Source organism: Curvibacter cyanobacteriorum (genome assembly GCF_028649475.1).
Lineage (GTDB): Bacteria > Pseudomonadota > Gammaproteobacteria > Burkholderiales > Burkholderiaceae_C > Curvibacter > Curvibacter cyanobacteriorum.
This window is the reverse complement of sequence record NZ_JAQSIP010000009.1, coordinates 1-56,681: the sequence shown is the minus strand read 5'-3', so window position 1 is coordinate 56,681 and position 56,681 is coordinate 1. Positions and strand designations below refer to the sequence as shown.

Below are 56,681 nucleotides of genomic sequence, written 5' to 3'. Positions count from 1 at the left end.
CCCACCACCAACGGGTGGCAGGGATGGGGAATGAACAGAGACAGCCATGGCAAACCCTCCTTCAAGGCGCCCCGAGGACGGGCGCGCTCAGCGTCAGGCGGCAATTTAAGACGTCTGGGTCACAGCTTGCTGACAAACCATGAAGCGCGCGTCAAAACCAGTCAAAAACCCTGAAGCCAGCGGGGCTGGCACCTGACACGACCCGCCCACCCCGCCCCTGCCGGGCCACCCACCACGGCGCCAGGGCACACCGCCGTGGCCCCCCAGGGGCCCGGCAGGCGGCGCCAGGGCCAAGCCACAGGCTCAGAGCTGCGGTGCCAGCAGGCGGCGCAGTTCGTCCTCGGGCAGGCCACGGCGCTGGGCCATGTCCTGCAACTGGTCTTCGGCGATCTTGCCGACGTTGAAATAGGTGCTGTCGGGGTGGCTCAGGTAGAAACCGCTGACGCTGGCCGCCGGCGTCATGGCCAGGCTGGTCGTCAGGCCCATGCCGATTTCGTCGCACTGCAGCAGCGCGAACAGCTCGCGCTTGACGCTGTGGTCCGGGCAGGCCGGGTAGCCCGGCGCGGGGCGGATGCCCCGGTACTGCTCGGCAATCATCTGCTCGTTGCTCAAGCGCTCGTCGGCGGCATAGCCCCAGAGGTCGGTGCGCACGCGGTGGTGCAGGCACTCGGCAAAGGCTTCGGCCAGGCGGTCGGCGAGGGCCTTGAGCATGATGGCCGAGTAGTCGTCGTGCTGGTCCATGAAGGCCTGCTCGCGCTTTTCCACGCCCAGGCCGGCGGTGACGGCGAACACGCCCACGTAGTCGGCGCGGCCGCTGTCCTGGGGGGCCACGAAGTCGGCCAGGCAGCGGCTGGGGCGCATCACGCCGTCCACCGCCTGTTTTTCGGTCTGCTGGCGCAGGCCGTACCAGGTCAGTGCGACCTGGCTGCGGCCCTCGTCGGTGTAGAGCGCGATGTCGTCATCGCCCACGCGCTGCGCCGGGTAGATGCCCATCACGGCGCTGGCGTTGAGCCAGCGGCCGTCGATGATTTTTTGCAGCATGCGCTGGCCGTCTTCAAACACCTTGCGCGCCTCGACGCCCACGATCTCGTCGTCGAGGATGGCCGGGTAGGGGCCGGCCAGGTCCCAGGTCTGGAAGAACGGGCCCCAGTCGATGTACTTGGCCAGCTCGGCCAGGTCGAAGTTCTTGAACACGCGCCGGCCGATGAACTTGGGCACCGGCGGGGTGTAGGCGGCCCAGTCCAGCGGCGTCTTGTTGGCGCGGATCTTGGCCAGCGGCCACAGCGGGGTCTGCTTTTTGTTGGCGTGCTGCTGACGCACCTTGTCGTAGTCGGCGTTGATCTCGTCGACATAGCCTTGGGCGTTGTCGGACAGCAGGCTTTGCGCCACGCTCACGCTGCGCGAGGCGTCGGGCACGTAGACCACCGGGCCTTCGTAGTGCGGCGCGATCTTGACCGCGGTGTGCACGCGGCTGGTGGTGGCGCCGCCGATCAGCAGCGGGATCTTCTTGACGCGGAAGTGCTCGTCCTTCTGCATCTCGGCAGCCACGTACTGCATCTCCTCCAAGCTCGGCGTGATCAGGCCCGACAGGCCCACGATGTCGGCGCCCTCGACCTTGGCGCGCGCCAGGATCTCGTGGCAGGGCACCATCACGCCCATGTTCACGACCTCGAAGTTGTTGCACTGCAAGACCACGGTGACGATGTTCTTGCCGATGTCGTGCACATCGCCCTTGACGGTGGCGATGATGATCTTGCCCTTGCTGCGCACGTCGCGGCCGGCGGCCTCGTCCTGGCGCTTTTCTTCCTCGATGTAGGGGATCAGGTGGGCCACGGCGGACTTCATCACGCGCGCGCTCTTGACCACCTGGGGCAGGAACATCTTGCCCTGGCCGAACAGGTCACCGACCACGTTCATGCCGTCCATCAAGGGGCCTTCGATGACGTGCAGCGGGCGCCCGCCCTTGGCCAGGATGGCGCGGTAGGCTTCTTCGGTGTCTTCGGTGATGAACTCGGTGATGCCGTGCACCAGCGCGTGCGAGAGGCGCTGCTCGACCGTGCCGGCGCGCCATTCGAGCTTCTTGCTCTCGTCCTTGGCGCCACTCTTGGCGGTCTCGGCGATCTCGACCAGGCGCTCGCCCGCGTCGGGGCGGCGGTTCAGCACCACGTCTTCGACGCGCTCGCGCAGCACCGGCTCCAGGTCGTCGTAAACGCCCACCATGCCCGCGTTGACGATGCCCATGTCCATGCCGGCGGCGATCGCGTGGTACAGGAACACGGTGTGGATGGCCTCGCGCACCGGGTCATTGCCGCGGAAGCTGAAAGAGACGTTGGACACGCCGCCCGAGACCTTGGCGCCCGGCAGGTTTTGCTTGATCCAGCGCGTGGCCTCGATGAAGTCAACCGCGTAGTTGTTGTGCTCTTCGATGCCGGTGGCAATCGCAAAGATGTTGGGGTCGAAGATGATGTCTTCGGGCGGGAAGTCGACCTGGTCGACCAGCAGGCGGTAAGCGCGCTCGCAGATCTCGATCTTGCGCGCAAAGGTGTCGGCCTGGCCTTTTTCATCGAAGGCCATGACCACGGCGGCGGCGCCGTAGCGGCGCAGCAGCTTGGCCTGCTGCAAGAAGGCAGCCTCGCCTTCCTTCATGCTGATCGAGTTGACGATGCCCTTGCCCTGGATGCAGCGCAGCCCGGCCTCGATCACGCTCCACTTAGAGGAGTCGATCATGATCGGCACGCGCGCGATGTCGGGCTCGGAGGCGATCAGGTTCAGGAAGCGCACCATGGCGGCCTGGCTGTCGAGCATGGCCTCGTCCATGTTGATGTCGATCACCTGCGCGCCGTTCTCGACCTGTTGGCGCGCCACCGCCAGCGCCTCTTCGAACTGGCCGTTCAAGATCATGCGCGCGAAGGCCTTGGAGCCGGTGACGTTGGTGCGCTCGCCGATGTTGACGAACAGGGTGCCCTCGCCAATGCGAACGGGCTCCAGGCCCGACAACAGCATGGGCGGGACAGAAACGGGGGACTTTTCGGGCATGAGACTCACCTGGTGGGACGGCTGGGTTCAGGTGAGCGTCGTTGAAATCGCGAAAAGCCTCAAGCCTGACAAGCCTTCGCGGGCCTGCTGCAACGCTCCTTGAGATACCATGGATTTTACTGCGACACGCATGGCCCCAGAATGCCCCCTGTTCCAACGCCCCCACCATGTTCGAATCCCTGCTGAACCGACTCAACCCCCAGAAGCGCCGGCGCCTGTCTGTGCAGGACTCGCCCGCGGCCGAACTGGCGGCCCAGATGCTGCACGCCCCGTCGGCCCTGATCCAGTTGTCTGCAGACGACGCGCGGCGAGTGGTGAGCTTCATGGAACCCTACCGCCTGCTGGCCGGCCAGTGCTTCATGCGCGAAGGCCAGACCGAGGACACCGACTACATGCTGCTCATCCTCGAGGGCGACGTGATGGTGGAGAACTTCATCGTCAGCCGCCGCACCCCGATCACCACCGCGGTGATTGGCGCCGGTTCGCTGGTGGGGGAACTGGGGCTGCTGGATGGCGCGGCGCGCTCGGCCACCTGCACCACCTGCACCGACGTGCTGGCCGCCAAACTGACGCGCCAGGCGCTGGGGGAGTTGCTGGAAGAAGACCCCACGCTGGGCGTCAAGTTGCTGCTGGCGATTGGCGTGCACATGAGCAACCGGGTGCGCGAACGCACCGACAAGCTCAAGAGCTACGCCGCGCTGATCCAGACCATGCAACAGGAAATGGACCGCCTGATCCCCTCGTGATCCTCGGGCCCGGGCCGGCCGGCATCGCCCGGGTGCCCCGTTTCAGGGCGCGGCCCCGGCCGGCAGGCCGAACAGCCGGTCAAACACCCAGTTGAAAACCAGGGTGTAGAGCAGGAAAAACACCAGCAGGCCCACGTCCATCACCAGCGACTGCCACAGACTGACCTCGAACCACCAGGCAAACAAAGGCACAAAGGTCAGCAGCAGCCCGCCCTCAAAACCCAGCGCATGCGCGGCACGGCGCCTGAAACTGCGCCCCCGCACCACCTGACGCGCCTCCCAACGCTCGAACAAGGTGTTGAAGATCAGGTTCCACAACACCGCAATCGCCGACGAGGCCAGCCCCATCACGCCCGCGTGCCCCAGGCCGTCGCCCGACATCTGGGCCAGACCGATGCTGGAACACACAATGGCCAGCCCTTCGTAGCAGGACACAAACACCACACGGCGGCGCCAGCCCTGCAAGGCAAACCACAGCGGGCGCTGGGCGCGGCCCGGTCGCTCGGGCGGGGCCGGTGCGGCCCCCGGCACGGGCGCCGAGGCTGGGGAAACCGAGGTCACAGGGGGCACATGGGGTGAGGAGGACATGCTGGCACTTTATGTGCCTTTGTCTGATACTAAAAGTCAGTTACTTTCAATTTTATTGATAGACAAACCCCTGCGCCATGGCCTTCAGTTCAGACAACATCGACGTTTTTCTCAGCGTGCTGGACCGGGGCTCCTTCTCGGCCGCGGCACGGGCGCTGGGCCGGGTGCCCTCGGCGGTGAGCATGGCCATCGCCCAGCTCGAAGCCGAACTCGACCTGAGCCTGTTCGACCGCAGCAGCCGCGAACCCCGCCCCACCGCCGCCGCCCGCGCGCTGGAACCGCAAGCGCGCCAGCTGGCGGCCCAGCTGCGCCAGCTCAACACGCAGGCCTTGGCGCTGAACCAAGGGCTGGAGGAACGCCTGACCCTGGCGATCGCGCCCGAACTGCTGGCCGCCCAATGGAGCGGCCCGCTGGCCACCCTGGCCACCGAGCACCCGCTGCTGCAGGTGGAGGTGCTGGCCGCGCCGCAGGCGGACGCGCTCAAGCTGCTGCACAGCGGCCGCGCCCAGCTGGCGCTGGTGTTCGAGCGGCCCAGCCTGGACGGTCGGGAAGGTTTTCAGGAGGTGGGCAGCGAAACCCTGGTGGCCGTGCTGGCCCCCGGCCACCCCGCGCTGGCGCAACGCGGCGGCAGCGCGGCCGGCCCCGATGCCTTCCGTGAAAACCTGCTGACCGAGCTGCGCCAGATCGTGGTGGCCAGCCGCGACCTGGCCCAGAGCGACCCGCGCTTTGTCTTTGGCCGCCATTGCTGGCGCACCGACAACCAGGTCGCGGCCCTGCGCCTGATCGAGGCGGGCCTGGGCTGGGGCTGGCTGCCGCAGTCCTTTGTGCGCTCGCCACTGGCGGCGGGCACCCTGGTTGAGTTGCCGTTTGAGAACCTCACCAACGGCCTCACGCTGTGGGTCGATGTGGTCTGGTCCAAAGAGCGCCCGCTGGGCCTGGGCGCGCGGCGCTTCATTGAGCTGATTCAGGCGCAGGACGGGCGCCGGGGAGGGCCTTGATGCACCCGGGGGGGCGACACCCGAAATGCGGCCCCCGGGGCCTTCAGGCCGCTTCGCGGTAGGCGCCAAAGCGGCCAGCCACCGGCAGCACGCGCGAGGGCACGGTCTGCACCGCCTGGGCGATGGCACCGATGTGGTCGGGCGTGGTGCCGCAGCAGCCGCCCACGATGTTGACCAGGCCTTCGGCCGCGAACTCGTGCACCAGGCGGCTGGTGACGTCGGGCGTCTCGTCAAAGCCGGTGTCGCTCATGGGGTTGGGCAGGCCGGCGTTGGGGTAGCAGCTGATGAACGTGTCGGGCGCGACCCGGTTCAGCTCCTGGATGTAGGGGCGCATCAGGGTGGCGCCCAAGGCGCAGTTCAGGCCAATCGCCAGCGGCTGCGCATGGCGCACGCTGTGCCAGAAGGCGGTCACGGTCTGGCCCGACAGGATGCGGCCCGAGGCGTCGGTCACGGTGCCGCTGATGATCAGGGGCAGGCGCTCGCCGCTGGCCTCGAAGAACTCGTCGATGGCAAACAGCGCGGCCTTGGCGTTCAGGGTGTCGAAGATGGTCTCGACCAGCAGCACGTCGGCGCCGCCCTCGACCAGGGCCTCGGTTTGCTCGTAGTAGGCGGCACGCAGCTCTTCGAAGGTGACATTGCGGGCCCCGGGGTCGTTCACATCGGGGCTGATGCTGGCGGTCTTGGGCGTCGGGCCCAGGGCACCGGCCACGTAGCGCGGCTTGTCGGGGGTGCTGTATTTGTCGCAGGCGGCGCGCGCCAGGCGGGCCGACACCAGGTTCATCTCACGCGCCAGCGGGGCCATGTCGTAGTCGGCCTGGGCGATGGTGGTGGCCCCGAAGGTGTTGGTCTCGATCAGGTCGGCCCCCGCGGCCAGGTAGCTCTCGTGGATGCTGGTGATGACGTCCGGGCGGGTCAGGCTGAGCAGTTCGTTGTTGCCCTTGATGTCTTTGTGAAACCCGGTGAAGCGGTCACCCTGGTGACCGGCCCCGGTGTACCCAGCGCCACGGTACTGCTCTTCGCTGAGCTTGAAGCGCTGGATCATGGTGCCCATGGCGCCATCGAGGATGGCGATGCGGCGGGACAGGATTTCGGGCAGCGCCTGGGCGCGCGTGTAAACAACGGGTTTCATCCCCTGATTGTAGAAAACCCCGGCCAACAGTCGGCTCAAGAGGGCTTTGGGGACGGCGCCTGGTGGCGTGGTGCGGGCGCCCAATCCCCCTGCAAAGCCCTCTGTTACAAATAAGGCTTCTTTGCTAGACTGGATGGTTATTTGGTGCAGATTTGATCGAACAAGCCTGCCCAACTCCGCAGGCACCCCGGCGACCGCGGTCGTCCGGCCTTCGCATCAAGGAAACGCATGGCCATCTGGCACAAGCAAGTCTGGAGCTCGATCGACACGGCGGTGGACAACCCCGATGTCCTGGCGTTGCATCGCCTGTGGCTTCGACAGCAAAGTGCCCAGCCGCAGCGCCTGCCCAGCCTGGCCTCGCTGTCCCTGGAGGGCGCGCTGGCCCCGTTCGCGGCCCGCATGACGGCCTATGAAGCCCTGCCCGACGGCGACTACCTGGGCCGTTTCTGCGGCGAGCAGTTCCGCCACGACGCGCGCGGCGACACCACCGGCCAGCGCCTGAGCCAGCAAGACCCGACGTTGGCGGCTTTCCAACGTGACCAGTTCGACCAGGTGGCGGCCCGACGTCAGCCGGTCTATGTGCTGCACGCCAGCCACACCAACCCCTGGGTGCTGACCTGGGAACGCCTGGTCATGCCGGTGCAGGCCGACGACGGGCGGATCTGGATCCTGGTCTTCAACGACCCCCTGGAGTCACGCACCCGCCTGCTCGAGACCGTGCTGGACAGCGCCAGCGACGCCATCCTGACCCTGCGCAGCCTGCGCGGCGTGCGCCATGACCAGGGCGAGCGCCACCACTGGCTGATCACGGTGGCCAACCGGGCCTTTGCCCGCCTGGGCGGTTGCACCCTGTCCGACCTGCGCGGCCACCTGGTGCACGAGGCCGTGCCGCTGTGGGACCAGCTGGGCCTGGAGGACGACTGCCACGAGGTGGTGCAGACCCGCCAGCCCTGCCGGCGCGAACTGCAGCACCTGCAGGGTGGCCAGGCTCAGTGGTTCAGCGTGCACATCGACCCGCTGCTCGACGGCTGCGTGCTGCGCCTGACCGACATCACCGCCAGCAAGGACAAAGAGCGCGCCCTGCTGGCCGACAACGAGGAACTGCGCCAACTGGCCTGGCGCGACGGCCTGACCGGCCTGCTGAACCGGCGGGCGCTGGACGTCATCCTCGAACGCGAGGTGGCACGCTCGCTGCGCCTGAGCGAACCGCTGGCCCTGGTGATGTGCGACATCGACCACTTCAAGGCCTTCAATGACTTCTACGGCCACCTGATTGGCGACGACTGCCTGCGCGAGGTCGGCCAGGTGCTGGGCGGGGTGATCCAACGCGCCACCGACATGGTGGCCCGCTACGGTGGCGAGGAGTTCACCCTGGTGCTGCCCAACACCCGGCTCGCGGGTGGCCTGGACCTGGTGCAACGCATCCAGCAGGCGCTGCACGACCGCGGCCTGCCCGACGCCACCTCGCCCAACGGCAAGTTGCTGACCCTGAGCTTCGGCGTGGCCGAGTTCGACCCGCGCCGCGACCCCAGCGCCCACGCTTTCATGGAGCGCGCCGACGGAGCGCTCTACCGCGCCAAGCATCAAGGTCGCAACCGCGTCGGCCTGGCCCACCCCCAGGGCATCGAAGTGCTGGAGAGCACACTGACGGCAGCCTGAGATAATCCACGCCCGTACGACCTCGCGGCGCCTTGGGCGCCGCGCCTGTTTCGGGACGCCGCCCGCTGCGGCGGCCCGCTGTGTTCCGCCACCCCGCCAAGAGTTCAGTTTGCCCTCCACCGCCGCGTCCCTCGCTCCGTCTGATGCCCACACCGTGCTGCGCGAGGTGTTCGGCTACGAGCAGTTCCGCGGCCCCCAGCAGGCCATCATCGACCACGTGGTGGCCGGGGGCGACGCCCTGGTGCTGATGCCCACCGGCGGTGGCAAATCGCTGTGCTACCAGGTGCCCGCCATCGTGCGCCAACGCGCGGGGCTGGGCATCACCGTGGTCGTCTCGCCCCTGATCGCCCTGATGCACGACCAGGTCGGGGCGCTGCACGAGTCGGGTGTGGAGGCCGCTTTCCTCAACTCGACCCTGTCCTACGAAGAAGCCAGCGACGTCGAGCGCCGCCTGCTGCGCGGCGAGATCACGCTGCTCTACGCAGCGCCCGAACGCATCACCACGCCCCGCTTTCTGTCGCAGCTCGACTCGCTGCACGAGCGCGGCATGCTGAGCCTGTTCGCCATCGACGAGGCCCACTGCGTGAGCCAGTGGGGACACGACTTCCGGCCCGAGTACCGGGCGCTGACGGTGCTGCACGAGCGCTACCCGGGCGTGCCACGCATGGCGCTGACGGCCACCGCCGACGCCACCACGCGGGCCGACATCGTCGAGCGCCTGCAGCTGCAGGACGCGGGCCAGTTCGTCAGCAGCTTTGACCGCCCCAACATCCGCTACACCATCGTCGAGAAAAAGGAAGTCACCCAGCAACTGCTGCGCTTCATCGAACGCGAGCACAGCACGCCGCAGGGCCACGACGCGGGCGTGGTGTATTGCCAGTCGCGCAAGCGCGTCGAAGAACTGGCCCAGACCCTGTGCGAGAACGGCTTCAACGCCCTGCCCTACCACGCCGGGCTGGACGCGGCGGTGCGCCAACAGCACCAGGACCGCTTCCTGCGCGAGGACGGCATCATCATGTGCGCAACCATCGCGTTTGGCATGGGCATCGACAAGCCCGACGTGCGCTTTGTGGCCCATGTGGACATGCCCAAGAACATCGAGGGCTATTACCAGGAAACCGGCCGCGCGGGCCGCGACGGCGGCCCCGCCAACGCCTGGATGGCCTATGGCCTGCAGGACGTGGTGAACCAGCGCCGCATGATCGACGAGAGCCCGGCCAGCGAGGAGTTCAAGCAGGTCATGGTCGGCAAGCTCGACGCCCTGCTGGGCCTGGCCGAGGCGATCGACTGCCGCCGCGCCCGGCTCTTGAGCTACTTTGGCCAAACCATGGCCAACGCGACCGACCACGAACAGGCCGGCGAACTGAAGGCGCTTGGGAATGCAGCCGGCGCCGGGCCGCTGCCAAGCGGGCTGCGGCCCCATCGGGGGGCAGAGAGCGACGCGCAGAGCGCGACCGCGGGGGTGTCCCACCCGGCCACCGCCGGGCCGCTCCCAAGGCGGCCGGAGCCCCCTCAGGGAGCAGAGGGCGACACGCATTGCGCGACCGCGGGGGTGTCCCATCCGGCCACCGCCGGGCCGCTCCCAAGGCGGCCGGGGCCCCCTCGGGGGGCAGGGAGTGACACGCAGTGCACGACCGTGGGGGTGTATTGCGGAAACTGCGATAACTGCCTGACGCCACCGGCGGTCTGGGATGGCACCGACGCGGCGCGCAAGCTGCTGTCCACCATCTACCGTGTGCAGCAGGCCAGCGGCATCAGCTTTGGCGCTGGCCACATCATGGACATCCTGCGCGGCAAGACCAGCGACAAGATCAGCCAGTACGGACACCAGCAGATCAGCACCTTCGGCATCGGGGCCGAGTTCTCCGAGCAGCAACTGCGCGGCGTGCTGCGCCAGTTGATCGCGATCGGCGCGCTGGCCGTGGACGCACAGGCTTTCAACACCCTGCAGCTGACCGAGGCCTCGCGCGCGGTGCTGCGCGGCGAGGTGCCGATCCGCCTGCGCCAGGCCACCGCCCAGGCGCCAGCCAGCCGCAGCAAGCGCAGCGCCAGCGGCCCAGGCGGCGCGGCCGCCAAGCCCACCATCGCCCTCGAAGGCGGCGCACTGCGCCGCTTCGAGTCCCTCAAGGCCTGGCGCACCGAGGTGGCGCGCGAGCACAACCTGCCGGCCTATGTGATCTTTCACGACGCCACGCTGGCGGCCATCGCCGAGCGCCACCCCAGTTCACTGGACGAGCTGCAAGGCATCAGCGGGCTGGGCGCGCGCAAGCTCGAAGCCTACGGGGCCGAGGTGCTGCGCGTCTGCACCAGCGCCTGAGGCGCTGCGCGCACCGCCCCGACTCAGGCCCTGACGCGGAAGATGCGCACCGCGCGCTGCAGCGTGTCGGCGCGGCGCTCCAGGGTTTGCGTGGCCAGCGCCGAGGCCTGCGCCAAGCCGGCGTTGCGCTGGGTCACGTCGTCAATCACCTGCATCGCCTGATCGACCTGCGTCACGCCCAGCAACTGCTCCTGGGCCGAGGTCTGGATGTCCTGCAACAGGCCGCTGACACGCTGCACCGCGGACACCACGCCCTGGATGGTGCGGTTGGCCTCGTCCACGCGCTCGGCGCCTTGGCTGACGTCCCGCGCCGAGCGGTCGATCAGCTGGTGGATCTGCTGGGCCGCGTCGCGGCTGCGTTGGGCCAGTGCCCGCACCTCGGTGGCCACCACCGCAAAGCCCCGCCCCTGATCGCCCGCATGGGCCGCCTCGACCGCTGCATTCAAGGCCAGCAGGTTGGTCTGGAACGCCAGGGCCTCCATCAGCTCGACGATGTCGGCGATGCGGCGCGAGGACTGGTGGATCTGCCCCATGGACTGCGACACCGCGTCGGTGGCCTGACGGCCCTGGTCGGCGTTGTCGCGCGCGCGGTCGCTGAGCTGGGCCAGTTGCGTGGTGGTGTCGCAGGTCTGCTGCAGCGAGGCTGTCATCTCGGTCACCGAGGCCACGGTCTCGGTGACGGCCTGGGCCTGTTGCTCGCTGCGCGCCGACAGGTCCAGCGTGCCGTCGCGGATGCCGCGCGCCTCGGCCACCATGTCCTCGACCTCGGCACGCACATCGGTGACGATGGCGCGCATGTTGAGGTTGACCAGCCACAGCTGGCGCTTGATCTGACCGATCGGGTGGGTCGGGTCGTAGTCCAGCACGCCGTCCAGGTTACAGCTGGCCAGGCTGCCTGCCACGTCGGCCGCCTCTTGCAAGGGCTGGGCCGTGCCCTGCCAGAACCAGAGCTGAAAGCCCCCCCAGCACACAGCACCGGCCCCCAGCTGAAGCGCCCAAGGCGGCAGCCCCACGGCCGCCGCCAGGCCCGAGGCCCCCACGCCCCACGCCAACAGCTGCGAAGCCGCCGCGGCCAAGCCCACGCGCTGCGCCAAGGTCAAACGGAAGCGGCGCTTGGGCAGGTCGCGCCACCCGACGCCACGCACCCCGCCGGCGTGCAGGCGGAACGAGCGCCGGCCCGAGCGCTTTTCTTCAGCCAGGCGCGCGTACAGGGTCTCGGCGGCGGCCACCTGCTCGCGCGTCGGGCGCAGGCGCACCGACATGTAGCCCACCGGCTTGCCATGCTCCATGACCGGTGAGACATTGGCCTGCACCCAGTAATGGTCGCCGTTCTTGCAGCGGTTCTTGACCAGGCCCGACCAGGCGCGGCCTCGGCCGATGGTCGACCACAGGTCGGCAAAGGCGTCGGCAGGCATGTCGGGGTGGCGCACCAGGTGGTGCGGTTGGCCCAGCAGTTCGTCGTAGGCGTAGCCGCTGATGTCGACGAAGGCGCGGTTGCAGTGGGTGATGCGCCCCTGCACATCGGTGGTGGAAACCAGCACCACCCCTTCGGGAAGCAGCACTTCGCGCTGCGTGACCGGCAGATTGATTTTCATGGGAGACGTCGGTGACCCGATCCGATTGGCATTCACCCCCGATTGAAAACCAGGGCAGCGCCCCAGGGCTTGACGGCCATCAATCGATGGTCGAACTGTCACCTGGGCGGCACAAAGCGCACGGCAGGCCCCAAAATAGGCGCCATGCTCTCACTCCAAGACGTCCAGCAAGCCGCCGAGCGCCTGTCCGCCCATGTGCTCAACACCCCCTTTGTCGAGTCGCGCACCCTGTCGCAACTGACCGGGGCCCAGATCTACCTGAAGTTTGAGAACCTGCAGTTCACCGCCTCGTTCAAAGAGCGCGGCGCCTGCAACAAACTGGCCCAGCTCAGCGATGAGCAGCGCGCGCGCGGCGTGATCGCGATGAGCGCCGGCAACCACGCCCAGGGGGTGGCCTACCACGCCCAGCGCCTGGGGCTGCGCGCGGTCATCGTGATGCCGCGCTTCACGCCGGGGGTCAAGGTCGAGCGCACGCGCGGCTTTGGCGCCGAGGTGGTGTTGCACGGCGACACCCTGGAGGACGCGCGCCAACACGCTTATGCGCTGGCCGAGGCGCAGCAACTGACCTTTGTCCACCCCTATGACGACGAAGCCGTCATGGCCGGCCAAGGCACGGTGGGGCTGGAGATGCTGAGCGCGGTGCCCGACCTGGACGCGCTGGTGGTGGCCGTGGGCGGCGGCGGGCTGATGGCGGGCATCGCCACCGTGGCGCGCGCGCTGCGGCCCCAGATTGAACTGGTGGGGGTGCAGACGGCGCGTTTCCCGGCCATGGTCAACGCCCTGCGCGGCACCCAGCACCCGCAAGGCAGCAGCACGATTGCCGAGGGCATCGCGGTGGGTTCGCCCGGCGTGCTGACCCGCGCGGTGCTGGCCGAACGCGTGGACGACCTGGTGCTGGTCGATGAAGGCGACATCGAGCAGGCCATCGTGATGCTGCTGGAGATTGAGAAAACCCTGGTCGAAGGCGCCGGCGCCGCAGGCCTGGCGGCCGTGCTCAAGCACCCCGAGCGCTACCGCGGCCGCAAGGTGGGCCTGGTGCTGTGCGGCGGCAACATCGACCCGCTGCTGCTGGCCGCGATCATTGAACGCGGCCTGGTGCGCTCGGGCCGCCTGGCGCGCATCCGCGTCAGTGCGCGCGACGTGCCCGGCATGCTGGCACGCATCACCGCGCTGGTGGCCGAGGCTGGCGCCAACATCGACGAGGTGCACCACCAGCGCGCCTTCACCACGCTGGCGGCCCAGAACGTCGAGATCGAACTGGTGGTGCAGACCCGCGGTCCGCAGCACATCGACGAGCTGCTGAGCCGCCTGCAGGCGGCGGGTCTGGAGGCGGTGTTGCAAGGTCACCACTGAGGGGCTGCACGGCGGCGCGGTGAGCTGGTTAGAATCCGGGCATTCACCCGTTTGAGGAAAATCAATGTCCCACCACCACGACTCTGCCCACGCCACCGACGCCAGCACCGATCCTGTTGAAGCCGTGGTGCCGCTGATTCCCGTGGTGCTGCCCATCGTCGGCGGCGTGCTGATGTTCTTGCTGGCCTTCATCGCCGTGACCCTGGCCTGACGCCACGGCCGGTGCCGCCCACCGGTCCCTGGCCACCCTCCCAGCGAGGGTAGCCCCCCAAAGAAACCGCCCTCGAGGCGGTTTTTTGTTGTCCAGCGTCCGGTGGGGGCCCGGGCCACCCAAGACCATCAGGCGATGCCAGCGGCTGGGGTGCTCCCAGCGGGCACTGGGCACGCGGCCCCGGGCCCCGACCAGCCTGTTTTTTCAGCCCAAACGGGTCAAGACAGCACCGCTCCCGGGGCGTGGCCACCCCGCCGTGGCGCCCAGGGGGGCTTATCTTCACGCATAACCCCATGCAAGTTTTGCATGAACTTTGACGGTAACCGCGAGACTTTCTGCGGGCTCCTTCATAAAATCGTCATCCCAGCCGACCCGCGGTGCCCGGACAGCCTGATTTCCGTGTGCGCCCGTGAACCGCCCGCCGACTGAGCCGCCCAGCCGTTTTCTCAAAAGGTTCTGCGACGCCGCCCGGCCGCTCGCCGACAGCCAGGCCCTCTGCGCGCAGCGCACCGACCCGACTGCCCCGCACGCCACGAGGCCCTTTTGAAAAATCGACTTTTCAACTTAGGAGCCTCCCGATGAACTCACCCGTGATGCAGGGCCTGACCCTCAACACCCCTGCCTACGTCAAACACGCCAAGCTGATCGCCTGGGTGGCCGACATGGTGGCCCTGTGCAAGCCCGACAGCGTGTACTGGTGCGACGGCAGCGACGAGGAATACGACCGCCTGTGCCAGCAACTGGTGGACGCCGGCACCTTCAAGAAGCTCAACCCCGCCAAGCGCGCCAACAGCTTCCTGGCCTGCTCCGACCCGAGCGACGTGGCCCGGGTGGAAGACCGCACGTTCATCTGCTCCGCCAAGAAGGAAGACGCCGGCCCGACCAACAACTGGAAAGACCCGGCCGAAATGCGCGCCCTGCTGCAGCCCCTGTTTGACGGCTGCATGAAGGGCCGCACCCTGTACGTGGTGCCCTTCAGCATGGGCCCGCTGGGCTCGAACATCGCCCACATCGGCGTCGAGCTGACCGACAGCGCCTACGTGGCCGTCAACCAGAAGCTCATGACCCGCATGGGCAAGGCCGTGTACGACGTGCTGGGCGTGGAAGGCGAATTCGTGCCTTGCCTGCACACCGTGGGGGCCCCGCTGGCCGAAGGCGAAACCGACAAGACCAGCTGGCCTTGCAACCCGACCACCAAGTACATCGTCCACTACCCGGAAACCCGCGAAATCTGGTCCTACGGCTCGGGCTACGGCGGCAACGCCCTGCTGGGCAAGAAGTGCCTGGCCCTGCGCATTGCCTCCAACATGGGCCGCGAACAAGGCTGGCTGGCCGAACACATGCTGATCCTCGGCGTGACCAACCCGCAAGGCAAGAAGTACCACGTCGCTGCGGCCTTCCCCAGCGCCTGCGGCAAGACCAACTTCTCGATGTTGGTGCCCCCGGCGGCCTTCGACGGCTGGAAGGTCACCACCATCGGTGACGACATCGCCTGGATCAAGCCCCAAGCCGACGGCAGCCTGCGCGCCATCAACCCCGAAGCCGGCTACTTTGGCGTCGCCCCGGGCACCAACACGCTGACCAACCCGAACTGCATGGCCAGCCTGGACAAGGACGTCATCTTCACCAACGTGGCCCTGACCGACGACGGCGACGTGTGGTGGGAAGGCATGGAAAAGGACAGCGGCAACACCCCGGCGCACCTGATCGACTGGCAAGGCAAGGACTGGACGCCCGCCATCGCCAAGGAAACCGGCGCCAAGGCGGCTCACCCGAACGCCCGCTTCACCGTCGCCGCCACCAACAACCCGGCCCTCGACAGCGCCTGGGACGACCCGGCTGGCGTGACCATCGACGCTTTCATCTTCGGCGGCCGCCGCTCGACCACCGTGCCCCTGGTGACCGAAGCCCGCAGCTGGACCGAAGGCGTCTACATGGCCGCCACCATGGGCTCTGAAACCACCGCTGCGGCCTTTGGCCAACAAGGCGTGGTGCGCCGCGACCCGTTCGCCATGCTGCCGTTCTGCGGCTACAACATGAGCGACTACTTCCAGCACTGGCTGAACATGGGCAGCAAGATCACCGCCGCCGGTGGCAAGCAGCCCAAGATCTTCACCACCAACTGGTTCCGCAAGGGTGAAGACGGCAAGTTCGTGTGGCCCGGCTACGGCGAAAACATGCGCGTCCTGAAGTGGATGATCGACCGCATCGAAGGCCAGGCGCAAGGCGTCGAAACCATGTTCGGTGTGGCCCCGGCTTACGCTGAAATCAACTGGACCGGCCTGGACTTCAACGAAGCCCAGTTCAACACCGTGACCAGCATCGACCGCGCCGCCTGGGTCGAAGAACTCAAGCTGCACAGCACCCACTTCGAGCAACTGGCTTACCACCTGCCGCAAGAGCTGGTCAGCACCAAGGCCGCCCTGGAGCAACGCCTGGGCGCCTGAGGTTCCCCCCCGATCAACGCCAGGGCAGGCGTTCTCCATTGACCTGCCCCGGCGTTGTGACGGCGCTGCTGTCCATCAGCACCACCGCCAATGCGCTCTGCGCTTGGCGGTTTTTTTTCGCCCCAGCAGCGCTCTGGCGCGGGTGTGGGCAGCCCCACCGACCGCGGACCGCGGGCCGCGTTGCGGCAACGGCCCGGCCGGGGTCGCAGGCGCCAGGGGCCTCGGCGGGTTCACCGCATCGGGGTGGCGCGGCAGCGGAGACTGGGCGGCGGGCCCGCCCACGGTGCTGATCCATCGCCCATGAAAAAAGCCGTACCCCAACGGGGCACGGCTTGAAGTGCTGTGTCCAAGTCAGACCGGGCGGGGCCCGGTCACCACTCAGAAGTAACCGCGAACGTCGCGGGCTGCGTCGCGGCTCATGGCGCGGCTGATGTCGGCCATGACGCGGGCATCGGTCAGGGCCAGGCTCCACAGCTTGTGGTCCTCGGCCGCTTGTTGACGGGCTTCAGCCCAGGAGCGCAGACCGGCGCGCAGGCCCAGGGCGGCGCGGCGCAGCGGGGTCGACAGCAGGGCCAGGGCGGTGAAGCCGATGGTCCACAGGGCGATCCAGGCGGCCAGCAGGTGACCTTCGGACCAGGTGTCGATCACCTGGTTGGCCACCACCAGCAGGGCGGACACCACGGCGGCGAGCAGCAGGGTGGCGGTGCCACGGGCGCCGTCGAATTGCTGGGCTGCGTCGCGCAGGGTCTCTGCGGCCTTCTCAGCGCGGGCAACGCCGGCGTGGGTGAACGAGTATTCGGTGTGAACAAAGCTGGTCATGGTGTTTTCCTTAGAGTCTTGGCTTGTGGCCGTCTGATGGGGTGAATATTAGGGTTAACCCCTGTGCGATTCAACTTTATATTCATGATGATGTTCATTCACATTCGTGATGAGTAAAGTTCAACCCCATGCCGCAAGACAAATTCAGAGGCCTGGACCTCAACCTGCTGCGCATCTTTGACGAGGTGATGGCCGAACGCAGCCTGACCCGCGCGGCCCGCAAGCTGGCCCTGACCCAGCCAGCGGTCAGCAACGCCATGCGCCGCCTGCGCGACACGCTGGGCGACGAACTGGTGCGGCGCCAGGGCCAGGGCATTGAACCCACGCCGCTGGCCTTGGCGCTCTGGCCCACGGTGCGCGATGCCTTGCAGCAGCTGCAAACCGCCCTGGCACCCGAGCATTTCTGGCCCGAACAAGCCAACACCACCTTTGTGCTGGCCATGGCCGACGCCACCGCAGCGGCGCTGATCCCCGGCCTGGTGGACACCATCGAGCGCGACGCCCCCGGGGTCTCGATCCGCGTCGTGCCGCTGGCCACGCGCGACCCACGCCGCCTGCTTGACGACGAGGTGGCCGACATGGCGATTGGCTACTTCCCGGCCGTGCTGGCCGACCTGACCGCGCGCAGCCAGGCCGGCGAGGCCGTGGCCTACGCTCACCAACGCCTGTACGACGGCGAATACGTCTGCGTGATGCGGCGCGACCACCCCCTGGCCACCGGCCCGCTGACCCTGAACCGCTACTGCGCCGCGCGCCACCTGCTGGTCAGCTTCTCGGGCCGGCCTTACGGCTTCATTGACGAAGCGCTCACGGCCGTGGGGCGCGAGCGCCGCATCGTGCTGACGGTGAACCAGTTCTTCACGGCCGGCCGGGTGGTGGCCAGCTCCAACCTGCTGACCGTGCTGCCGCGCCACTTTGTCGACGTGACGGGCATCGCCGACGAACTGGTCTGGCGCGAACTGCCGCTCGAAGTGCCCACCGTGCACGTCGATGCGCTGTGGCACAAGCGCCGGCGCCAGGGCGCCAGCCACGAGTGGCTGCGCAAGGCCATCGTGCGCTCGGCCAACAGCGGCCCCACGCCGTACGCGCCCCACACCACGGTGAACAGCGAGCCACCGTGAAACCACCCACATGACCAATTAGTCAGATAATTCACGCTTTTCTGCCTTTTCTGACCGCCATTTGGCCCGCGCGCACCCGATTCCGCGCGCACCAGGCGCTTCTGAACGCCCCTTGATGCACGCCCCTTCGAACCCGGACCGTCCCCTGCTGTGCCTGGCTGGCCGGCCCGCCCTGATCAGCGAGCGGCGGCTGCAACCCCTGTCCCTGAAGTACCGCAAAGGCCTCGGCCTGCTGGGATTTCTGGCCTCGCACGCCGACCGCGTGTTCCGCCGCGAGACCCTGGCCGAGCTGCTGTGGCCCGACATCCAGGGCTCGGCCGGGCGGGCCAACCTGCGCGTGGTGCTGGCCGACCTGACCGCGGTGTTCCGGCAACTGGGGCTGGACGGGGTGTTCGAGGTCCAGCGCGACTGGCTGGCCCTGCGCCCGGGCCAGCGCCTGCTGACCGACGTCACGGCCCTGGCCGAAGCCAGCCAGGGGCAAGCCCTGCCGCCCGCCCTGACGCAGCGCCTGCGCGAGCAAATGGAGCGCGGCGCGCTGTGGCTGGCCGATGCCGACCAGGGCACCTCATCGGACTTCCAGGAGTGGCTGCAGGCCCAGCGCCTGCACCTCGAGGAAACCCTGCGCCAAGTCACCGCCGACCCCAGCCTGCCCCCGACGGCGGGGGGCCTGCCGCCCCCCGGCGCCCCGCTGCAGGGGCCGGCGCCAGGCCAGCGCCAAGGCCTGGCGGCGGCGCCCCAGGCCGCGCCCGCACCCGTGGGGCCCAACGAAGAAGCCGGTCCGCACATCAGCCTGCTGACCTTGCTGCGCCTGGAGGTCGACAGCCCCGAAGGCGAACACGGCCTGAGCCCCTTCCTGAGCCAGGCCGGCCTGGTTGAGTCGGTGCGGGCCCTGGCGCGCGGGCATGGTGGTGAGCTCGGCGAGCTCAGCGACAGCGGCCTGACCCTGGTGTTCGGCCTCAATCAGTTGCACACCGGCCAGCGCTGGCAAGCGCTGCAATGCGCCTACGGCCTGCACGACCTGCTGGCGCCGCAACTGGGTCTGCGCATGGGCCTGACGGCGGGCCGCACCCTGGCGCTGCGCCAACCCCGGCTGCAACTCATGGGGGGACGCAAGCGCCTGGTCGAGCGGCTGGCCCTGTCGGCCGAACGCGGCGAACTGGTCTGCGACGACAGCCTGCAGGACCTGGCCCTGCACCTGGGCTTCGAGTCGCTGGGCCGCCGCCGCTTCCGCGGCTTCCAGGAGGAACACCCGCTTTACCGCGGACCGCTGACCGAGCGCCGCCCGATGCTGCTGCCCCCGGGCGGTGACTTTTCAGGCGGGTACTTCGGGCGCGAGGCCCTGCTCAAGCAGGCCCGCGAGCGCCTGGCCCAGGCCGGCCCTGGGGCCTCGGTGGGGGTTTGCATCCAGGGCGACCCCGGCATGGGCAAGACCCGCCTGGCCTGGGAACTGGCCCGGCGACTGCAAAGCGAAGGCACGCCCACGTTCTGGCTCAGCGCCGTGCCGGAGGCCGTCGACGTGCCCTGGCGCGGCCTGCTGGACCTGCTGCAGCGCGTGCTGGGTGGCCCTGGCTCGGTGGCGGACCAGTTGCAACGCCTGGCCCGGCAGCTGGGTGCCGAACTCAGCGCGCCCGCACAGGCGGCCCTGACCGGGCTGATCGAGCACGCCCACCTGCCGCAAGGCCAACAGGGGGCGCTGGCCGAGGGCCTGGGCGCCCTGCTGCGCGGGCGCGGCGAGCGGCCGGCACTGGTGGTGATCGATGACGTGCAGTGGCTGGACCAGCCCAGCACGCAGCTGCTGAACCGCTTGATCCAAGCCGGCCAGGCGACCCAGTGGTTGCTGACCCGGCGCAGCCAGGGCCCGCATGGCCTGCGCCTTGACGGCCTGGAAGAGTGGACCCTGCCGCCGCTGGACGACGCGAGCGCCGAGGCCATCCTCAGCGCCCTGCCCGACGCCGACCTCCTCAGCCCCGAAGCGCGCCGCGGCCGCATCGCCAACGCCCGCGGCCTGCCCCTCTACCTCCTCGCCGACTCCGTCCCCTCCGACCACGGCAGCCACTTCAGCGAGTTCTGCCAGGCCCTCCTCAACCGCCTCGGCGACGCCCGCGCCCCCATGGCCGCCGCCGCCGTCTTCGGCATGCTCTTCTCCATCGACGACCTCGCCACCCTGTGCGGCCCCGACGCCGCTCGCCAAGCCTGCGAGCGCGCCCTCGCCTCCGGCCTGCTCGTCGCCCGCGGCACCCACCAGGCCTCTTTCTTCCACCCCCGCCTGCGCGAGCACCTGCTCTCCGTCACCCCCCTCGACACCCTCCAGCACCACGCCCAGCAAGCCGCCGCCCTGCTGCAGGCCCGCCGCCAGTTCACCGAGGCCGCCGTCCTCTGGGAACAGGCCCAGCGCCCCCACGACGCCCGCAACGCCTGGTTCCTCGCCGCCCAGACCGCCCTCGCCGAGGACGACATCTGCGCCGCCTGCAACAGCAGCGCTCGCCTCGCCCAGCTCGGCTACCTCGACGGCCCCGCCGGCCTGCGCGCCCGCGTCCTCCACGCCAACGCCCTCATCGCACGCGATGGCTATGGCTCGCTCGAATCGCACCAGGTGATGATGGGCGTGGCCGAAACCTCGATCGACCTCGCCAGCCTGGACCCCGACACCCGCTTCAGCGTGCTCATGCTCAGCTACCTGGGCGCCGCCTCGCAAGGCCACGCCGATGGCCTGGCCCATGCCCAGGCCTTGCAGGACGAAGCCCAAAGCCCGGCCCAGCGCATGACCGCCTGCTGGGCCCGTGGCAACACCTTGTTCTGGATGGGCCACCTGGCTGAGGCGCGCGAAGCACTGACCCAGTGCATCGCCTGGGGGGCCGGCCTGAGCGCGCGGGAACGCATGCTGTTCTTCCCGTCCGACCTGTCGGTGTTTGCGCAGGCCGAGCTGGGCTGGATGCTGTGGTTCATCGGCGACACCGCCGCGGCCCAGGCCCTGCTGCAACAGGCCCTGCACCAGGCCGCGCAGTCCAGCACCCGGCAAGACCCCTGCATCGCCGGCTGCTTTGCCGCCCTGACCGCCTGGTGCGGTGGCGACCTCGGCCAGGCCACGCAGCACGCGGCCCAGGCCTTCCAGATCGCCGAGTCCGAGGGTTTTGGATTCTGGCGCGCCGTGGCCGGCCTGCTGCTGGCCCTGACGCAGGGCAGCGCCGGTCAGCCGGTGGACCTGCAACCCATCAGTGCAGCCGCCGACACCATGCTCGCAGGCTACCGCGCCGGCACCACCACCGCCCTGTGGCTGTTGGGCGCCACGCTGCAGGCCTGCGGTCGGTCCGAAGAAGCCCTGCCGGTGCTGCAACAGGCGCTGCAGGCCTGTGAACATTACGAACACCGCTACTGCCGCATGGACCTGTGGCGCCAGCAGGCCCTGGCGCTGCAGGCCCTGGGCCAGCACGAGGCCGCGGCCACGGCCCGGCGCGAGGCGTGGGCCCAGGGCCAGGCCCTCGGCGCCCACGGCTGGCTGGCCCACTGGCAGGCCGAACTGACCCCTGGCGCCGCGGCCTGAGCCGCGCGCCCCCTGCTGAGAGGCCCGCCCTGTCCGTCCCCCGCCCCCCTGCCGCGCTGCCGCCGAGCCCCGCCTCGCCCCAGTCCCTGAACCTGCTGTGCCTCAGCGGCCCGCCGCTGCTGTACGCGGGGGGCCAGTGCCTGCCGCTGGCGCTCAAGCACCGCAAGGGGCCGGCCTTGCTCGGTTTCCTGGCCGCCCACACGCACCAGGTGCTGCGCCGCGAGACACTGGCTGAAATGCTCTGGGCGGACCTGCCCGCCCACCAGGCGCGCGCGCAACTGCGGGAGGTGCTGGGCGACCTGGCCAGCAGCCTGCACCGCCTGGGCCTGGGGACTGCACTCGAGGTGCAACGCGACTGGCTGACCCTGAAACCCGAGGGCGTGTTCTGCACTGACCTGGGCCTGCTGGCCCGGCCGCAGGACGCCGCGCTGTGGTCCCGCGCCCAGCGCGAGGCCCTGCTGGGCAGCCACGCCGCCGGCCCCGACGCCTGGCTGGCCCAGGCCGAGGACGGGTGCTCGGACGATTTCCGCGAATGGCTGCGCGCGCAACGCCTGCACCTGCACCAGGCGCTGGCCCAGTTGCACGGCGAACAGGCGGCGCGGGGTGATGCGGTGGCCCTGGGCTCTGGGGTCAGCGCGCAGCGCCCCCCCGCCGCACCGCCCCCGGGCCCAGTCAGCGACCGCCCCCGGCGGCCCGAGACCGCGCCGGGGGCGGCCCCCCAGGCCCGCACCGCGCCCCAGCCCGAGGATGGGCTGGCGGTTGCCCCGCAAATCGCCCACCTGACCCTGTTGCGGCTCGAATTTGACGAAGGCCCGGACAGCGACCCGCAACGCCTGCTGCAAGCCCTGCCCACTTGGCTGGACACCGTGCGCAGCGAAGCCGAGGCCTTTGACGGGGTGCTGGTGGACTACGACGACGCCGGTGGCACGCTGGCCTTCGGGCTCGACAGCCAGCACACCGGCCAACGCTGGCAGGCCCTGCGCTGCGCCGCCAGCCTGTCCGACCAACTGGCCCCGCAGCGCCAGCTGCGCATGGCGGTGACCGCCGGGCGCAGCCTGCTGCAACGCGGGCCGCAGCCGCGGGTGCAGGGCTGGCGCCGCAGCCTGATCGGGCGCCTGGTGTGGTGTGCCGAAGTGGGCGAGCTGGTCTGCGATGACAGCTTCATCGACCTGGTGGCCCAGTGCCATTTCGAACCCCAGGGGCCGCGTCAATTCCGCGGCCTGAACCGCGAGGTGACGGTCTACCGCCGCGCGCTGGGCGACCACAGCGCGCCCTGGCTGCTGCCCCCAGGGGGCGACTTGGCTGGCCTGTTCCTGGGCCGCGAGGCCGCCTTGCACCGCCTTGGCGAACTGCTGGCCGCGCTGGGGTCGGGCCCAGCACGGGCCCTGTGCCTGAGCGGTGAGCCCGGCATGGGCAAAACCCGGGTGGCGTGGGAGTTTGCGCGCCACTGCCAGGGCCTGGGGCACGCGGTGTTCTGGCTCGGGGCCCGGCCCGAAGCGGTGGACGTGCCCTGGCGCGGCCTCAGCGACCTGTTCAGCGGCCTGCTCAGCGGCACCGGCGACCGCGCCCAGCAACTCGAGCGCACGGCCCGCCGCTGTGGCGCCGAGCTGAGCGCCGAAGCCCGGGCCGCGATCCTGGGCCTGCTGCACAGCCGCAGCGTGCCGCAGGGCGCGCGGCCCGCCCTGGCTGAGGGTCTGGGCGCCCTGCTGCGGGGCGCGGGCCCGGGGCCGCACCGCACCCTGCTGGTGGTCGACGATGTGCAGTGGCTGGACACGCTGAGCGCCGACCTGCTGAACCGCGTCGCCCAGCAGGGCGCGCCCGTGCTGTGGCTGCTGACCCAGCGCCGTGGCCAGCGCCAGCCGCTGCCGCTGGCCGGGCTGGAAACACTGGAACTGGAGGCGCTGGACGACGCGAGCGCCGAGGCCATCCTCAGCGCCCTGCCCGACGCCGACCTCCTCAGCCCCGAAGCGCGCCGCGGCCGCATCGCCAATGCCCGCGGCCTGCCCCTCTACCTCCTCGCCGACTCCGTCCCCTCCGACCACGGCAGCCACTTCAGCGAGTTCTGCCAGGCCCTCCTCAACCGCCTCGGCGACGCCCGCGCCCCCATGGCCGCCGCCGCCGTCTTCGGCATGCTCTTCTCCATCGACGACCTCGCCACCCTGTGCGGCCCCGACGCCGCTCGCCAGGCCTGCGAGCGCGCCCTCGCCTCCGGCCTGCTCGTCGCCCGCGGCACCCACCAGGCCTCTTTCTTCCACCCCCGCCTGCGCGAGCACCTGCTCTCCGTCACCCCCCTCGACACCCTTCAGCACCACGCCCAGCAAGCCGCCGCCCTGCTGCAGGCCCGCCGCCAGTTCACCGAGGCCGCCGTCCTCTGGGAACAGGCCCAGCGCCCCCACGACGCCCGCAACGCCTGGTTCCTCGCCGCCCAGACCGCCCTCGCCGAGGACGACATCTGCGCCGCCTGCAACAGCAGCGCTCGCCTCGCCCAGCTCGGCTACCTCGACGGCCCCGCCGGCCTGCGCGCCCGTGTCCTCCACGCCAACGCCCTCATCGCACGCGATGGCTATGGCTCCAGCGCCGCGCACGCCTTGATGAGCGCCCTGCCCAGCGACGACCCCCAGGCCGATGGCGCCGAAGCGCTGGACCAGGACACCCACTTTGCCGTGCTGGCGCTGCGCTACCTGGCCGCCAGCGGCCAGTCGCACGCCGACGGGCTGCCCGCCGCGCGGGCCTTGCAGGACAGCGCCTGCACGCCGGCCCAGCACTACATCGTGCAATGGGCCATGGGGCACAGCCTGTTCTGGCTCGGTCGCTTCGAGGAGGCCCAGGGCTGGTTCGACCAGAGCATGGCGCTGGGCGCCACGCTGAGCCTGGCGCAGCGCATGGCGTACTTCCCGTCCGACCCCGCGGTGTTCGCGCGCGCCGAGCTGGCCTGGATGCAATGGCTGCGCGGCGAGCCGGCCCTCAGCCAGCAGACCCTGGCCGACGCGCTGCGCCTGGCCGACCTGTCCACCACACGGCAAGACCCGACGATTGCGCACTGCTTTGCCGCCTTGCTGGCCTGGTTGCAAGGCGACCGCGCCTGGCTGGCGCAGCACGCCACGCGGGGCTTTGAGATGGCCGAGGCCGAAGGCTTCACCTTCTGGCGCGCCGTGGCCGGCCTGCTGGTGGCGCTGGGGCAGGCCGAAGCCGGCGCGTCGGTGGACTTCATCCCGCTGGCCAAACAGGCCGACACCGTGCTGCTGGGCTACCAGGCCGCCACCACCACCGCGCTGTGGTTTGCCTGCGCCGCGCTGCTGGCCAGCCAGCAGCCCGCCCTGGCCTTGCAGCTGCTGGGGCAGATGCTGGGCCAGTCGGGGCCCGACGAACACCTGACCTGCCGCATGGACCTGCACCGGCTCCAGGCCGAGGCCCTGCAGCAACTGCAGCGCTCGGCCGAAGCGCAGGCCGCCTGGCAGCAGGCCCTGGCCGTGGCCGCCCAAGCGGGCGCCCACGGCTGGTTGCGGCGCTGGGCCGAGCGCGGCGCGGACTGGCCCGGCGCCTGAGACCCGCGGCCAGGTCCCGAGCCGCCCGACCAGCGACCAGACACAGCGCCCCAAGCCTTCAGCGGCGGCGGGGAGGCGCGGTGGCGCGGTGGCGCGGATGTTGCATGGCCTGTGCATCCCCCAGCCCTGGAGCCTGCCCATGTCCGCCCCCCGCCTGAACCGACGTCATTTCACCAGCCAACTGGGCGCCGCGGCGCTGGCGCTGAGCGCCCTGCCGGCGCGCGCCGCCTGGCCGGAAAAGCCCATCCGCCTGGTGGTCACCTTTCCCGCCGGGGGCGCCAGCGACATCGTGGCGCGCCTGATGGCCGACCAGCTGGCGCGCAAGCTGGGTCAGGCCGTGGTGGTGGACAACCGGCCGGGGGCCGGCGGCAGCGTGGGGGGTCAACTGGTGCACCAGGCCAGCCCCGACGGCTACACCCTGATGCTGTCGAATTCGACCCCGATCTCGATCGGGCCGTTCGCGCTGGACAAGCAGCCCTACGACCCAGTCGAGGGCTTCACCCACGTCGCCATGCTGGGCACCGCGCCCTGTGTGCTGATGGCCACGCCCAGCGCGCCGATCCGCACCATTGCCGACCTGGAGTCACAGGCGCGCAAAACCGGCCGGCTCGACTTTGGCTCGGGAGGGCCGGCCTCGATCGGCCACATCTACGGTGAGCTGATGCGCAAGAGCATGGGCGTGAACCTGGTCCATGTGCCCTACCGGGGCGGCGCCCCGATGACCACCGACCTGATGTCCGGCGTGATCCCGGTCGGCATCGACGTGCTGACCGCGTATGTGCCGTACTTCCGCAGCGGGCAGCTGGTGCCGCTGGCGGTGACCTCGGCCGCGCGTTCGCCGCTGGTGCCAGAGGTGCCCAGCGTGGTCGAGTTCGGCTACAGCAAGCTGGTGCTGGACAACTTTTTTGGCCTGTCGGGCCCGCCCGGCCTGCCGGCCGACACGGTGGCCCGGCTCAATGCCGCCTGCAACGAGGTGCTGGCCCTGCCCGACGTGAAGCGCAAGATGCTCGAGTTGGGCGTCAGCACCCAGGCGGGCAGCTCGGCGGCCTTCAGCCGCTATGTGCGCGAGCAAGTGGCCTTGCTGGCCCCCACGGTCAAGGCCGCAGGCACCCGGCTCTGAGCGGTGCGCCAAGCCGACGCGCTGGGGGCTCAGCGCACCACGCGCAGGTAGGCGGCAGCGGCCTGGCGCAGCTCGTGGGCCTGCTGCGGGTCGTGGCCGGCGCGGGCTTCGGCGCGCTCCAGCAAACGGTTGGCAATACCGCCTTGGGGCCGACCACGGCGGTCTTCAGCCGAAGCGCGGAACAGGAACAGACGGGCAAGAATGGCAAACATGTGAATCACCTGAAAAACGGTGCCTGGAAGAGATACCTCTAGATTAAGGGTTAACCCTTAATTTGCAAGCCCAACTCCATACCGCTTTGGCATGAGTGCTGCCGGTGGGTGGCATGGCGGGGTGCGCCCGCGCGCCACAATGGAGGGCCATGAAACTCCAGCTCCTGTCCGACCTGCACCTGGAAGTGCACCCCCATTTCGCCCCCGAGCCACACCCCGAGGCCGATGTGCTGGTGTTGGCCGGCGACATTGGCTCCTACCAGCCGGGCTCGCTGCTCAGTGACCCCGACTTCGGTCTGGCCCGGTTTTCGCCCCGCAGCGCAGGCGGCACCTGGCCGGTGCCGGTGCTGTTCGTGCCGGGCAACCACGAGTACGACCAGCAGGACTTTGACGCCGCGCACCAGCGCCTGCGCGCGACCTGCGAGCGCCTGGGCCTGGTCTGGCTGGAGCGCGAAAGCTGGACCCTCGACGGCGTGCGCTTCCTGGGCACCACCTTGTGGACCGATTTCGACGCCCTGGCGCTGCAGGCGCAAGCCCCCACCACCGAGGCCCTGAAGATGCGCGACAAAGCCTACCGCGCGGCCAACTTCTACCTGCGCAAGACCGGCAGCACCCGGCATGGCCAGCCCATGCTGGCCCCGGAGATCCGCGAGCAAGCCCTGCAGTGCCAGCAGTGGCTACGCGAGGCCCTGGCCCAGGCCCACGCCGGCCCGACGGTGGTGGTGACGCACTTCGCCCCCAGCCTGCTCAGCGCCGACCCGCGCTACGGCCTGGTGCCCGGCACCGCCGGCTTTTGCAACGCCCTCGACGACCTGCTGCCGCAGGCCACGCTGTGGCTGCACGGCCACCTGCACGCGCCCAGCCACTACCGCAGCCAGGGCTGCGAGGTCTGGGCCAACCCCTTGGGTTACGCACGCAAAAACGAGCAAGTGCACTTTCAGCCCTGCCACTGCATCGAGGTGCCCGGCACCGTCGCGCCACCGGTGGCCCGGGGCACTTGACACACATCAAGGTCGCCACGCGAACACAGGCCTAAGATGAAGGCTCACACAAGGAGCCACCATGAAGATTCTTCTCGCCGTTGACGGCAGTGCCTACACCAAGAAAATGCTCGCTTACCTGAGCACCCACGAGGCGCTGATCTCGGGCGCCGTCGAGTACACCGTGCTGACGGTGCAAGCCCAGCTGCCCACCCGGGCTCGGGCGGCGGTCGGCAAGCAGATCGTGGACGACTACTACCGCGAAGAGGCCGAAAAGGTGCTGGCCCCGGTGACCAAGTTCCTGGCCCGCCACGGCATCACGCCCGAGCGCGCCAGCAAGGTGGGCCAGCCTGGTGAAGCCATCGCCAAGTTCGCCGAAGCCGGCAAATTTGACCTGGTGGTGATGGGTTCGCACGGCCACAGCTCGCTGGGCAACCTGGTGATGGGCTCGGTCAGCACCCAGGTGCTCGCGCATTGCAAGGTGCCGGTGCTGCTGGTGCGCTGAAGCCCTGGGCAACGGCTGGGGGTGCCTGAGGCGCCCTGGGCGGCCAGTCCGCCCCGCCAAAGCAAACGGCTCCGTCAGGAGCCGTTTTGCATGGGGCCGCCGAGCTCGGCGCGCTGGCCACTCAACGCGGGGTCAGGCCCTCGAAGCAGGTGCGCAGCACCAGGTCGACGATCTGCGCATTGCTGTACTGCGACCCCTGGCGCAAGAAGCTGACCACCGGGTCGCAAGCGCGCGCATACAGGGTGTAGAGCACCACCAGCGGCGGCAGCGTGGGGTTGATCAGGCCCTGGGCCTGGCCCTCGGTGATCCACTCGCCCAGTTGGTCGCTGAGCGTCACCAGGCCGTTCATGTAGTCGCGGTTCGCGGTCAGCACCGAGCGCAGCGTGGAATTGCGGCTGGGCAGCGAAGGCATTTCATCGGCCAGTTGCAGCGACATGGCCCAACCCACCACCGACTTGAGCTTGTCGACCGGCGAGATGTCGGCCGGCACCAGCAGCAAGAAGTCCTGCGCGCGCTTGATCACATGGACCATGGCGGCGGCGGCCAATTGCTCTTTGCCGGGGAAGTGCTTGTAGAGGCTGGCCTTGGCGATGCCGACCGAGGCGGCGACTTCGTCCACCGTCATGGCGTCGTAGCCTTTTTCGCCCAGCAGGCGAATCACGGTCTGGACGATGGCCTCTTCGCGCACTTGGTGCATCTGGGCCTTGAAGGATACGCGGGCGTGGGTGGTGGTGTTCACAACGCGATTTTAGTCGGAGCGCGTCGAAGCCATAGAAGCCCTTCACGCTGGTCGGATCAGGCCCGGTCTCCCGGGGGCGGGCGTCGCGGGCTCACACCAGCGACTCGGCGGCGGCCCGGGTCAGTGCAGCGGACAGGGCATCCAGCACCTCGGACTCCAGGTTCCAGCAATGCCAGTACAGCTGGATCGGCAGGCTGAACTGCGGGGCCACGTTGACCAGCTCACCCCGTGCCAGCGGCCCGCGCGCCAGCAACTCGGGCAGCACGCTGAGGCCCCAGGCCGCCATGACGGCGCGCAATTGCCCCTCGGAACTGGGCACAAAGAGCTGGCTCAGGGTGATGCGCTTGAGGCCGAAACACTGGCTCACGAACTCGCTCTGCATGTCGTCCTTGCGGTTGAAGGCTACGAACGGGACGTCGCGGAAATTGTGCTGCGTCAGCCCCTCGGGCATGCGCTGTCGCACCAGCTCGGGGTGGCCCACCGCCACGTAGCGCATGGCCCCCAGGGGCACCACCTTGCAACCGCGCAGCGCCTGTTTCAAGGTGGTGACGCAGCCCAGCACCTGGCCCGAACGCAACCATTCGTCGGTGAAGTCCTGGTCGTCGGTGATGATTTCCAGCGGCAAGCCCTGCTGCACCAGCGGGTCCAGCGCCGGCAGGGCCCAGCTCGCGATGCTGTCGGCGTTGATGGCGATCGAGATGCGCTCGTCCTCGCGCGCGCGCTTGGAGCCGCCAGGGGTCAGGTCGCGCAGGTCACGGTCCAGGTCGACGCGCAGCAGGCGCAGTTGCTTGGTGTGCTTGAGCAGCAACTGCCCCGCCGGCGTCGCCTTGAGCGGGCGGCTGCGCACGATCAGCACGGTGCCGGCTTGGGCTTCAAGGGCCCGCAGGCGCTGCGAAACCGCGGATTGGGTGATGCTGAGGCGTTGCGCAGCGCGCTCAAAACCGCCTTCTTCAACGATGGCGGCCAGACATTCAAGGGCGTGGGGATCAAAGGTATTCATGGGTCGAGACCAGCTTGTGACCAGGTCGATATCGGCATCCCTCAATTATTAGCAATGCTGATGAAACTGCCAAGAGTTTAATTTTGCTTTTCAAGCATGAGGCGCTTGTCGCACACTTGATTGCATGAAAATCATCGTTCTTGGCGCCGGCATCATCGGCATCAGCACCGCCTGGCACCTGCGCGAGCGCGGACACGAAGTCACGGTCGTCGAGCGCCAATCCGAGGCCTCGATGGAGACCACTTTCGCCAACGCGGGCCAGATCTCGGTCAGCTACTGCGAGCCCTGGGCCAATGCCGAGGCGCCGCTCAAAGTGCTGAAGTGGATGACCAAGCCCGACGCACCGCTGCTGTTCCGCCCGCAGTGGCCGGTGGGCGAAGGCCTGCAGCAGTGGCTGTGGGGCCTGCGCTTCCTGGCGCAATGCAATGACCGGGCCTTTGAACGCAATGTCAGCCAGCTGGTGGCACTGGGCGCGTACAGCCACGCGGCACTGAAAGACATCGTCAACACCCACGCGATCGACTACCACCGCCTGCAACGCGGCATCGCGCACTACTACACCGACGCCAGCGCTTTCGAGTCGGCCGGCGCCGCGGCCGAACTGATGCGCCGCCACGGCGTGTCGCGCCGCGTCGTCAGCCGCGACGAGCTGCTGAAGATCGAACCGGCGTTCAAGCCCTTTGCCCACCGCATCGTGGGTGGCACCTTCACCGACAGCGACGAAAGCGGTGACGCCCGCCTGTTCACCCAGGGGCTGGCCAAGCTGTGCGCGGAGCGCGGTGTCCAGTTCCTGTACCGCCACCAGGTGCAAAAACTGGGCGTGGTGCTGGGTCTGGCGCGCTCGGTGCGCGTGGCCCCGGTCGATGAACGTGGCCAGGCCCATGGCGCCGCGCGTGAGCTGACCGCCGATGCCATCGTGATGGCCGCAGGCTCGTACAGCGCGCCGCTGCTGCGCCAGGTGGGGGTGAACCTGCCGATCTACCCGGGCAAGGGCTACAGCGCCACCTTCAAGATCCTGAAGCCTGAGGCCGCGCCCTGGGTGTCAGCGATTGACGACGAGCTCAAGGTCGCCATGAGCCGGCTTGGCAACGAACTGCGCGTGGCCGGCACCATCGAGGTGGGCGGCTATGACCTGTCGCTGGACAACCCGATCGCGCGTGCGCGCTGCGAGATGCTGGCGCGCCGCATCGAGGCCGTGATGCCCGGGGTCTGCGACACCCGGCTCGAGTCCGAGGGCGGCCAACCCAACTTCTGGTGCGGCCTGCGCCCCGCCACGCCGACCAACATCCCCTTCATTGGCCAGACCGCCGTGCAGGGCCTGTGGGTCAATGCTGGCCACGGCACGCTGGGCTGGACGCACGGCGCAGGCTCGGGCAAGGCCCTGGCCGAGCTGATCCACGGCGAACAACCCAGCATTGCCGACCGCTTTGGCTTCCTGGGCCAGCGCGCGCCGCGCGCCCAGCCGGCCCTGGCCTGAGCCCCAGCGGGCCCCCGCCCCGGGGCCCCGGGTGGCCGGCAGACCCGGCCTGCAACCGCTAACATGCGGGCCATGAGCACCGCAACGCCTTCTCCCTCCGCCCAGCCCGGCACCCCGCTGGGCCCCCGCCCGCGTCATGTTCTGTTCCTGGTCAGTTCCAGCCGCGAACCCGGTCAGCAGGGCAACAGCGAATGGCTGGCCCGCCAGGCCGCCGCGGCCCTGCCCGCCGATGTGGGGCAAACCTGGCTGTCGCTCAACGAACTGAGCCTGCCCCCGTTTGTCGACCTGCGCCACACCGTGGGCCAGTACCCGGCGCCCGAGGGCGACCTCAAAACCCTGCTGGACGCCACCCTGGCGGCCAGCGACATCGTGTTCGTGTCGCCGGTGTACTGGTTCAGCATCCCGGCCCCGATGAAAACCTACCTCGACCATTGGAGCGGCTGGCTGCGCACGCCCGGCGTGCCGTTCAAGACCGAGATGGCGCAGAAGACCCTGCGCGTCATCAGCACCAGCGGTGACCGTGCCAAGGCCCAGCCGATGTTCGACTCCTACCGCCTGTGCGCGCAGTTCCTGGGCATGGCCTGGGGCGGCGAGCTGTGGGGCAAGGGCGGCGCCCCGGGTGCCGTGCAGGCCGACACCGAGGCGGTGGCCCAGGCCGCGCATTTCTGGCGCTGAAGCCAGCGCCCGTCGGTCGCCCAGCAGCAGCGCCCAACGCGGTGGGCGGTAGGCCGCTCAGGCCTGCACGAAACGCAGCAGCATCTCGCACGCGTTGTCGCGGCGCTTGGCCAGGTCGGGCGCCGAGCCCATCTGCGACTTGAAGATCAGGCCGAAGGTGTGGCGGTTCGCCACACTGAAGAAACACAGCGATGAGATCGCCAGGTGGATGTCCACCGGGTCGATGTGGGGGCGGAACACGCCCTCGGCCACGCCACGCTCGTAAATCTGCCGCACAGCGTCGATCACCGGCGTGTTGAGCTCCTGGATGACCCGGCTTTGGGCCAGGAACTCGCCACGCTGCATGTTCTCGTTCATCACCAGGCGGATGAACTCCTCATGCTCGTGCTGGTAGTCGAAGGTGAAGGCCACCAGCTTGCGCAGGGCCTCGGCGGGCGGCAGGTCCTCGAGTTGCAACTGCGACTCCACCACCCGGATGCGGCGGTACACGTCCTCCAGCACCGCGAGGTACAAGCCCTCCTTGTTGCCGAAGTAGTAATAAATCATGCGCTTGCTGGTGCGCGTGAGGGCGGCGATCTCGTCAATGCGCGCACCGCTCAGGCCCTTGTCGGCGAACTCCGCCGTCGCCACCCGCAGGATGTCGGCCATCGTGCGCTCGGGGTCGTTGGTGCGGCTTTGTTTTTCTGGCACCGGCGGGCTTGTCTCAATGTCTGTTCGTACAGTTTCGTCCATCGCGCCAGCGTAGCACGAGCTTGTCGGCCCGGCACCACATGGCGCGGGTTTACCCCCATGACAACAAACGTACAGGTTCGTACATTTTGTCCCACCCGGTAGATGCCGCTCAGTTCCGCCCAACGGTCAAGGTTCCGAGCGGTGTCTCTGTGCCAACAAAAGGGATTCGCTAGGCGCGCGCGCCGCTTCGGCAACGCGCACTGCGAATCCTGTTTTGTCCACCTGCCCACGCAAGCAGGTGGGAAGCCGCGCTACGCCCAGATTGACACGCACTGCCCCCAACAATCCAACAGGAGAAAACCCATGAAGATCAAAAACCTGAGCCTGGCCCTGATGGCCGTCGGCCTCGCTGGCGCCGCGCAAGCGCAATCCAGCGTCACCCTGTACGGTTCTTTCGACCAGTACTTCAACCACATGAGCAGCAGCAGCGGCACCAAGCTCAACACGCTGCAAGACGGCAAGGACCTGCGCAGCCGCATCGGCTTCCGCGGCGTCGAGGACCTGGGTGGCGGCCTGTCGGCCAAGTTCCAGATGGAAATGGGCATCAACGGCGCCTCGGGTGCCACCGCCGACTCGACCCGCGCCTTCGACCGCCAGACCTGGGTTGGCCTGGCCAGCAAGGACTGGGGTGAAGTGCGCCTGGGCCGCCAGAACACCGCGATCTTCTACCGCGGCGACTACATCGACTACTCGTCGCGCACCCTGGGCTCGATGGTCAACAACTTCGGCGTGCCCTCGCGCTTTGACAACGACCTGGCCTACATCTCGCCGCGCTTCTCCGGCCTGCAACTCGAAGCCCACTTCGCCCAGCAACAAGCCAGCGCCAGCACGGCCCAGGTCAGCACGCCCATCACCCAGTTGGCCGCCGACTACCTGAACGGCCCGTTCCGCGTCGGTTACGCCGGCCTGCAAGCCAAGGCCCCGCAAAACGCCGCGCTGAAGGCGAACGTTTTCTACCACAACCTGTACGCCAACTACGACTACGGCAAGGGCAAGGTCTACGCCGTCTACGTGCGCTCCAACAACATCGCCTCCAACGCCAACGGCAACAACGCCGGCACCGTGCTGGGCAATGTGGGTGGCGCCGTGTCCTGGACCAGCACCAGCGTGAACCGCACCTTTGACATCCTGCAAGTCTCGGCCGACTACAACGTCACCCCGGTGCTGCGCGTGGGCGCCCTGTGGGGCCGCATCAACGACAAGTCGGGTGCGGGCCAGAACGCCAGCGGCGGCTCGATCGGCGCTTACTACGCGCTGTCCAAGCGCACCACGCTGTCGGCCATGTGGGAAACCCTGCGCAACGACCAGAACGCGGGCTTCCGTCCCTCGGGCTCGGCCGGCCTGTCGCCCAACTTTGCGGGTACCGACGTGAACGGCCGCACGATCAACGGCTACCAAGTCGGCATCGTGCACAAGTTCTGAGCGTCGGCTTTGAAACGGGCCGTCCTGGCACTGTGTTCCCCGGGCCTCGGGACGGCCCCGTTTTTTAGGCCAGCAGGGCCGCCAGCCGGCCCAGCCATTCGCGCAAGGCGATCTGGCTGGTGTACAGGGCCTCGGCCGACGGCCACCAGTACCAGGCGCTCACGCGGGGCCGGGTTCTGAAGCCCGTCGGCGCCGGAAACACCGTCAAGCCCTGCAACTCGAACTGGTGCTGCGCGCGCGGCAAATGCCAGGCCTGGCTGACCAACGCCACCCGCTCCACCCCCGCCTCACGCAACAGGGCCGCCGACAGCCGCGCGTTGTCCGCCGTGTCCAGCGAAGCCGCCTCCACCCAGCGCACCGGCACCTGAAAATCGCGCTCCAGCACGGCCTGCATCAACTGCCCCTCCGGCCGCCCGCCCTCGGGTGAGCCGCCCGTCACCAACAGGGGCAAGCCGCTCTGGCGCTGCAACACCGCCGCGTAACGCAGGCGCTCCAGGGTGAAGCGCGACACGGTGTCCTCGCCGCCGTACTCCGGCGCGGCCGAGTAGCTGCCCCCGCCCAGCACCACGATGGCCTGCGACTGCTGCAACTCGACTGCGCTCAAGGGCGGGTCCTGCTCCAGGCTTTGCTGCAAGGCGTCGGCCACGGGCTGCCAGCTCAGCACCAACAGGGACAACCAGGCCAGCGCCAGCAGGCCGCGCGCCAGGCGCGGTGCCCGCCGCCACAGCCCCCAGCCCAACAGCGACAACAGCAACAGGCTCAAGGGCGGCATGAACACCGCCGTGATCCCCTTCTTGATGACCAACCAGAACATGACACCCCTTCCGTGCACAAAATAAGCCTGCCTGCGACCGCGGGGTCGCCCAGGCGGTATTGTTCCGGCTTTTGCGACCGCGCCAGCCGACGGACTTCACCGGCCGGCCCCGCCCCGCTCGCGCGGCGCACCCGGCGCCCCTCCTTGGCCTTGTTTGAACCTGCCCATGTCTGTTGCATCCCCCTCCCCCGCCGTGCTGGACACGGCTTCGATCCCCGCTGACCCCCTGGTGGCCAGCGCCCAGTGGCTGGCCCAGCACGCGGTGGCGGCCTGGGCCCTGGCCTGCCTGCTGGGCTGGCTGGGCCTGGCCGCTTGGCGCGCCTGGTCGAAGCGCCAGCCCCCCGCGCCCCGCCCGAAGCAGCTCGCGGCACAGGCCTGGCGCCGCTTGCGCTGGGCCCTGCCCGCGCTGGCGGGTTTTGCCGGCCTGGCCAGCCAGATCCATCCCGGCCAAGCCTTGCAGCGCTTTGATGCCGCCCTGGCCCAGGCGCTGGCCGACACCGTCAGCCGGACCACGCTGCAGGCCTTCGGGGCGCTAAGCTGGCTGGGCAACCCGGCGCCCGTCAGCGTGTTGACGGTGGTGGTGACGCTGGCCCTGCTGTGGCGCGGCCAGCGCTGGTGGGCCGCGGGCTGGTTGCTGGGCGTGCTGGGCAACACCCTGCTGAACTGGTCCGTGAAACAGGTCTTTGCGCGCCCGCGCCCGCCCCATGGGCATGGCGTGGTGCTCGAGACCGGCTACAGCTTCCCCAGTGGCCACGCCTCAGGCATGTGGGTGACTTACGGCCTGCTGGCCTGGCTGCTGTGCCAGGTCTGCCCGCCGCGCTGGCACGCGTTGATTCTGGGCGGCGCAGCCACCCTGGTGCTCAGCGGCCCGGTCAGCCGCGTGATGCTGCAGGTGCATTACGCCAGCGACGTGCTGGCCGGGCTGTGCAGCGGCACGGTGTGGCTGCTGGTGTGCCTGCTGTGGATGGACGCCCGCCCCGGCGCCGCGGGGACACCCGCCGCGGCCACGCCCGGGCCGCGCTGAGCCGCCTCAGGCCCGGGGCGCGGCCAGCACCCCAAGCGCGGACCGCATGCGCCGTTCAGTGGTGGCCACTGGCGCGGGGGATGCCGGCGTCGGCTTGGCCCGCCGCGTCGGACTTGTCGTTCTTGGCCAGCAGGCGGTCGTTCATCCAGCGGTGCAGGTCCAGCCACATCTGACGGGTTTCGGCCGGCAAGGGCGTGCGTTGGGCATGGGGCAACTCGATGGTGACCACCGGCACGCCCTTGTGCACGCCGCCATAAAAGCCCAGCGAGCCCGGGAACACGCCCACCGGGTCCAGCACCAGGCGGCCCAGCCGGCGCGGCGCCTCGACCGGGCCGTCAAAGTCCAGCACGCCGTAGGGGGCGTGGATGCTGACGATCAGGGTCGGGGCAAAGGCGCTCAACTGGTCGTGCACAAAGCGGCTTTCGGGCTCCGACAGCGCCTTGGGGCCAGGCCAGCGGCGGGGGTCCTTGCGGGTGCGCTGCGACCAGTAACGCGGGGCGTCACGCTCCCAGTTCGGGGTCGGGAAGTTGCGGTTCAGGTCCACGCCATGCGCGTTGACCCGGCGCGCCGGCTGGGACAACAGGCCGTCCGGGTTGAGCACCGGGATGAAACGCCACAAAGCGTTGTTGGGCGAGTCTTGCGCCAGGCCCATCCAGTGCAAGGCCACGGTGCTGGAGGACAGCTCATCGCCATGGATGGCGCCGATCACCAGCACCTTCACGGGCGACTTGGACGGCCCCACATCGCCCATCCACAGCTCGCGCCCCTGCACCGAACGGGCGCCCGAGCGCTGCAGCTTGACGGCATCGCACTGGGCCGCCGACAAGCCCGGCAGGCGCGGCGTCCATTGCTTGCAAGGGCTCTTGAGGGCCGCCTCGGCGTTGGCGGGCGGGGGGCTTTTGGCCGCCGGTGGGCCGGCCCAGGCCAGCGCAGTGGCCCCCAAGGCGCAGGAAACCAGGCCGGCGCGGCGCGCCAGGCCCTTCGACAACGGGAAAAACATCAGTGCAAGGTGTGCGGAATGGCCAGGAAGTTGAGCACCGCGCTGTCAAAGTCATCGGGGGCTTCGAGTTGCGGCAGGTGGCCCACCCCCCGCAACACGGCCAGCGTGCTGCTGGGGCCGATGCGGTCCACCATGCGCTTCATCAGCTCGGGGGGCGCGGCGCGGTCAAACTCACCAGCCACCAGCAAGGTGGGCACATGGATGCGCGTCAGCGCGTCCTCGCGGTTGAAAAAAGACGCCTCCGCCACGGCACGGCGGTAGGCGGACGGGTTGACCTGGCCCATCGCGTGGTGGGCCAGCATCACGCCCTCGGGCAGCGCGCCAGGCCCCACCAGGCGGGGCAGGTAGATCTCGGCCAGCTGGCTCAGGGTCTGGCCTTCGGCCAGCTCGGCGGCGGGCTCGCCCTCGGTGCCGCCCGAGGCCTCGAAGCCACGCGCCAGCGTGGCGCACAGCACGAGGCGGCGCACCAGATCAGGCCGGCGTGCCACCACCTCTTGCGCCACCATGCCGCCCATGCCATGGCCGATCAGCACCAGGGGCCCGCTGCGCAGGCCCTCGATCAGGGCGATGCAGCTGTTGGCCAGGTTCTTGAAGTTGTAGGGGTCCAGCGGGGCGCTGCGCCCGTAGCCCGGCATGTCCCAGGCCATGGCCCGGTAGCCGGCGCCCGCAAAGCTCTCGACCTGCGGGGCAAAGGTCAGGTGGCCGCCCAGCGAGTCGTGCAGCATCAAAAGGGTCGGGCCGGCGCCCAGCGTGGTGAAAGCGGGGAGGGCGTTCATGGGACTTGAAGAAAAGGCGGGACCAGGGACGGCGACACAGGAAAGGGCCCGGTGACTGGCACGCAGGCCAGCGTGAGGACACACGCGGCCCCGACGCGAAGCCCTGGGGACAGTGCGATTATGAGGCGCGGCCCATAATAGCCGATTCAAATTTCCGCCATCACCCGTGTCTGCCCCTGCCCAAGCCCCCCTCCAAGCCCGCCAAGCGGCGTTTTCATCGCGCGAGTTTCGGACCTCCCTGGGCATGTTCGCCACTGGTGTGACCATCATCACGGCCCGCGCGGCCAACGGCCAGTTGGTGGGGCTGACGGCCAGTTCGTTCAATTCGGTGTCGCTGGAGCCACCGCTGGTGTTGTGGAGCCTGGCGCGCGCGGCCGCGTCGATGGCGGTGCTGGCCACCGGTTCGCACTACGCGATCAATGTGCTGGCGGCCGACCAGAAGGCCTTGGCCGAGCGCTTCGCGTCCAAGGACGTGGACCGCTGGGCCGGCGTGGCCTACACCGAAGGCATCAGCGGCGCGCCGCTGCTGGCCGGTGCGGCCGCCACGTTCGAGTGCTTCAACCGCAGCCGCTACGAAGAAGGCGACCACGTGATTTTTGTCGGGCAGGTCGAGCAGTGCGGGCACCGCGAAGGCGCCTCGCCCCTGCTCTACCACGGGGGCCGGTTCTACACCGAACACCCGCTCTGAGGCGCCTCAGGCGCCGGGGGCGGTGCCGCCTCCGGTGCGCTCAGCGGGCGGCTTCGGGCAGCTCGATCTTCACCTCGAGCACCTCGAGGTTGTCCTGGCGCTCCAGGTGCACCTTGATGTCGTCGGCGTTGATCGACACGTACTTGGAGATCACCGCCACCAGTTCACGCTGCAGGTCGGGCAGGTAGTCAGGGCTGGCCGCGCTGCGACCGCTGCGCTCGTGGGCCAGGATGATCTGCAGACGCTCCTTGGCGACGCTCGCCGTCTTCTTTTTTTCGCCGAGCAGGAAAGACAGGAATGACATGGCTCAACGCCCTCCGAAGATGCGCTTGAAGAAGCCAGGCTTGACCGCTTCGGTGAAGCGCAGGGGCTTGTCTTCGCCCAGGAAGCGGGCCACCACGTCTTTGTAGGCCTCGGACACATCGCTGCCCTCGGAATGGATGGCCGGCGTGCCCTGGTTGGACGCTTGCAGCACCGCTTCGGACTCGGGAATCACCCCGATCAGCTGGATGCGCAGGATGTCCTGGATGTCCTCGATGGACAGCATCTGGCCGTCCTCGACCCGGTTCGGGTTGTAGCGGGTGATCAGCAGGTGCTCCTTGATGGGCTCCTTGCCTTCGATGGCGCGCTTGGTCTTGGAACCCAGCATGCCCAGGATGCGGTCGGAGTCGCGCACCGACGACACTTCGGGGTTGGTCACCAGCAGCGCTTCGTCGGCGAAGTGCATGGCCATCAGGGCACCGGTTTCGATGCCGGCCGGCGAGTCGCAGACGATGTACTCGAAGCCCATCTCGATCAGCTCCTTGAGCACGCGCTCGACGCCGTCCTGGGTCAGGGCGTCCTTGTCGCGGGTCTGCGAGGCGGCCAGCACGAACAGGTTGTCGCACTGCTTGTCCTTGATCAGGGCCTGGGTGAGCTTGGCCTCGTTGTGGATCACGTTGATCAGGTCGTACACCACGCGGCGCTCGCAACCCATGATCAGGTCGAGGTTGCGCAGGCCGACGTCAAAGTCGATCACGGCGGTCTTGTGCCCGCGCAGGGCCAGACCGGAAGCAAAGCTGGCGCTGGTGGTGGTCTTGCCCACGCCACCCTTGCCGGAAGTCACGACGACGATCTTGGCCATGTGTTGCAAATCCTTCAGTCTTGTATTGAGTTTGTTGTTCAGAGCGGGTCCATCACCAGCTTCTCACCGACCAGCCGGATCTGGGCCGCCTTGCCGGCGACTTCGGGTGGCAGGGCCACCTCGGTGGTGCGGTAGATGCCCGCGATGGAGATGAGTTCGGCTTCCAGGCAGGTGCTGAAGATGCGGGCCTCGGTGTTGCCGCGCGCGCCGGCCACGGCCTTGCCGCGCAGCGGCGCATAGACGTGCACATTGCCGTCGGCAATCACTTCGGCGCCGTTGCTGACCAGGGCCAGCACCACGATGTCGCCACCGCGCGCATAGACCTGCTGGCCCGAGCGCAAAGGCTTGTCGATGACCACCGTGTTGGGCGCGGCCACCGGCACCTGCACCGGCACCTCGACCTCGCGGATCACCTCGCGCACTTCGACCTGCGGGGCCTCGCTGCGCTGCGGGATGACCAGGTCTGGCACTTCGATCAGGCCCGCGGCCACGGCCGCCGCCATCTGGGCGGGCTGGCCGCCGCGCACCGCGATCGGCAGCACCCGGTAGCGGCGCAGCAGCGCGATCAAGGCGGCAAAGTCAGGCACCCCCTCGCTGTCGCGCACCGCGCTGAGGTCGATCACCAGGGGGTCGTTGGAAAAGAAGTCTGGCGACTCGGCCATGCGCCGCGCCAGGTCGGCTTCCAGCGTGACCTGGTCTGTGGTCTTGAGCAACAAGGCCACCAAAGGCAGGGTGGCACTTTTGAAGTCAAAGGGGGCACGGGCTGGGCCCGAGGTCACACCGGTCATGGGATGCTTGCTGGTCGCGAAATGACGGAAGTTTACAGTGCTGGCCGCACCTTCCCGCGGGCAAACGATCCCCGGCGCGGTGGGGCGGGTGCAGCGGGCACGGCCCCGCCCACGCCGGACACCGGGGCGACGGCGGCCGCAGGCGGGGGCCCCTATGATCCAGCGATGACTGTTGTGCGCAAAAACCACCTCGATGGACTGGCCGTGGGCCTGCTCCTGGTCTGCTGTTTGTTCTGGGGCTTCCAGCAGGTGCTGGTCAAGGCGACGGTGGCCGAGGTGCCCCCGGTGTACCAGGCCTGGCTGCGTTTCACGCTCGCGGCGGGGCTGATCTGGGGCTGGTGCCGCTGGCGTGGCGTGCCACTGTTCCAGCGCGACGGCTCGCTGCGCTACGGGCTGCTGGCCGGTCTGCTGTTCGCGGGCGAGTTTGCCTGCATCTACCAGGGCCTGCAGTTCACCACGGCCTCGCGCCTGACGGTGTTCATCTACACCTCGCCGTTCTGGGTCGCGCTGGTGCTGCCGCGCTTCCTGCCCTCGGAGCGCCTGCAACGCGGTCAGTGGGTTGGCCTGGTGCTGGCCTTTGTGGGCGTGCTGGCCGCCCTGGCCGAAGGCCTGGGCCACGCCGACGCCCTGCCCCGCCAGTGGCTGGGGGACCTGATGGGCCTCGGCGGGGGCCTGATGTGGGGCCTGACCACGGTGGTGCTGCGCAGCACCCCGCTGGGCCGGGTGGCGCCCGAAAAGCAGTTGTTCTACCAGGTGGGGGTGTCGGTGCTGGCGCTGCCCCTGCTGTCGCTGGCGCTGGGCGAGGTCTGGCGCCTGGCGCTGAGCCCCTTCGCGCTGGGCTCGCTGGCCGTGCAGGCGGGCATCGGCGCCTTTGCCAGCTACCTGTGCTGGATGTGGCTGCTGGGCCATTACCCCGCCACCCGCATGTCGGCCTTTGTGTTCTTGACGCCGGTGTTCGCGTTGCTGATCGGCGCGGCCTGGTTGCACGAGCCCCTGACGCCCGGCCTGCTGGGCGCCCTGGCCCTGGTGGGCGGCGGCATCGTGCTGGTCAACCGACGGCACTGACAACGCCCCGCCAACCCCCAGGCCCACCAAGCCACAGCCCACCGGCGCCCACACGCCTGGCGCCGCCTCAGGCCGCCTGCGCCAGGCGCTGGGCCGCCAGGGCCACGTACCAGTCCAGGCAGGCCGGGTTGGCCATGGCGTCCTTGTTGACCACCTTCTCGATCGGCTGGCCCAGCATCAGCTTTTTGATCGGCAGCTCCTGCTTCTTGCCGGTCAAGGTGCGCGGGATCTCGGCCACCTGGAAGATCTCGTCGGGCACAAAGCGCGGCGACAGGGCCACCTTGACCGCCTCGTTGAGGCGTTGGCGCATGGCGTCGTCCAGCGTGTGGCCCTCGCGCAGCACCACGAACAGCGGCATGTAGCTGTCGCGGCCCAGGTACTCGAGGTCGACCACCATCGAATCGAGCACCTCGGGCAGGGCCTCGACGGCGCTGTAGAGTTCGCTGGTGCCCATGCGCAGGCCATGGCGGTTGATGGTGGCGTCCGAGCGCCCGTAGATCACGCAACCGCCATCGGCGCCGATGCGCAGCCAGTCGCCGTGACGCCACACGCCGCCGGCCTCGGGCCCGGCGTCACCGCCGCCGGGGCGGCGCCCGTGGCCGGCCGGGTACATGTCGAAATAGCTCGACAGGTAGCGCCGCCCACCCTCGTCGCCCCAGAAGAACAGCGGCATCGACGGGATCGGCTGGCTGCACACCAGCTCGCCCACCTCGCCCAGCACCGGCTGACCCTGCTCGTTCCAGGCCTCGACCGCGCTGCCCAGCATGCGGCACTGCATCTGGCCCGGCACCTGGGGCAGCTCGCGGTTGCCGCCGATGAAGGCGCCTGCGAAGTCCGTCCCGCCGGAGATATTGCACCACCAGATGTCGGCCCCCACGCTCGCCACTGCGTGTGTTTCGCTGCCCCCCACGGGGGCCGCGGCTGCGCTCAGGCCGTGGATGGCACGGAACTGCGCCGTGCCCCAGCGCTGCACGTCCTCGGACAGCGGCGAGCCGGTGGTGCCCAGGGCGCGCACGGCGCGCAGGTCACCGACCGAGGGCAGGTCGATGCCGGCCTTCATGCAGTTGGCAAAAAAGGCCGCACCGGCACCAAAGAAGGTGACGCCGGTGTCGGCCGCAAAACGCCACAGGGTGCTCCAGTCGGGCTTGTCGCGGCTGCCGCCGGGGTTGCCGTCGTAGGTGACGCAGGTGGTGCCGCTGAGCAGGCCGCTGACCTGGGCGTTCCACATCACCCAGCCGGTGGAGCTGTACCAGTGGTAGCGCTCGCCCCAGGAGTTGGGCTCGTAGCTGCAGCCGATGTCGTTGTGCAGGGTCTTGAGCGCCAGCGCCACCACCACAGTGCCGCCGTGGCCGTGCACGATGGGTTTGGGCAGGCCGGTGGTGCCGCTGGAGTAGACGATCCACAGCGGGTGGTCGAAGGGCAGCCACTCGGGTTCGAAGGCGGCGGTGGCGGCATCGTCGCGGGCCAGCGCGGCGCTCAGGGGGGTGGCGTCGGGCAGGGTCGCGGCCGGGTCCAGGTTGCCATGCAACACCAGGTGCTGCACGGTGGGCAGCGCGGCGCGCAACTCGGCCACCACGCCCAGGCGGTCGTGGTCGCGCCCGCCGTAGCTGACGCCGTCGCAGGCGATCAGCACCTTGGGCTCGATCTGCTTGAAGCGGTCGAGCACCGCGTGCGTGCCCATGTCGGGCGCGCACAGGCTCCACACCGCGCCCAGGCTGGCGCAGGCCAGGAAGGCGATGGTGGCCTCGGGGATGTTGGGCAGGTAGGCGGCCACGCGGTCGCCGCGCTGCACGCCCTGGGCGCGCAGGTGCAGGGCCAGGGCGGCCACCTGGCGGCGCAGCTCGGGCCAGCTGAGTTCGCGTTGCTGGCCTTTTTCATTGCGGCTGATCCAGGCCGCGAACCCCGCGGCGTGGGCCGGCTGCACATGGCGGAACACCTGCTGCACGTAGTTGACCTGGGCCCCCGGAAACCACACCGCGCCCGGCATCGCGTTGCGCGCCAGCACCGCGGTGTGCGGGGTGGGCGACTGCAGCTCGAAGTAGTCCCAGATGCTTTGCCAGAAGGCGTCGAGGTCGGTGACGGACCAGCGCCACAGCGCGTCGTAGGACGCAAAGCTCAGGCCGCGCTCACGCTGCAGCCATTCGCGGTAAAGGGTCATCTGGGGCCGGAACGGGGCCCGTGTGGCGGTACTCATGGACTGAAAGCCTCCTTGCGGGCAAGGCTAGCAGTCCAGGCGAGATTGCACAGCGGGGATGTCCCGCAGTGGGTGGCTCAGGCTGTCACGGGTTGGACAGCCCCGCGCGGCCCGAGGCTCACAGGTGCACGGCCTCGAAAGCCGGGTGCAGCTCGTCGATCCAGTGGTTGAGCTCGTCCTCGCTGACGTGCAGGTGCTCCAGGCAGGCCTGGCCGTGCTTGAGCCATTCACGCGAGGGCTGCAGCAACTCGTGGTGGCCCACCAGGTACTCGGCCAACAGGCCCATGGCCACCAGGTGGCGCACCGTGTCGTCAAAGCGCTCGTCGCCGAGGCAGGCAAAGTCGTGGTGCAGCCAGATGGCCTGGGCCACCTCGGGCGGCAGGTGCCAGGTGCGCGCCACGATGGCGCCGACCACCGCGTGGTCGGTGCGGTGGTTGGCGTTTTCGGTCTGCGTGAAGGTGCGGTCGCGGCGGGCCAGCGCCTCGGTCATGGTGCCCGCGTAGCCGCGCACCGCCTTCATCATGATCGGCAGGCCCACGTGGCAAAACAGGCCAAAGCTGTAGCCCAGGCCGGGGTCCAGGCTGTAGAGCTGGCGACCGATGTGCTCGCAGGCGATGGCGCGGCGCTGCGAGCTTTCCCAGAAATGGTCCAGCAGGGCCGAGCGGGCCGGCAGGGCGTTGGCGACCAGAAAACCCGTCAACAGCTCAACCGCCGGGCGCACCCCCAACACCGTCAACGCCAGGCCCACGGTGCGCACCGGCTGCGCCAGACCATGCAGGGGGCTGTTGGCCGCGCGCATCACGGCCGCGGCCATGGCCACGTCGGCGGAGGCGATCTGCTCCAGGGCGCCCACATCGGGCTCGGGCTGGGCCACCGCGGCCTGCAGGCGCACCAGCAGTTCGGGGCAAGGCGGGATGAGGATGTCGCGCACGGCCGGCTGACGGCGGGCCGTGTCAATGTCTTGGTCGATCGTGGAAGAGGTCACAGGCGTCTGGGTCACGGCGGATAAAGCGCCGCAAGAGGCCCCCATTGTCGTTGCAAATGCTTACGTTTAACCCGGCGCCCCTGACGGCGGCCCCACTTCCGCGCCGCTTTCACGCCCGGGCGCCTGCGGCAAAACCCCGGTCCGCGGCGCCTGGGGCCCTGCTAGCATCGCCGCATTTCTAACCAGACAGACAGGATTTCACCATGGGACTTTTCGATTGGCGGCTGCGCGGCACCGAGGTGCTGGCACAAGGCGGGGTGATTGGCCCGGACGAGCGCCTGCCCTGGGGCCAGACCGCACTGATGGGCGTGCAGCACGTGATCGCCATGTTTGGCGCCACCGTGCTGGCCCCGATCTTGATGGGCTTTGACCCCAATGTGGCCATCCTCATGAGCGGCGTCGGCACGCTGATCTTCTTCCTGATCACCGGCGGCAAGGTGCCCAGCTACCTGGGCTCGAGCTTTGCCTTCATTGGCGTGGTGATCGCGGCCTCGGGTTACGCGGGCAAGGGCCCGAACGCCAACATGGCCGTGGCGCTGGGCGGCATCATCGCCTGCGGTGCCATCTACACCTTGATCGGTGTGCTGGTGCAGGCCGTGGGCACGCGCTGGATCGAGCGCTTCATGCCCCCGGTCGTGACCGGCGCGGTGGTCGCGGTGATCGGCCTGAACCTGGCCAGCATCCCGGTCAAGAACATGGCGGCCAGCAACTTCGACAGCTGGATGCAGGCCTTGACCTTCGTCTGCGTCGGCTTGGTGGCGGTGTTGACGCGCGGCATGCTGCAGCGCCTGCTGATCCTGGTTGGCCTGGTGGTGGCCACGCTGGCCTACGCGGTGCTGACCAATGGCCTGGGCCTGGGCAAACCGGTGGACCTGTCGGGCGTGATCAACGCCGCCTGGTTCGGCTTGCCCAGCCTGCAAAGCCCGGTCTTCGATGGCCCCGCCATGCTGCTGATCGCCCCGGTGGCGATCATCCTGGTGGCCGAGAACCTGGGCCACATCAAGGCCGTGACGGCCATGACCGGCAAGAACCTGGACGCCTACATGGGCCGTGCCTTCATTGGCGACGGCGTGGCGACCATGGTGTCGGGCGCGGCGGGGGGCACCGGCGTGACCACCTACGCCGAGAACATCGGTGTGATGGCCGCAACCAAGATCTACTCCACCGCCGTGTTCGCCTGCGCTGCGCTGCTGGCCGTGGTGCTGGGCTTCAGCCCGAAGTTCGGCGCCATCATCCAGGCCATCCCGCTGCCCGTGATGGGCGGGGTGTCGATCGTGGTGTTCGGTCTGATCGCCGTCGCCGGTGCCAAGATCTGGGTCGACAACCAAGTGAACTTTGCCGACAACAAGAACCTCATCGTGGCCGCCGTGACGCTGATCCTGGGCACCGGTGACTTCACGCTGAAGTTCGGCAGCTTCGGCCTCGGCGGCATCGGTACCGCCACCTTCGGCGCCATCTTGCTGCACGCCCTGCTGGCGCGCCGCGCCGACTGAGCCTGCGCGCTCACCGGGCCCCACCGCAGTGGGGCCCGGATCTCCGCCTGGGGCAGGCCAGCTTCCGCGGGTCCAGGGCTTGCGCTACGCTTCACGCCACACCCAACACCCAACACCCTCAGGAGGAATTCCCATGTCGACATTGACTTTCCCCGGCGCGCGCCCGCTGCTGCTCGGCGCCTGCGCCCTGTGGCTGGCCGGTTTGAGCGCCTGCGCCACCGGCCCCAGCGGCCCCTCGGCCGTGGCCAACCTGCGCCCCACCCAGGGCAACCAGGTCAGCGGCGAGTTGCGGTTCGTGCAGGTGGGCTCGCAGGTCAAGGTCAGCGGCGAAGTGCGCGGCCTCAAGCCCAACGCCGAGCACGGCTTCCACATCCATGAAAAAGGCGACTGCAGCAGCGGCGACGGCATGAGCACCGGCGGCCACTTCAACCCCACCGGCGCGGCCCACGGTCAACACGGGGCCGGCGCCCACCACAGCGGCGACCTGCCGGCCCTGGTGGCCAACGCACAAGGCGTTGCGCGGGTGGACTTTGACAGCCGCAGCCTGACCCTGCAAGACGGGCCGGCCAGCATCGTGGGCAAGGGCCTGATCGTGCACCGCGACCCCGATGACTACCGCACCCAGCCGACCGGCAACTCGGGCCCGCGCGTGGCCTGCGCCGTGATCCAGAAGGTCTGATTCAAGGCCCCGCCCGGCCCTGGCGGCGGGCGCGCGCGCCGGTCACGCTCCCGGCCCCGCCGGGCCCCGCACACCTGGGGCGCGCGTCCCGTCACCCGCCCGGTGGGTGGCGACCGACGGCCCCCCACCGGCGTCCCCACCCGGCCCCCTGCCGGGCCCAGGCCCACGGCCCTCAGCCGACGAAGCGGCCGTTCGAGCCCAGGATGCCCAGCTCGACAAAGTGCGACCCCACATACGGCGGGCTGCTGCCGTAGTCGACCACAAAGCCCCCCAGGTCCAGGCCCCGCAGGGTGGCCAGCGCGCTGCGCAAGCGGGCGCGGCTCGGGTCTTTGCCACTGCGCTCCAGGCCTTCGGCCAGCACCCGGGTGTTGATGTAGCCCTCAAGGCTGCCCTGTGAAAACTCGCTTTGCCCCAGCGCGCGCATGGCTGACTGGTACTCGCGCACCACCGGGGTCTTGGCACGGTTCGGGTCCGGGAACACCATGGTCAGCGCCACACCGCTGCCCAGCGGCCCGAGGGCCTTCACGCTGTCCTGGCTCAAGGCCACGCTGAGGCCCGCCAGCGGCAGCGACGGCGACTGCTTGCGCAAGCCCGTCACCAGGGACTGGGACACCACCCCGGCGGTGGCCATGAAGACGGCGCCAGGCCGGGCTGCGAGCACCTGGTTGACCACCTCGGGCAGGTTCTTGCCCCCGGTGTCCAGCGGCACCTGGGCCAGGGCCTCCAGGCCTTGCGCGGCCATGAACTTCAGCGCGTCGGCCAGCACCTCGCGGCCAAAGCCGTTGTCCAGGTAGACGATGGCGAGCTGCTTCATGCCCATGCTAGCCAGGCGCTGGATCAGGCGCTGGGTTTCATCGGTGTAGCTGGCACGCACATGAAAAATGGGGCGGTTGCCCGGCCGGCGCAAGGACGACGCGCCGGTCAGCGGCGCCACATAGGGCAAGTTGTGTTCCTCCAGCAGGGGCAGCAGCGCCGTGTTGTTGGGCGTGCCCATGCACGACAACAGGGCCAGCACCGAGCCATCTCCGACCATCTTGCGCACGTTCTCCACCGAGCGCGCCGGCACATAGGCATCGTCCTGCATCTGCAGCTGCAGGCTGCGCCCCCCCACCCCGCCGCGGGCATTGATCTGGGCCATCGCCGCGTCGATGCCAAGCTTCAGGTCCTGGCCCAGCGCCCCCAGGGGGCCGCTGAGGGCCGCCGTCGAACCGATGGTGATTGCCTTGTTGGACACCCCTTCTTGCGCTTGCGCCGAACCGATCCAGGCCGGCACAGCGGCCCAGGCAGCCAGGCGCGGCGCCTGACGGAGGAAGTGACGACGACCAAGCATGGGCAGAACCTTTTCAACAAAGCGGAAAGGGCCAGTCTGCCGTTCATCGCGCCTGCGCACCATTGGGGATGGCCCGGGCGCCCGCTTACGCCAACTTCGTCATATGCATTCCACTTTTCAGGCTTTGCGAGAAATAAAGAAACAACGAATAATTACTTTTACTCATTAAGACAGCCGAGGACCCCGCAAAAAATGAACTTCCAGCAACTTCGATCGGTGCGCGAAACCGTGCGCTGCGGCTTCAATCTGACCGAAGTCGCGCACTCGCTGCACACCTCCCAACCCGGCGTGAGCCGACAGATCCGCGAGCTCGAGGAAGAGCTGGGGATCGAACTGTTCGTGCGGGCCGGCAAGCGCCTGACTGGCCTGACCGATCCCGGCCAGCATGTGCTGCCCATCATCGAGCGCATGCTGCTGGACAGCGCCAACCTGCGCAAGGCGGGCCAGGAGTTTGTGGCGCAGCAAAACGGCCTGTTGTCGATCGCGGCCACCCACTCGCAGGCCCGCTACGCGCTGCCCGCCGCGGTGCAGGAATTCCGCGCCCAGTTCCCCAACGTCAAGCTCAACCTGCACCAGGGCTCGCCACGGCAGGTGGCCGAAATGCTGCTGTCGGGTGAAGCCGATGTGGGCATTGCCACCGAGGCGCTGGCGCAGTACGACGCGCTGCTCGCCCTGCCCTGCTACCGCTGGACCCACTCGGTCATCGTGCAGCCTGGTCACCCCTTGCTGGACGCGCCCCTGACGCTGGAGCGCCTGGCGCAGTGGCCACTGATCACCTACGACAACGGCTTCACCGGCCGCAGCCACATCGATGAAGCGTTTGGCCAGCGCCAGCAGGCAGCCAACATCGTGCTGACCGCGATGGACGCCGACGTCATCAAGACCTATGTCGAGCTGGGGATGGGCGTGGGCATCGTGGCCTCGATCGCTTACGAAGCCGAACGCGACACGGGTCTGCGCGCCATCGACGCAGGCCACCTGTTCGGCATCAACCTGACCCGCCTCGCGGTGCGCCGCGGCAGCTATCTGCGCGGCTATGTGTATGCCTTCATCGAGTCCTTTGCGCCGACCCTGAACCGCGCGATCGTCGAGAAGGCCCTGGCCGACGATGGCCAGGCCTCGGACTACGACATCTGAGCCGCGGGCCGCCCGCCATAGGCCCGCAGCGCCAGCGCCTGGGCCAGGTACTGGGCCGGGTCCAGCAGGCGCTGCCCGACCAAGCCCGGGGCCCCGGGCAAGGCCAGCGGGATCTCGGTGCAGCCCATGATCAGGGGCTGGGGGCCGTGGCGGTCCAGCAGGTCCTGCGCCACCTCGGCAAAACAGCGCTGGGCCAGCGCCAGATCGCCACGCTTCACCCCCTCGTAAATGCCGTGCATGAGGCGCTCGCGCCCCGCCGCGTCCGGTGTGATCAAGCCCATGCCGACGCGCGCGAGCGCTTCGTCATACAGCCGGGTCTGGTAGGTGCCCGTGGTGGCCAGCAAGATGGCCTGGGGCACACCCTCGGCGCGCAGCGCCCGTGCCACCTCGTCGGCCACATGCAGCAAGTCGATTTGCGGAAAGCGCGCCTGCAAGCGGCCATGCCAGGCGTGCGCCGTGTTGCAAGCCATGGCCACACTCTGCACCCCCAGCGCAGCCAAGCGGCCCAGCGCCTGCAACATCGGCTCCAGCGGCTGGTGCGCGCCGGCCTCGGTGGACAGCAAGGCACCGCTGCGGTCCGGCACCGGCACCTGGGCCAGCCAATGCTCCGGAAACGCCTGATCGCGCACCCGGTCGCCACGGGCCTGCAGCAAACGCGCACAAGCGTCCACGAAAAGGCGCACAAAGTCCGCCCCCGCAGCCGGCCCCATGCCGCCCAGAATGCCCACCACCTGCGTTGCCATCACCACCGCTTTCTCTTCTCAATCCACCGATTTGTTGAATGACCACCCCGTCCCCGGGCCCCCTCAAGGGACAGGGGACGACACCCCGTGCGCGACCGTGGAGACCTCACCACCGGCCACCTTCGGACCGCGCCCAAGGCGACCGCCCCCCTCTGAGGGCAGCGACCCACACGACGTGGGGGAGCGTAGGAGCCTCACCTCCGGACGCCGCCAGGCCGCCCCCAAGGCGACCGGCCCCCCTCGGGGGCAGGGAGCGACACGCCGTGCGCGACCGTGGGAGCCTCACCTCCGGCCGCCGCCAGGCCGCTCCCAAGGCGGCCGGGGCCCCTTCGGGGGGCAGCGACCCACACGAAGTGGGGGAGCGTGGGGGCCTCACCTCCGGCCGCCGCCGGGCCGCCCCCAAGGCGGCCGGGGCCCCCTCGGGGGGCAGCGACCCACACGAAGTGGGGGAGCGTGGGGGCCTCATGTCGCGGGCTTATCGCTCAAGGCTTTCAAGTTGTCCTTGAGTTGCGGGCTCATGGGCAGGCCCAGGGGCTGGTTCTTGGGCGGGATGGGTTGCAGGAACCACTTGGTGTAGAGCTTCTCGAAGTCGCCACTCTTCATCAGGCCGCCGATGACGCCATCCACCAGTTGCTTGAAGGCCGGGTCGTCCTTGCGCAGCATGCAGGCATAGGGCTCGACCTGCAGCGACTCGCCCACCACCTCGTAATCGGCGGGGTTCTTGGCGTTGGCCTTGAGGCCGTACAGCAGGATGTCGTCCATGCCGAAGGCCAGCGCGCGGTCGGTCTCGACCAGCAGGAAAGAGTCCGCGTGGTCCTTGCCAAACTGCAGGTTGAAGTTCAGGTTCTTGTCGGCGCTGTACTTGCGCAGTACCTGCAGGTTGGTGGTGCCGGTGGTGATGGCGACGTTCTTGCCCGCGAGGTCAGCGTAGTCCTTGATGCCCGAGCTCTTCTTCACCAGCAGGCGCGTGCCGGTGTAGAAATGGTTGATGGCAAAGGCCACGTCCTTGCCGCGCGCGGTGTTGTTGGTGGTCGAGCCGCACTCGAGGTCGATGGTGCCGTTCATGAGCAGCGGGATGCGGTTCTGCGAGGTCACGGCCTGCCACTCGACCTGAAGGTCGGGCTTCTTGAGTTGTTTGCGCACCGCGTCGGCCACAGCATTGGCCACGTCCACCGAAAAGCCAATGGGCTTGGCCGGGCCGTCGAGGTAGCTGAAGGGCACCGACGACTCGCGGTAGGCCAGCGTGATCTTGCCCGAAGCGGCCACCTTCTCCAGGGTGTTGGCCAGAACACCGGCACTGCCGGTGGCGGTGACGGCAGCGCAAAGCAGCAGGGGGAGCAGTTTCATCTTCATGGAACAAGGCCTCTCAGTGGCTAGTAGGGGTGGGTGAATCACAAACAAGGTCAAACCGCCGTCCCACAACGCGGGGCCGGCAGGGCCGGGGGTGACCGCGGGACCGCAGGTTCAACACACCGCCCGATTCAGTGTAGGGAGGGCGACGCGGCGCGCGGTAATTCCTTTTCACGGCAACCTCATTACAAAAGGTTATGGTCTGAGCCGCCCATGCGGGACAACCCGCCCCCCGAGGGCAGCGCGCGCCCCCAGGCAGCGGGCTGGGGCCCGCGCACCCCATAACCCAGCGTCATGGCCCTGGGGCCGATTGGCATGAGCGCGGACCTGGCGGTCGCCCTACAGTCGGGCTTTTCGGAAGGGCTCTGCACATGCACATCTGCGTCCTGGGCGCCGGCATCACCGGCCTGGCGGCCGCGTATTCCTTGCAACAAGACGGCCACCAGGTGACGGTGGTGGACCAGGCCAGCGCGCCCGGCCAAGGCGCCAGCGGCGGCAACGGAGCCCAGCTGAGCTACGCCTACGTGCAGCCGCTGGCCGACCCGGCGATCTGGGGCCAATTGCCCAAGCTGCTGCTGGCCGCTGACTCACCGCTGCAGTTTCGACTGCAGGCCGACCCGCACCAGTGGCGCTGGGGCCTGCAGTTCCTGGCCGCCTGCCGGCGTGCGCGCTCCGAGCGCAGCACGGCCTGGCTGCTGGACCTGGCCGCGCGCAGCCGCCAGGGCTTCGAGCAGATGCTGGCCGACCTGCGCCCCGACGTGGACCACCACAGCCCTGGCAAGCTGGTGCTGCTGCCCAGCGCCGCGGGCCTGGACGTGGCCCAGGCCCAGATCGACCTGCAAGCCCGCCTCGGTGGGCCGGCACAGCGCCTGGTGAGCGCGGCCGAGAGCGTGGCCATCGAGCCCGCCTTGGCGGCTTACCAGTCGCAGTACGCGGGGGCGGTCTACACCCCCAGCGAGAGCGCGGCCGACTGCCTCAAGGTGTGCCAGGCGCTGGCCCAGGCCCTGACCCAGCGCGGCGCCGAGCTGCGCTATGACACCCCCATCGAGCGGCTGGAACTGGTTGGCGGCCAGGTGGTGGCCGCGCACAGCGCCCACGGCCCGCTGCGCGCCGATCATTTTGTGGTGGCGCTGGGCAGCGACACCTTGCGCCTGTGCCAGCCGCTGGGCCTGCGCCCGCCGGTCTACCCTTTGAAGGGCTACAGCCTGACATTGGACGTGGGCGCGGCACCCGACCGGGCGCCCCAGGTCAGCGTCACCGACAGTGCCCGCAAAGTGGTGTTCGCCCGCATCGGCCAGCGCCTGCGCGTGGCCGGCATGGTGGAGCTGACCGGCTATGGCCGCGACATCCCGCCCAGCCGCGTGGACACGCTGCGCCGCGCCACGGCCGAGGTGTTTCCAGGCTGCCCCACCGAGGGCGAAGTGCGCCCCTGGAGCGGCCTGCGCCCGGCCACCCCCAGCGGCTTGCCGATCACCGGGCGGGTGCGCGGCGGCCCCGGCAACCTGTGGCTCAACACCGGTCACGGGGCACTGGGTTTCACGCTGGCGTTTGGCACCGCGGCGGCCCTGGTCCAGGCGCTGCGCACTTGAGGCGGGGCCAGCCGACACCGACTCCAACACCGACGCAGCCAAGCGGCCATCACCGGCCATGCCACCGCCCACGGCGCGGCCCGTGCAGGCCCGTGCAGGCCACGGGCCCACCGACACGCGCGGGTTTCAACGGCGCACGGGCGCCCCGCTCAAACCGGCACGCCAGCCACCACCTGCTGGATCTCGCGCTGGATGGCCTGCGTGATGGCGCGCACCAGCACCGAGCCCGGTTTGTCGGCCAGGCGCAGCGCCTGCACCGGCACCGCGATGCGCGGCGCCAGCGCCAGCACGTCGACCTTGCTGCGGTCCGCCGACACGGCGGTGCAACCGTCCACCAGGGCCACGCCCAGCCCGTGGTGGGCCATGGCCAGCGCGGCGTGGTAGGTCTGCACGGTGACGTAGGAGTTGAAGCCCACGCCGGTCTCGCGGCAGGCCTGGCTGAGGCGGGTGCCGATGGGGTCGCGCGCGTCGAGGTTGATCACCGGCACCTGGGCCAGGTCGGCCAGGCTCAGGCTGCCAGACTTGATCTGGCGCGCGGGCAGCAGGCCCTTGGGCACCACGCAGACCATGGCACTGTCGGCCAGGTGCTCCTGGGTCAGCGAGGGGTGGGCCAGCGCACTGAAGACAAAGCCCACATCGGCCTCTTGCAGCATCAGCGAGGAGACGATCTGCGGCGAGTGCAGCGCCTCGACACTGACCACGATGTCGGGGTGCTTCTTCTTGAAGCGCGCCAGGGCCCGCGGCAGCACCTCGTAGCTCAGCGCCAACACGGTGACGATGCGCAGTTCGCCCGCCACATGGCCGCCCCGCAGGCTGGTGGCCAGGCGCTGCACCTCGTCAAGCTGGGCGAACAGGCGCTCGATGTGGGGGAACAGCGTCAGCGCCTCGGTGGTCGGCGTGAGCCGGCCCTTGGCCCGCTGGAACAGCGCAAACCCGAGCTGGATCTCGGCGTGCTGCAAGGTGCGGCTGACCGCGGGCTGGGTGATGTTGATGAGGCGGGCCGCCGCGCTCACGCTGCCGGTGAGCATGATGGCGTTGAAGACCTCGATGTGGCGCAGTCGCATCATGGTGGTGGGGCAGGCTCGTCAGGACAAACAGGGGGCCAGGGCCAGCGCGCTCAGTCGGCGGCCTGCTGGCGCGCCAGGCGCTCGCTTTTCCAGTAAACATCATCGCCGCCATCGAGCCGGTTGAGCACGCGGGCCAGCACAAACATCAGGTCAGACAGGCGGTTCAGGTACTGACGCGGTGCCTCGTTGAGGGCCTCCTCGTTGCCCAGCGCCACCACCGCGCGCTCGGCGCGGCGCGCCACGGTGCGGCACACATGGGCCTGGGCCGCGCTGCGGCGCCCGGCCGGCAGGATGAACTCGGCCAGGCGCGGCAGGCTGGCGTTGTGGTGCGCCAGCGCCTCGTCCAGCTGCAACACGGCCTCGGCCTTGAGCAACTCAAACCCCGGGATGGACAGCTCGCCCCCCAGGTTGAACAGCTGGTGCTGGATGTCGGTCAACAGTTCGCGCACGTCCTCGGGCAGCGGCTCGCAAAGCAGCAGGCCAATGTGCGAGTTGAGTTCATCGACATCGCCCATGGCGTGCACGCGCAGGCTGTTCTTGGACACCCGGCGGTTGTCGCCCAGGCCGGTGCTGCCGTTGTCGCCGGTGCGGGTGGCAATCTGGGTGAGGCGCTTGGCCATTCGAGGCTCCTTCGGTGAGAGAAACAGGGGATCGGTGGATCGGAAATCAAGGGCCGGGCGGCGCCCGCTCGGCAGGCCCGCATTGTGCGCGAGCGGGCCACGGTGGGCCCGCACCGTAATACCCACAGTGCAAGGGGTCGGGGTGACTCCTAAAATGCTATTTTCAGGCCCCACGAGCGCACCTGCGAGTGCCCCGCCACACCCAACGCCGAACTGGAGACACCATGAACGCCCCGACCGCCACCCTGCACCTGCTGCCCGAAGTCAACCAACGCGAGGTGCCGGCCGCCCTGATCGAGGCCCTGAAGGCCCGCTTTGGCGACCAGTGCAGCACGGCCCAGGCGGTGCGCGAGCAGCACGGGCGCGATGAGTCGTCGTTTGAAGTGCCGCCGCCGGCCGCCGTGGTGTTTGCCGAAAGCACGACCGACGTCGCCGACGCGGTGCGCCTGGCCAGCCAGTACGACACGCCGGTGATCCCGTTCGGCGCCGGCTCCTCGCTCGAGGGCCACCTGCTGGCCGTGCAGGGCGGCATCAGCCTGGACGTCAGCCGCATGAACCAGGTGTTGAGCATCAACGCCGACGACCTGACCGTCACCGTGCAACCGGGCATCACCCGCAAGCAGCTCAATGAAGAGATCAAGGCCACCGGCCTGTTCTTCCCGATCGACCCGGGCGCCGACGCCTCGATTGGCGGCATGACCGCCACCCGCGCCAGCGGCACCAACGCCGTGCGCTACGGCACCATGCGCGAAAACGTGCTGGCGCTCGAAGTGGTGACCGCCAGCGGTGACGTCATCCGCACCGGCACCCGCGCCAAAAAGAGCAGCGCCGGCTACGACCTGACCCGCCTGATGGTGGGCAGCGAAGGCACGCTGGGCGTGATCACCGAAATCACCGTGCGCCTGTACCCGCTGCCCGAGGCGGTGTCGGCGGCGATCTGCTCCTTCCCCAGCATCGAAGCGGCGGTGCGCACCACCATCCAGACCATCCAGCTGGGCGTGCCGATCGCGCGCGTCGAACTGATCGACCACAACACGGTGCGCATGGTCAACGCCTACGCCAAGCTGGGCCTGCGCGAAGAACCGCTGCTGCTGATGGAATTCCACGGCTCGCCGACCAGCGTCAAGGAACAGGCCGAGACCGTGCAAGAAATCGCCAGCGAATTCGGCGGCAATGCCTTTGAATGGGCCAGCACGCCTGAGGAGCGCACCCGCCTGTGGACGGCGCGGCACAACGCCTACTTCGCCGCCGTGCAGTCGCGCCCGGGCTGCAAGGCCATCTCCACCGACACCTGCGTGCCCATCAGCCGCCTGGCCGACTGCCTGCTCGACTCGGTGGCCGAGACCGACGCCAGCGGCATCCCGTACTTCCTGGTGGGCCACGTCGGCGACGGCAACTTCCACTTCGGCTACCTGATCAACCCCGAAGACCCGAAAGAACGCGAAACCGCCGAAGCCCTGAACCAAAAGCTGGTCATGCGGGCCCTGAAGCTCGAAGGCACTTGCACCGGCGAGCACGGCGTGGGCCTGCACAAGATGGGCTTCCTGGTCGATGAGACCGGCGCCGGCGCGGTGGACATGATGCGCACCATCAAGCGCGCGCTCGACCCCAAGAACATCCTGAACCCGGGCAAGATCTTCGCGCTGTGAGCGCGGCAGCGCGCTGACCGCTGCGCCCTGAAACCCAAAAACCCCGCACCGGCCTGAGGCTGGTGCGGGGTTTTGTTTGGGGGACCGTCACAAGAGGACCGGCCTCTTGTGTTCACGCCCTCACTGAGCGCGGCTGGCCTTGGCAGCGGCTTGACGCACTTCGTCGCGGGTCAGCGTGGACTTGACTTCAGGCTGAACGCGGGACTTGGAGTCCACGGCCACGGCCGAATCACGGGCCGCCTTGCTGGCTTCGGCGATCACTTCAGCGCGGGTGCGTTGCGAGACGGCCGCGGGGAATTGGTCGTTGTAGTCGGCTTCGCCAGCGGCAAAGCTGGGGGCAGCGGCGAAGGCGGCGGTGGCGATCAGGGCGGCGGTGATGAAGTTGCGGTTCATGGGGGTCTCTCTTTCGTGTTCAGCAGGGTCTTGTTCGGGGGTCTGGCTCAGCCGGGACGGGGCTCAGAAGCTCAGTTCGCCGTAGTGCAGTTGGCCAGCGCGGTTGGCGGTGGCGGCGGCCTGGCGCACTTCAGCGCGGGTCAGGGCCGACTTGACTTCGGGCAGCACGCGGGACTTGGCGTCCACCGACACGGCGGCGTCACGGGC

General features: G+C 69.1%; 48 protein-coding genes and 1 riboswitch (1 of these 49 running past the window's edge). Of the genes, 24 read left to right on the top strand and 24 right to left on the bottom strand.

Annotated features, from left to right (window positions below):
- Both PSQ40_RS17160 and metH read right to left on the bottom strand, forming a co-directional pair.
- Positions 1–48: the beginning of a hypothetical protein gene (locus tag PSQ40_RS17160; RefSeq protein ID WP_273953113.1), read on the bottom strand. Its footprint begins 780 nt before the window's first position; the window shows 48 of its 828 coding nt (coding positions 1–48); it begins with the start codon at positions 46–48; the stop codon falls past the left edge of the window.
- A 255-nt stretch (positions 49–303) separates the two neighbouring features.
- On the bottom strand, positions 304–3,036 hold the full coding sequence (gene metH / locus PSQ40_RS17155; RefSeq protein ID WP_273953112.1) for a methionine synthase: 2,733 nt from the start codon (positions 3,034–3,036) through the stop codon (positions 304–306).
- A gap of 26 nt (positions 3,037–3,062) precedes the next feature.
- Positions 3,063–3,143, bottom strand: a riboswitch (S-adenosyl-L-homocysteine riboswitch).
- 60 nt (positions 3,144–3,203) lie between these two features.
- Here metH and PSQ40_RS17150 point away from each other — a divergent pair.
- Positions 3,204–3,782, top strand: a complete 579-nt coding sequence (locus PSQ40_RS17150; RefSeq protein WP_273953111.1) for a cyclic nucleotide-binding domain-containing protein — start codon at positions 3,204–3,206, stop codon at positions 3,780–3,782.
- A 42-nt stretch (positions 3,783–3,824) separates the two neighbouring features.
- Here the strand turns inward: PSQ40_RS17150 and PSQ40_RS17145 are convergent, their stop codons facing one another.
- The gene (locus PSQ40_RS17145) at positions 3,825–4,247 is read right to left on the bottom strand and encodes a PACE efflux transporter (RefSeq protein ID WP_273953224.1); all 423 of its coding nucleotides are present in this window, start codon (positions 4,245–4,247) and stop codon (positions 3,825–3,827) included.
- 200 nt (positions 4,248–4,447) lie between these two features.
- Between PSQ40_RS17145 and PSQ40_RS17140 the strand changes: the two genes are divergently transcribed.
- Positions 4,448–5,368 (top strand): LysR family transcriptional regulator, encoded by a 921-nt coding sequence (locus PSQ40_RS17140; protein WP_273953110.1) that lies wholly within the window; start codon positions 4,448–4,450, stop codon positions 5,366–5,368.
- Between the two features lie 43 nt (positions 5,369–5,411).
- Here the strand turns inward: PSQ40_RS17140 and PSQ40_RS17135 are convergent, their stop codons facing one another.
- Entirely contained in the window at positions 5,412–6,497 is a 1,086-nt protein-coding gene (locus PSQ40_RS17135) for a homocysteine S-methyltransferase family protein (RefSeq protein WP_273953109.1), read from the bottom strand.
- A 228-nt stretch (positions 6,498–6,725) separates the two neighbouring features.
- Between PSQ40_RS17135 and PSQ40_RS17130 the strand changes: the two genes are divergently transcribed.
- Together PSQ40_RS17130 and PSQ40_RS17125 are read left to right on the top strand one after the other, a co-directional pair.
- Positions 6,726–8,156: a GGDEF domain-containing protein gene (locus tag PSQ40_RS17130; protein ID WP_273953108.1), complete on the top strand. Its 1,431-nt coding sequence runs from the start codon at positions 6,726–6,728 to the stop codon at positions 8,154–8,156.
- 109 nt (positions 8,157–8,265) lie between these two features.
- A complete protein-coding gene (locus tag PSQ40_RS17125; RefSeq protein ID WP_273953107.1) occupies positions 8,266–10,473 on the top strand; it encodes a RecQ family ATP-dependent DNA helicase in 2,208 nt (735 codons plus the stop codon).
- 23 nt (positions 10,474–10,496) lie between these two features.
- On the opposite strand, the gene PSQ40_RS17120 is transcribed toward PSQ40_RS17125, so the two are convergent.
- Complete coding sequence (locus PSQ40_RS17120) at positions 10,497–12,068, bottom strand: methyl-accepting chemotaxis protein (protein ID WP_273953106.1); 1,572 nt, start codon at positions 12,066–12,068, stop codon at positions 10,497–10,499.
- Between the two features lie 144 nt (positions 12,069–12,212).
- Between PSQ40_RS17120 and PSQ40_RS17115 the strand changes: the two genes are divergently transcribed.
- From PSQ40_RS17115 to PSQ40_RS17105, 3 genes are all read left to right on the top strand, one after another.
- On the top strand, positions 12,213–13,421 hold the full coding sequence (locus PSQ40_RS17115; protein WP_273953105.1) for a threonine ammonia-lyase: 1,209 nt from the start codon (positions 12,213–12,215) through the stop codon (positions 13,419–13,421).
- 64 nt (positions 13,422–13,485) lie between these two features.
- Positions 13,486–13,632: a hypothetical protein gene (locus PSQ40_RS17110; RefSeq protein WP_273953104.1), complete on the top strand. Its 147-nt coding sequence runs from the start codon at positions 13,486–13,488 to the stop codon at positions 13,630–13,632.
- Positions 13,633–14,210: 578 nt separating this feature from the next.
- Positions 14,211–16,079 (top strand): phosphoenolpyruvate carboxykinase (GTP), encoded by a 1,869-nt coding sequence (locus PSQ40_RS17105; protein ID WP_273953103.1) that lies wholly within the window; start codon positions 14,211–14,213, stop codon positions 16,077–16,079.
- A 378-nt stretch (positions 16,080–16,457) separates the two neighbouring features.
- On the opposite strand, the gene PSQ40_RS17100 is transcribed toward PSQ40_RS17105, so the two are convergent.
- Entirely contained in the window at positions 16,458–16,898 is a 441-nt protein-coding gene (locus PSQ40_RS17100; RefSeq protein ID WP_273953102.1) for a hypothetical protein, read from the bottom strand.
- A 128-nt stretch (positions 16,899–17,026) separates the two neighbouring features.
- Here PSQ40_RS17100 and PSQ40_RS17095 point away from each other — a divergent pair, with 128 nt between their 5' ends.
- From PSQ40_RS17095 to PSQ40_RS17080, 4 genes are all read left to right on the top strand, one after another.
- The gene (locus tag PSQ40_RS17095; RefSeq protein WP_273953101.1) at positions 17,027–18,019 is read left to right on the top strand and encodes a LysR family transcriptional regulator; all 993 of its coding nucleotides are present in this window, start codon (positions 17,027–17,029) and stop codon (positions 18,017–18,019) included.
- Positions 18,020–18,134: 115 nt separating this feature from the next.
- Complete coding sequence (locus tag PSQ40_RS17090) at positions 18,135–21,560, top strand: AAA family ATPase (RefSeq protein ID WP_273953100.1); 3,426 nt, start codon at positions 18,135–18,137, stop codon at positions 21,558–21,560.
- Positions 21,561–21,736: 176 nt separating this feature from the next.
- Positions 21,737–25,105 (top strand): AAA family ATPase, encoded by a 3,369-nt coding sequence (locus PSQ40_RS17085; RefSeq protein WP_273953099.1) that lies wholly within the window; start codon positions 21,737–21,739, stop codon positions 25,103–25,105.
- Positions 25,106–25,244: 139 nt separating this feature from the next.
- A complete protein-coding gene (locus PSQ40_RS17080; RefSeq protein WP_273953098.1) occupies positions 25,245–26,225 on the top strand; it encodes a Bug family tripartite tricarboxylate transporter substrate binding protein in 981 nt (326 codons plus the stop codon).
- 29 nt (positions 26,226–26,254) lie between these two features.
- Here the strand turns inward: PSQ40_RS17080 and PSQ40_RS17075 are convergent, their stop codons facing one another.
- Entirely contained in the window at positions 26,255–26,437 is a 183-nt protein-coding gene (locus PSQ40_RS17075) for a hypothetical protein (protein ID WP_273953097.1), read from the bottom strand.
- A gap of 149 nt (positions 26,438–26,586) precedes the next feature.
- Between PSQ40_RS17075 and PSQ40_RS17070 the strand changes: the two genes are divergently transcribed.
- Both PSQ40_RS17070 and PSQ40_RS17065 read left to right on the top strand, forming a co-directional pair.
- The gene (locus PSQ40_RS17070) at positions 26,587–27,438 is read left to right on the top strand and encodes a metallophosphoesterase (RefSeq protein ID WP_273953096.1); all 852 of its coding nucleotides are present in this window, start codon (positions 26,587–26,589) and stop codon (positions 27,436–27,438) included.
- Between the two features lie 61 nt (positions 27,439–27,499).
- A complete protein-coding gene (locus PSQ40_RS17065; RefSeq protein WP_273953095.1) occupies positions 27,500–27,922 on the top strand; it encodes a universal stress protein in 423 nt (140 codons plus the stop codon).
- A 121-nt stretch (positions 27,923–28,043) separates the two neighbouring features.
- Here the strand turns inward: PSQ40_RS17065 and PSQ40_RS17060 are convergent, their stop codons facing one another.
- On the bottom strand, positions 28,044–28,661 hold the full coding sequence (locus tag PSQ40_RS17060; protein ID WP_273953094.1) for a TetR/AcrR family transcriptional regulator: 618 nt from the start codon (positions 28,659–28,661) through the stop codon (positions 28,044–28,046).
- A 91-nt stretch (positions 28,662–28,752) separates the two neighbouring features.
- The gene (locus tag PSQ40_RS17055) at positions 28,753–29,661 is read right to left on the bottom strand and encodes a LysR family transcriptional regulator ArgP (RefSeq protein WP_273953093.1); all 909 of its coding nucleotides are present in this window, start codon (positions 29,659–29,661) and stop codon (positions 28,753–28,755) included.
- A gap of 124 nt (positions 29,662–29,785) precedes the next feature.
- Here PSQ40_RS17055 and PSQ40_RS17050 point away from each other — a divergent pair, with 124 nt between their 5' ends.
- Together PSQ40_RS17050 and PSQ40_RS17045 are read left to right on the top strand one after the other, a co-directional pair.
- Complete coding sequence (locus PSQ40_RS17050; RefSeq protein ID WP_273953092.1) at positions 29,786–31,138, top strand: D-amino acid dehydrogenase; 1,353 nt, start codon at positions 29,786–29,788, stop codon at positions 31,136–31,138.
- A gap of 72 nt (positions 31,139–31,210) precedes the next feature.
- Positions 31,211–31,813: a flavodoxin family protein gene (locus PSQ40_RS17045; RefSeq protein WP_273953091.1), complete on the top strand. Its 603-nt coding sequence runs from the start codon at positions 31,211–31,213 to the stop codon at positions 31,811–31,813.
- Between the two features lie 57 nt (positions 31,814–31,870).
- On the opposite strand, the gene PSQ40_RS17040 is transcribed toward PSQ40_RS17045, so the two are convergent.
- A complete protein-coding gene (locus tag PSQ40_RS17040; protein ID WP_409338611.1) occupies positions 31,871–32,503 on the bottom strand; it encodes a TetR/AcrR family transcriptional regulator in 633 nt (210 codons plus the stop codon).
- A 345-nt stretch (positions 32,504–32,848) separates the two neighbouring features.
- Between PSQ40_RS17040 and PSQ40_RS17035 the strand changes: the two genes are divergently transcribed.
- Complete coding sequence (locus PSQ40_RS17035; protein ID WP_273953090.1) at positions 32,849–33,967, top strand: porin; 1,119 nt, start codon at positions 32,849–32,851, stop codon at positions 33,965–33,967.
- 64 nt (positions 33,968–34,031) lie between these two features.
- Here PSQ40_RS17035 and PSQ40_RS17030 read toward each other — a convergent pair whose 3' ends face one another.
- Complete coding sequence (locus PSQ40_RS17030) at positions 34,032–34,781, bottom strand: YdcF family protein (RefSeq protein ID WP_273953089.1); 750 nt, start codon at positions 34,779–34,781, stop codon at positions 34,032–34,034.
- A gap of 166 nt (positions 34,782–34,947) precedes the next feature.
- Between PSQ40_RS17030 and PSQ40_RS17025 the strand changes: the two genes are divergently transcribed.
- Entirely contained in the window at positions 34,948–35,805 is an 858-nt protein-coding gene (locus tag PSQ40_RS17025) for a phosphatase PAP2 family protein (RefSeq protein WP_273953088.1), read from the top strand.
- A gap of 55 nt (positions 35,806–35,860) precedes the next feature.
- Here the strand turns inward: PSQ40_RS17025 and PSQ40_RS17020 are convergent, their stop codons facing one another.
- Together PSQ40_RS17020 and PSQ40_RS17015 are read right to left on the bottom strand one after the other, a co-directional pair.
- Entirely contained in the window at positions 35,861–36,805 is a 945-nt protein-coding gene (locus PSQ40_RS17020; RefSeq protein ID WP_273953087.1) for a M14 family zinc carboxypeptidase, read from the bottom strand.
- Positions 36,805–37,581 (bottom strand): alpha/beta fold hydrolase, encoded by a 777-nt coding sequence (locus tag PSQ40_RS17015; protein WP_273953086.1) that lies wholly within the window; start codon positions 37,579–37,581, stop codon positions 36,805–36,807. The genes PSQ40_RS17020 and PSQ40_RS17015 overlap by 1 nt, the downstream gene beginning before the upstream one ends.
- 166 nt (positions 37,582–37,747) lie before the next feature.
- On the opposite strand from PSQ40_RS17015, the gene PSQ40_RS17010 reads away from it, so the two are divergent.
- On the top strand, positions 37,748–38,269 hold the full coding sequence (locus PSQ40_RS17010; RefSeq protein WP_273953085.1) for a flavin reductase family protein: 522 nt from the start codon (positions 37,748–37,750) through the stop codon (positions 38,267–38,269).
- A gap of 40 nt (positions 38,270–38,309) precedes the next feature.
- Here the strand turns inward: PSQ40_RS17010 and minE are convergent, their stop codons facing one another.
- The 3 genes from minE to minC are packed head-to-tail and all read right to left on the bottom strand — an operon-like array spanning position 38,310 to position 40,180.
- Positions 38,310–38,573, bottom strand: a complete 264-nt coding sequence (gene minE, locus PSQ40_RS17005) for a cell division topological specificity factor MinE (RefSeq protein WP_273953084.1) — start codon at positions 38,571–38,573, stop codon at positions 38,310–38,312.
- A 3-nt stretch (positions 38,574–38,576) separates the two neighbouring features.
- Complete coding sequence (gene minD / locus PSQ40_RS17000; protein WP_273953083.1) at positions 38,577–39,392, bottom strand: septum site-determining protein MinD; 816 nt, start codon at positions 39,390–39,392, stop codon at positions 38,577–38,579.
- Between the two features lie 38 nt (positions 39,393–39,430).
- Entirely contained in the window at positions 39,431–40,180 is a 750-nt protein-coding gene (gene minC / locus PSQ40_RS16995) for a septum site-determining protein MinC (protein ID WP_273953082.1), read from the bottom strand.
- 165 nt (positions 40,181–40,345) lie between these two features.
- Here minC and PSQ40_RS16990 point away from each other — a divergent pair, with 165 nt between their 5' ends.
- A complete protein-coding gene (locus tag PSQ40_RS16990) occupies positions 40,346–41,245 on the top strand; it encodes a DMT family transporter (RefSeq protein ID WP_273953081.1) in 900 nt (299 codons plus the stop codon).
- 67 nt (positions 41,246–41,312) lie between these two features.
- Here PSQ40_RS16990 and PSQ40_RS16985 read toward each other — a convergent pair whose 3' ends face one another.
- Together PSQ40_RS16985 and PSQ40_RS16980 are read right to left on the bottom strand one after the other, a co-directional pair.
- Positions 41,313–43,439, bottom strand: a complete 2,127-nt coding sequence (locus PSQ40_RS16985) for an acetoacetate--CoA ligase (RefSeq protein WP_273953080.1) — start codon at positions 43,437–43,439, stop codon at positions 41,313–41,315.
- A gap of 118 nt (positions 43,440–43,557) precedes the next feature.
- Entirely contained in the window at positions 43,558–44,424 is an 867-nt protein-coding gene (locus PSQ40_RS16980; protein ID WP_273953079.1) for an HDOD domain-containing protein, read from the bottom strand.
- 203 nt (positions 44,425–44,627) lie between these two features.
- On the opposite strand from PSQ40_RS16980, the gene PSQ40_RS16975 reads away from it, so the two are divergent.
- Positions 44,628–45,917: a solute carrier family 23 protein gene (locus PSQ40_RS16975; RefSeq protein ID WP_273953078.1), complete on the top strand. Its 1,290-nt coding sequence runs from the start codon at positions 44,628–44,630 to the stop codon at positions 45,915–45,917.
- Between the two features lie 133 nt (positions 45,918–46,050).
- Positions 46,051–46,596: a superoxide dismutase family protein gene (locus tag PSQ40_RS16970; protein WP_273953077.1), complete on the top strand. Its 546-nt coding sequence runs from the start codon at positions 46,051–46,053 to the stop codon at positions 46,594–46,596.
- Between the two features lie 172 nt (positions 46,597–46,768).
- Here the strand turns inward: PSQ40_RS16970 and PSQ40_RS16965 are convergent, their stop codons facing one another.
- A complete protein-coding gene (locus PSQ40_RS16965; protein ID WP_273953076.1) occupies positions 46,769–47,926 on the bottom strand; it encodes an ABC transporter substrate-binding protein in 1,158 nt (385 codons plus the stop codon).
- Between the two features lie 192 nt (positions 47,927–48,118).
- Here PSQ40_RS16965 and PSQ40_RS16960 point away from each other — a divergent pair, with 192 nt between their 5' ends.
- Positions 48,119–49,063, top strand: a complete 945-nt coding sequence (locus PSQ40_RS16960; RefSeq protein ID WP_273953075.1) for a CysB family HTH-type transcriptional regulator — start codon at positions 48,119–48,121, stop codon at positions 49,061–49,063.
- On the opposite strand, the gene PSQ40_RS16955 is transcribed toward PSQ40_RS16960, so the two are convergent.
- Together PSQ40_RS16955 and PSQ40_RS16950 are read right to left on the bottom strand one after the other, a co-directional pair.
- On the bottom strand, positions 49,051–49,806 hold the full coding sequence (locus PSQ40_RS16955) for an aspartate/glutamate racemase family protein (protein WP_273953074.1): 756 nt from the start codon (positions 49,804–49,806) through the stop codon (positions 49,051–49,053). The two genes, PSQ40_RS16960 and PSQ40_RS16955, sit on opposite strands and share 13 nt — an antisense overlap.
- A 462-nt stretch (positions 49,807–50,268) precedes the next feature.
- The gene (locus PSQ40_RS16950) at positions 50,269–51,153 is read right to left on the bottom strand and encodes an amino acid ABC transporter substrate-binding protein (protein ID WP_273953222.1); all 885 of its coding nucleotides are present in this window, start codon (positions 51,151–51,153) and stop codon (positions 50,269–50,271) included.
- Positions 51,154–51,527: 374 nt separating this feature from the next.
- Between PSQ40_RS16950 and PSQ40_RS16945 the strand changes: the two genes are divergently transcribed.
- The gene (locus PSQ40_RS16945; RefSeq protein WP_273953073.1) at positions 51,528–52,745 is read left to right on the top strand and encodes a D-amino acid dehydrogenase; all 1,218 of its coding nucleotides are present in this window, start codon (positions 51,528–51,530) and stop codon (positions 52,743–52,745) included.
- A gap of 149 nt (positions 52,746–52,894) precedes the next feature.
- Here PSQ40_RS16945 and PSQ40_RS16940 read toward each other — a convergent pair whose 3' ends face one another.
- Both PSQ40_RS16940 and PSQ40_RS16935 read right to left on the bottom strand, forming a co-directional pair.
- Positions 52,895–53,809 (bottom strand): LysR family transcriptional regulator, encoded by a 915-nt coding sequence (locus tag PSQ40_RS16940; RefSeq protein ID WP_273953221.1) that lies wholly within the window; start codon positions 53,807–53,809, stop codon positions 52,895–52,897.
- Positions 53,810–53,862: 53 nt separating this feature from the next.
- Positions 53,863–54,432: a cob(I)yrinic acid a,c-diamide adenosyltransferase gene (locus PSQ40_RS16935; protein WP_273953072.1), complete on the bottom strand. Its 570-nt coding sequence runs from the start codon at positions 54,430–54,432 to the stop codon at positions 53,863–53,865.
- A 224-nt stretch (positions 54,433–54,656) separates the two neighbouring features.
- Here PSQ40_RS16935 and PSQ40_RS16930 point away from each other — a divergent pair, with 224 nt between their 5' ends.
- Positions 54,657–56,081, top strand: coding sequence for an FAD-binding oxidoreductase (locus PSQ40_RS16930; RefSeq protein ID WP_273953071.1), 1,425 nt, complete (start codon positions 54,657–54,659; stop codon positions 56,079–56,081).
- Positions 56,082–56,201: 120 nt separating this feature from the next.
- On the opposite strand, the gene PSQ40_RS16925 is transcribed toward PSQ40_RS16930, so the two are convergent.
- Positions 56,202–56,474 carry a hypothetical protein gene (locus PSQ40_RS16925; protein ID WP_273953070.1) on the bottom strand — a complete coding sequence of 91 codons (273 nt, stop codon included), beginning with the start codon at positions 56,472–56,474 and terminating at the stop codon, positions 56,202–56,204.
- Positions 56,475–56,681 lie beyond the last annotated feature (207 nt).

Coding starts and splice junctions, on each gene's coding strand:
- PSQ40_RS17075 (WP_273953097.1), bottom strand. CDS start 26,437: ATGTTTGCCATTCTTGCCCGTCTGTTCCTGTTCCGCGCTTCGGCTGAA.
- PSQ40_RS17030 (WP_273953089.1), bottom strand. CDS start 34,781: ATGTTCTGGTTGGTCATCAAGAAGGGGATCACGGCGGTGTTCATGCCG.
- PSQ40_RS17100 (WP_273953102.1), bottom strand. CDS start 16,898: ATGACCAGCTTTGTTCACACCGAATACTCGTTCACCCACGCCGGCGTT.
- minC (WP_273953082.1), bottom strand. CDS start 40,180: ATGACCGGTGTGACCTCGGGCCCAGCCCGTGCCCCCTTTGACTTCAAA.
- PSQ40_RS16975 (WP_273953078.1), top strand. CDS start 44,628: ATGGGACTTTTCGATTGGCGGCTGCGCGGCACCGAGGTGCTGGCACAA.
- PSQ40_RS16925 (WP_273953070.1), bottom strand. CDS start 56,474: ATGAACCGCAACTTCATCACCGCCGCCCTGATCGCCACCGCCGCCTTC.
- PSQ40_RS17130 (WP_273953108.1), top strand. CDS start 6,726: ATGGCCATCTGGCACAAGCAAGTCTGGAGCTCGATCGACACGGCGGTG.
- PSQ40_RS17120 (WP_273953106.1), bottom strand. CDS start 12,068: ATGAAAATCAATCTGCCGGTCACGCAGCGCGAAGTGCTGCTTCCCGAA.
- PSQ40_RS16965 (WP_273953076.1), bottom strand. CDS start 47,926: ATGCTTGGTCGTCGTCACTTCCTCCGTCAGGCGCCGCGCCTGGCTGCC.
- PSQ40_RS16940 (WP_273953221.1), bottom strand. CDS start 53,809: ATGCGACTGCGCCACATCGAGGTCTTCAACGCCATCATGCTCACCGGC.
- PSQ40_RS17090 (WP_273953100.1), top strand. CDS start 18,135: ATGCACGCCCCTTCGAACCCGGACCGTCCCCTGCTGTGCCTGGCTGGC.
- minD (WP_273953083.1), bottom strand. CDS start 39,392: ATGGCCAAGATCGTCGTCGTGACTTCCGGCAAGGGTGGCGTGGGCAAG.
- minE (WP_273953084.1), bottom strand. CDS start 38,573: ATGTCATTCCTGTCTTTCCTGCTCGGCGAAAAAAAGAAGACGGCGAGC.
- PSQ40_RS16990 (WP_273953081.1), top strand. CDS start 40,346: ATGACTGTTGTGCGCAAAAACCACCTCGATGGACTGGCCGTGGGCCTG.
- PSQ40_RS16955 (WP_273953074.1), bottom strand. CDS start 49,806: ATGGCAACGCAGGTGGTGGGCATTCTGGGCGGCATGGGGCCGGCTGCG.
- PSQ40_RS16930 (WP_273953071.1), top strand. CDS start 54,657: ATGAACGCCCCGACCGCCACCCTGCACCTGCTGCCCGAAGTCAACCAA.
- PSQ40_RS17035 (WP_273953090.1), top strand. CDS start 32,849: ATGAAGATCAAAAACCTGAGCCTGGCCCTGATGGCCGTCGGCCTCGCT.
- PSQ40_RS16985 (WP_273953080.1), bottom strand. CDS start 43,439: ATGAGTACCGCCACACGGGCCCCGTTCCGGCCCCAGATGACCCTTTAC.
- PSQ40_RS17105 (WP_273953103.1), top strand. CDS start 14,211: ATGAACTCACCCGTGATGCAGGGCCTGACCCTCAACACCCCTGCCTAC.
- PSQ40_RS16970 (WP_273953077.1), top strand. CDS start 46,051: ATGTCGACATTGACTTTCCCCGGCGCGCGCCCGCTGCTGCTCGGCGCC.
- PSQ40_RS17020 (WP_273953087.1), bottom strand. CDS start 36,805: ATGTTTTTCCCGTTGTCGAAGGGCCTGGCGCGCCGCGCCGGCCTGGTT.
- PSQ40_RS17015 (WP_273953086.1), bottom strand. CDS start 37,581: ATGAACGCCCTCCCCGCTTTCACCACGCTGGGCGCCGGCCCGACCCTT.
- PSQ40_RS17070 (WP_273953096.1), top strand. CDS start 26,587: ATGAAACTCCAGCTCCTGTCCGACCTGCACCTGGAAGTGCACCCCCAT.
- PSQ40_RS16960 (WP_273953075.1), top strand. CDS start 48,119: ATGAACTTCCAGCAACTTCGATCGGTGCGCGAAACCGTGCGCTGCGGC.
- PSQ40_RS17080 (WP_273953098.1), top strand. CDS start 25,245: ATGTCCGCCCCCCGCCTGAACCGACGTCATTTCACCAGCCAACTGGGC.
- PSQ40_RS17050 (WP_273953092.1), top strand. CDS start 29,786: ATGAAAATCATCGTTCTTGGCGCCGGCATCATCGGCATCAGCACCGCC.
- PSQ40_RS17045 (WP_273953091.1), top strand. CDS start 31,211: ATGAGCACCGCAACGCCTTCTCCCTCCGCCCAGCCCGGCACCCCGCTG.
- PSQ40_RS17135 (WP_273953109.1), bottom strand. CDS start 6,497: ATGAAACCCGTTGTTTACACGCGCGCCCAGGCGCTGCCCGAAATCCTG.
- PSQ40_RS16945 (WP_273953073.1), top strand. CDS start 51,528: ATGCACATCTGCGTCCTGGGCGCCGGCATCACCGGCCTGGCGGCCGCG.
- PSQ40_RS17150 (WP_273953111.1), top strand. CDS start 3,204: ATGTTCGAATCCCTGCTGAACCGACTCAACCCCCAGAAGCGCCGGCGC.
- PSQ40_RS17065 (WP_273953095.1), top strand. CDS start 27,500: ATGAAGATTCTTCTCGCCGTTGACGGCAGTGCCTACACCAAGAAAATG.
- PSQ40_RS17095 (WP_273953101.1), top strand. CDS start 17,027: ATGCCGCAAGACAAATTCAGAGGCCTGGACCTCAACCTGCTGCGCATC.
- PSQ40_RS17115 (WP_273953105.1), top strand. CDS start 12,213: ATGCTCTCACTCCAAGACGTCCAGCAAGCCGCCGAGCGCCTGTCCGCC.
- PSQ40_RS16950 (WP_273953222.1), bottom strand. CDS start 51,153: ATGAAACTGCTCCCCCTGCTGCTTTGCGCTGCCGTCACCGCCACCGGC.
- PSQ40_RS17140 (WP_273953110.1), top strand. CDS start 4,448: ATGGCCTTCAGTTCAGACAACATCGACGTTTTTCTCAGCGTGCTGGAC.
- metH (WP_273953112.1), bottom strand. CDS start 3,036: ATGCCCGAAAAGTCCCCCGTTTCTGTCCCGCCCATGCTGTTGTCGGGC.
- PSQ40_RS16935 (WP_273953072.1), bottom strand. CDS start 54,432: ATGGCCAAGCGCCTCACCCAGATTGCCACCCGCACCGGCGACAACGGC.
- PSQ40_RS17055 (WP_273953093.1), bottom strand. CDS start 29,661: ATGAATACCTTTGATCCCCACGCCCTTGAATGTCTGGCCGCCATCGTT.
- PSQ40_RS17110 (WP_273953104.1), top strand. CDS start 13,486: ATGTCCCACCACCACGACTCTGCCCACGCCACCGACGCCAGCACCGAT.
- PSQ40_RS17025 (WP_273953088.1), top strand. CDS start 34,948: ATGTCTGTTGCATCCCCCTCCCCCGCCGTGCTGGACACGGCTTCGATC.